Annotated in this window: 69 protein-coding genes, 1 rRNA gene, 1 pseudogene and 2 other annotated features (1 of these 73 cut by a window edge); of the genes and pseudogenes, 69 read left to right on the top strand and 2 right to left on the bottom strand. The window is 39.2% G+C overall.

Going from position 1 to position 56,662, the window contains the following annotated elements; genetic code table 11:
• The 67 genes and pseudogenes from ispF to ACQKN4_RS12380 form a co-directional block, all read left to right on the top strand.
• Window positions 1-422, top strand: partial view of a 2-C-methyl-D-erythritol 2,4-cyclodiphosphate synthase gene (gene ispF / locus ACQKN4_RS12710; RefSeq protein WP_053482833.1) — the 3' portion only. The gene continues 55 nt to the left of window position 1, outside the view; only the last 422 of its 477 coding nucleotides appear in the window; its start codon lies off the left edge, out of view; it ends in the stop codon at window positions 420-422.
• Between the two features lie 91 nt (window positions 423-513).
• Window positions 514-1,977 (top strand): glutamate--tRNA ligase, encoded by a 1,464-nt coding sequence (gene gltX, locus ACQKN4_RS12705; RefSeq protein WP_427483842.1) that lies wholly within the window; start codon window positions 514-516, stop codon window positions 1,975-1,977.
• Window positions 1,978-2,027: 50 nt separating this feature from the next.
• Window positions 2,028-2,246 (top strand) — a binding site (T-box leader).
• A 159-nt stretch (window positions 2,247-2,405) separates the two neighbouring features.
• The gene (gene epsC / locus ACQKN4_RS12700; RefSeq protein WP_079562388.1) at window positions 2,406-3,056 is read left to right on the top strand and encodes a serine O-acetyltransferase EpsC; all 651 of its coding nucleotides are present in this window, start codon (window positions 2,406-2,408) and stop codon (window positions 3,054-3,056) included.
• Window positions 3,053-4,453, top strand: a complete 1,401-nt coding sequence (cysS, locus tag ACQKN4_RS12695) for a cysteine--tRNA ligase (RefSeq protein ID WP_079562387.1) — start codon at window positions 3,053-3,055, stop codon at window positions 4,451-4,453. Before epsC ends, cysS begins: the two co-directional genes overlap by 4 nt.
• Entirely contained in the window at window positions 4,438-4,878 is a 441-nt protein-coding gene (locus tag ACQKN4_RS12690) for a Mini-ribonuclease 3 (RefSeq protein WP_079562386.1), read from the top strand. Before cysS ends, ACQKN4_RS12690 begins: the two co-directional genes overlap by 16 nt.
• Window positions 4,878-5,630 (top strand): 23S rRNA (guanosine(2251)-2'-O)-methyltransferase RlmB, encoded by a 753-nt coding sequence (rlmB, locus tag ACQKN4_RS12685; protein WP_427483841.1) that lies wholly within the window; start codon window positions 4,878-4,880, stop codon window positions 5,628-5,630. The genes ACQKN4_RS12690 and rlmB overlap by 1 nt, the downstream gene beginning before the upstream one ends.
• 2 nt (window positions 5,631-5,632) lie before the next feature.
• Window positions 5,633-6,145, top strand: coding sequence for an NYN domain-containing protein (locus ACQKN4_RS12680; RefSeq protein WP_079562452.1), 513 nt, complete (start codon window positions 5,633-5,635; stop codon window positions 6,143-6,145).
• Between the two features lie 68 nt (window positions 6,146-6,213).
• Window positions 6,214-6,861 (top strand): RNA polymerase sporulation sigma factor SigH, encoded by a 648-nt coding sequence (sigH, locus tag ACQKN4_RS12675; protein WP_079562384.1) that lies wholly within the window; start codon window positions 6,214-6,216, stop codon window positions 6,859-6,861.
• Window positions 6,862-6,868: 7 nt separating this feature from the next.
• On the top strand, window positions 6,869-7,084 hold the full coding sequence (gene rpmG / locus ACQKN4_RS12670; RefSeq protein WP_370044011.1) for a 50S ribosomal protein L33: 216 nt from the start codon (window positions 6,869-6,871) through the stop codon (window positions 7,082-7,084).
• Window positions 7,085-7,131: 47 nt separating this feature from the next.
• A complete protein-coding gene (gene secE / locus ACQKN4_RS12665) occupies window positions 7,132-7,317 on the top strand; it encodes a preprotein translocase subunit SecE (RefSeq protein ID WP_053596042.1) in 186 nt (61 codons plus the stop codon).
• A 510-nt stretch (window positions 7,318-7,827) separates the two neighbouring features.
• Window positions 7,828-8,361 (top strand): transcription termination/antitermination protein NusG, encoded by a 534-nt coding sequence (nusG, locus tag ACQKN4_RS12660; RefSeq protein WP_079562382.1) that lies wholly within the window; start codon window positions 7,828-7,830, stop codon window positions 8,359-8,361.
• A gap of 227 nt (window positions 8,362-8,588) precedes the next feature.
• Entirely contained in the window at window positions 8,589-9,014 is a 426-nt protein-coding gene (gene rplK, locus ACQKN4_RS12655; RefSeq protein ID WP_004233593.1) for a 50S ribosomal protein L11, read from the top strand.
• Window positions 9,015-9,133: 119 nt separating this feature from the next.
• Window positions 9,134-9,832, top strand: a complete 699-nt coding sequence (rplA, locus tag ACQKN4_RS12650) for a 50S ribosomal protein L1 (RefSeq protein WP_079562381.1) — start codon at window positions 9,134-9,136, stop codon at window positions 9,830-9,832.
• Between the two features lie 61 nt (window positions 9,833-9,893).
• Window positions 9,894-10,040, top strand: a sequence feature (ribosomal protein L10 leader region).
• A 32-nt stretch (window positions 10,041-10,072) separates the two neighbouring features.
• Entirely contained in the window at window positions 10,073-10,573 is a 501-nt protein-coding gene (gene rplJ, locus ACQKN4_RS12645) for a 50S ribosomal protein L10 (RefSeq protein WP_079562380.1), read from the top strand.
• Window positions 10,574-10,645: 72 nt separating this feature from the next.
• Window positions 10,646-11,008: a 50S ribosomal protein L7/L12 gene (gene rplL / locus ACQKN4_RS12640; protein ID WP_079562379.1), complete on the top strand. Its 363-nt coding sequence runs from the start codon at window positions 10,646-10,648 to the stop codon at window positions 11,006-11,008.
• A gap of 77 nt (window positions 11,009-11,085) precedes the next feature.
• Window positions 11,086-11,688 (top strand): class I SAM-dependent methyltransferase, encoded by a 603-nt coding sequence (locus ACQKN4_RS12635; RefSeq protein ID WP_079562378.1) that lies wholly within the window; start codon window positions 11,086-11,088, stop codon window positions 11,686-11,688.
• Window positions 11,689-11,929: 241 nt separating this feature from the next.
• Window positions 11,930-15,505 carry a DNA-directed RNA polymerase subunit beta gene (gene rpoB / locus ACQKN4_RS12630; protein ID WP_170938996.1) on the top strand — a complete coding sequence of 1,192 codons (3,576 nt, stop codon included), beginning with the start codon at window positions 11,930-11,932 and terminating at the stop codon, window positions 15,503-15,505.
• 208 nt (window positions 15,506-15,713) lie between these two features.
• Window positions 15,714-19,400 (top strand): DNA-directed RNA polymerase subunit beta', encoded by a 3,687-nt coding sequence (gene rpoC / locus ACQKN4_RS12625; RefSeq protein WP_079562376.1) that lies wholly within the window; start codon window positions 15,714-15,716, stop codon window positions 19,398-19,400.
• A gap of 138 nt (window positions 19,401-19,538) precedes the next feature.
• Entirely contained in the window at window positions 19,539-19,787 is a 249-nt protein-coding gene (locus ACQKN4_RS12620; protein WP_079562375.1) for a ribosomal L7Ae/L30e/S12e/Gadd45 family protein, read from the top strand.
• A gap of 98 nt (window positions 19,788-19,885) precedes the next feature.
• Window positions 19,886-20,305: a 30S ribosomal protein S12 gene (gene rpsL / locus ACQKN4_RS12615; RefSeq protein WP_008181595.1), complete on the top strand. Its 420-nt coding sequence runs from the start codon at window positions 19,886-19,888 to the stop codon at window positions 20,303-20,305.
• 150 nt (window positions 20,306-20,455) lie between these two features.
• Complete coding sequence (gene rpsG / locus ACQKN4_RS12610; protein ID WP_079562374.1) at window positions 20,456-20,926, top strand: 30S ribosomal protein S7; 471 nt, start codon at window positions 20,456-20,458, stop codon at window positions 20,924-20,926.
• A 45-nt stretch (window positions 20,927-20,971) separates the two neighbouring features.
• Entirely contained in the window at window positions 20,972-23,050 is a 2,079-nt protein-coding gene (fusA, locus tag ACQKN4_RS12605; RefSeq protein ID WP_079562373.1) for an elongation factor G, read from the top strand.
• Window positions 23,051-23,189: 139 nt separating this feature from the next.
• Window positions 23,190-24,377: an elongation factor Tu gene (gene tuf / locus ACQKN4_RS12600; protein WP_079562372.1), complete on the top strand. Its 1,188-nt coding sequence runs from the start codon at window positions 23,190-23,192 to the stop codon at window positions 24,375-24,377.
• 295 nt (window positions 24,378-24,672) lie between these two features.
• A complete protein-coding gene (locus ACQKN4_RS12595; protein ID WP_427483887.1) occupies window positions 24,673-25,356 on the top strand; it encodes a response regulator transcription factor in 684 nt (227 codons plus the stop codon).
• Window positions 25,357-25,362: 6 nt separating this feature from the next.
• Window positions 25,363-26,379 carry a sensor histidine kinase gene (locus ACQKN4_RS12590; RefSeq protein ID WP_427483840.1) on the top strand — a complete coding sequence of 339 codons (1,017 nt, stop codon included), beginning with the start codon at window positions 25,363-25,365 and terminating at the stop codon, window positions 26,377-26,379.
• 96 nt (window positions 26,380-26,475) lie between these two features.
• Window positions 26,476-27,237 (top strand): ABC transporter ATP-binding protein, encoded by a 762-nt coding sequence (locus ACQKN4_RS12585; RefSeq protein ID WP_079562370.1) that lies wholly within the window; start codon window positions 26,476-26,478, stop codon window positions 27,235-27,237.
• Window positions 27,227-29,194, top strand: coding sequence for an FtsX-like permease family protein (locus ACQKN4_RS12580; protein ID WP_427483839.1), 1,968 nt, complete (start codon window positions 27,227-27,229; stop codon window positions 29,192-29,194). Before ACQKN4_RS12585 ends, ACQKN4_RS12580 begins: the two co-directional genes overlap by 11 nt.
• 165 nt (window positions 29,195-29,359) lie before the next feature.
• A complete protein-coding gene (locus ACQKN4_RS12575; protein ID WP_427483838.1) occupies window positions 29,360-30,676 on the top strand; it encodes a Na+/H+ antiporter family protein in 1,317 nt (438 codons plus the stop codon).
• Between the two features lie 450 nt (window positions 30,677-31,126).
• Window positions 31,127-31,435 (top strand): 30S ribosomal protein S10, encoded by a 309-nt coding sequence (rpsJ, locus tag ACQKN4_RS12570; protein WP_004233624.1) that lies wholly within the window; start codon window positions 31,127-31,129, stop codon window positions 31,433-31,435.
• A gap of 43 nt (window positions 31,436-31,478) precedes the next feature.
• A complete protein-coding gene (rplC, locus tag ACQKN4_RS12565; RefSeq protein WP_079562367.1) occupies window positions 31,479-32,108 on the top strand; it encodes a 50S ribosomal protein L3 in 630 nt (209 codons plus the stop codon).
• A 26-nt stretch (window positions 32,109-32,134) separates the two neighbouring features.
• Window positions 32,135-32,758 (top strand): 50S ribosomal protein L4, encoded by a 624-nt coding sequence (rplD, locus tag ACQKN4_RS12560; RefSeq protein WP_079562366.1) that lies wholly within the window; start codon window positions 32,135-32,137, stop codon window positions 32,756-32,758.
• Window positions 32,758-33,042: a 50S ribosomal protein L23 gene (rplW, locus tag ACQKN4_RS12555; protein ID WP_079562365.1), complete on the top strand. Its 285-nt coding sequence runs from the start codon at window positions 32,758-32,760 to the stop codon at window positions 33,040-33,042. Before rplD ends, rplW begins: the two co-directional genes overlap by 1 nt.
• 47 nt (window positions 33,043-33,089) lie before the next feature.
• Window positions 33,090-33,920 (top strand): 50S ribosomal protein L2, encoded by an 831-nt coding sequence (gene rplB, locus ACQKN4_RS12550; protein WP_079562364.1) that lies wholly within the window; start codon window positions 33,090-33,092, stop codon window positions 33,918-33,920.
• A gap of 60 nt (window positions 33,921-33,980) precedes the next feature.
• Window positions 33,981-34,259, top strand: a complete 279-nt coding sequence (gene rpsS, locus ACQKN4_RS12545; protein ID WP_049662848.1) for a 30S ribosomal protein S19 — start codon at window positions 33,981-33,983, stop codon at window positions 34,257-34,259.
• A 22-nt stretch (window positions 34,260-34,281) separates the two neighbouring features.
• On the top strand, window positions 34,282-34,626 hold the full coding sequence (gene rplV / locus ACQKN4_RS12540) for a 50S ribosomal protein L22 (protein WP_004233639.1): 345 nt from the start codon (window positions 34,282-34,284) through the stop codon (window positions 34,624-34,626).
• Between the two features lie 3 nt (window positions 34,627-34,629).
• Complete coding sequence (rpsC, locus tag ACQKN4_RS12535; protein WP_049662850.1) at window positions 34,630-35,283, top strand: 30S ribosomal protein S3; 654 nt, start codon at window positions 34,630-34,632, stop codon at window positions 35,281-35,283.
• A gap of 1 nt (window position 35,284) precedes the next feature.
• Window positions 35,285-35,719 (top strand): 50S ribosomal protein L16, encoded by a 435-nt coding sequence (rplP, locus tag ACQKN4_RS12530; RefSeq protein ID WP_010860599.1) that lies wholly within the window; start codon window positions 35,285-35,287, stop codon window positions 35,717-35,719.
• On the top strand, window positions 35,709-35,909 hold the full coding sequence (rpmC, locus tag ACQKN4_RS12525) for a 50S ribosomal protein L29 (protein WP_049662852.1): 201 nt from the start codon (window positions 35,709-35,711) through the stop codon (window positions 35,907-35,909). The genes rplP and rpmC overlap by 11 nt, the downstream gene beginning before the upstream one ends.
• Before the next feature lie 18 nt (window positions 35,910-35,927).
• Entirely contained in the window at window positions 35,928-36,191 is a 264-nt protein-coding gene (gene rpsQ / locus ACQKN4_RS12520) for a 30S ribosomal protein S17 (RefSeq protein WP_053482810.1), read from the top strand.
• A gap of 45 nt (window positions 36,192-36,236) precedes the next feature.
• The gene (rplN, locus tag ACQKN4_RS12515; RefSeq protein WP_004233650.1) at window positions 36,237-36,605 is read left to right on the top strand and encodes a 50S ribosomal protein L14; all 369 of its coding nucleotides are present in this window, start codon (window positions 36,237-36,239) and stop codon (window positions 36,603-36,605) included.
• 35 nt (window positions 36,606-36,640) lie between these two features.
• Window positions 36,641-36,949, top strand: a complete 309-nt coding sequence (gene rplX / locus ACQKN4_RS12510) for a 50S ribosomal protein L24 (RefSeq protein WP_079562363.1) — start codon at window positions 36,641-36,643, stop codon at window positions 36,947-36,949.
• A 28-nt stretch (window positions 36,950-36,977) separates the two neighbouring features.
• On the top strand, window positions 36,978-37,517 hold the full coding sequence (gene rplE, locus ACQKN4_RS12505) for a 50S ribosomal protein L5 (RefSeq protein WP_079562362.1): 540 nt from the start codon (window positions 36,978-36,980) through the stop codon (window positions 37,515-37,517).
• 21 nt (window positions 37,518-37,538) lie between these two features.
• Window positions 37,539-37,724, top strand: coding sequence for a type Z 30S ribosomal protein S14 (locus tag ACQKN4_RS12500; RefSeq protein WP_004233656.1), 186 nt, complete (start codon window positions 37,539-37,541; stop codon window positions 37,722-37,724).
• A gap of 29 nt (window positions 37,725-37,753) precedes the next feature.
• On the top strand, window positions 37,754-38,152 hold the full coding sequence (gene rpsH, locus ACQKN4_RS12495) for a 30S ribosomal protein S8 (RefSeq protein WP_008181717.1): 399 nt from the start codon (window positions 37,754-37,756) through the stop codon (window positions 38,150-38,152).
• Between the two features lie 30 nt (window positions 38,153-38,182).
• A complete protein-coding gene (gene rplF, locus ACQKN4_RS12490) occupies window positions 38,183-38,722 on the top strand; it encodes a 50S ribosomal protein L6 (RefSeq protein ID WP_079562361.1) in 540 nt (179 codons plus the stop codon).
• Window positions 38,723-38,754: 32 nt separating this feature from the next.
• Window positions 38,755-39,114 carry a 50S ribosomal protein L18 gene (gene rplR / locus ACQKN4_RS12485; protein ID WP_075807301.1) on the top strand — a complete coding sequence of 120 codons (360 nt, stop codon included), beginning with the start codon at window positions 38,755-38,757 and terminating at the stop codon, window positions 39,112-39,114.
• A gap of 21 nt (window positions 39,115-39,135) precedes the next feature.
• Window positions 39,136-39,639 (top strand): 30S ribosomal protein S5, encoded by a 504-nt coding sequence (gene rpsE, locus ACQKN4_RS12480; RefSeq protein WP_053482806.1) that lies wholly within the window; start codon window positions 39,136-39,138, stop codon window positions 39,637-39,639.
• A 13-nt stretch (window positions 39,640-39,652) separates the two neighbouring features.
• Entirely contained in the window at window positions 39,653-39,835 is a 183-nt protein-coding gene (rpmD, locus tag ACQKN4_RS12475; RefSeq protein ID WP_049662869.1) for a 50S ribosomal protein L30, read from the top strand.
• Window positions 39,836-39,869: 34 nt separating this feature from the next.
• Window positions 39,870-40,310 (top strand): 50S ribosomal protein L15, encoded by a 441-nt coding sequence (gene rplO, locus ACQKN4_RS12470; RefSeq protein ID WP_079562360.1) that lies wholly within the window; start codon window positions 39,870-39,872, stop codon window positions 40,308-40,310.
• Window positions 40,310-41,605 carry a preprotein translocase subunit SecY gene (gene secY / locus ACQKN4_RS12465; protein ID WP_079562359.1) on the top strand — a complete coding sequence of 432 codons (1,296 nt, stop codon included), beginning with the start codon at window positions 40,310-40,312 and terminating at the stop codon, window positions 41,603-41,605. Before rplO ends, secY begins: the two co-directional genes overlap by 1 nt.
• Before the next feature lie 70 nt (window positions 41,606-41,675).
• Entirely contained in the window at window positions 41,676-42,329 is a 654-nt protein-coding gene (locus tag ACQKN4_RS12460) for an adenylate kinase (RefSeq protein WP_079562358.1), read from the top strand.
• Between the two features lie 250 nt (window positions 42,330-42,579).
• Window positions 42,580-42,657, top strand: a pseudogene (locus ACQKN4_RS12455) (type I methionyl aminopeptidase); the annotation flags it as partial.
• Between the two features lie 86 nt (window positions 42,658-42,743).
• A complete protein-coding gene (gene infA / locus ACQKN4_RS12450; RefSeq protein ID WP_004233690.1) occupies window positions 42,744-42,962 on the top strand; it encodes a translation initiation factor IF-1 in 219 nt (72 codons plus the stop codon).
• 37 nt (window positions 42,963-42,999) lie between these two features.
• Entirely contained in the window at window positions 43,000-43,113 is a 114-nt protein-coding gene (rpmJ, locus tag ACQKN4_RS12445; protein WP_000868344.1) for a 50S ribosomal protein L36, read from the top strand.
• 24 nt (window positions 43,114-43,137) lie between these two features.
• Complete coding sequence (gene rpsM, locus ACQKN4_RS12440) at window positions 43,138-43,503, top strand: 30S ribosomal protein S13 (RefSeq protein ID WP_049662875.1); 366 nt, start codon at window positions 43,138-43,140, stop codon at window positions 43,501-43,503.
• Window positions 43,504-43,528: 25 nt separating this feature from the next.
• A complete protein-coding gene (rpsK, locus tag ACQKN4_RS12435) occupies window positions 43,529-43,918 on the top strand; it encodes a 30S ribosomal protein S11 (protein ID WP_053482801.1) in 390 nt (129 codons plus the stop codon).
• Between the two features lie 140 nt (window positions 43,919-44,058).
• Window positions 44,059-45,003, top strand: coding sequence for a DNA-directed RNA polymerase subunit alpha (locus ACQKN4_RS12430; RefSeq protein ID WP_004233733.1), 945 nt, complete (start codon window positions 44,059-44,061; stop codon window positions 45,001-45,003).
• Between the two features lie 57 nt (window positions 45,004-45,060).
• A complete protein-coding gene (rplQ, locus tag ACQKN4_RS12425) occupies window positions 45,061-45,441 on the top strand; it encodes a 50S ribosomal protein L17 (RefSeq protein WP_012296051.1) in 381 nt (126 codons plus the stop codon).
• Between the two features lie 512 nt (window positions 45,442-45,953).
• Entirely contained in the window at window positions 45,954-46,799 is an 846-nt protein-coding gene (locus tag ACQKN4_RS12420; protein WP_427483837.1) for an energy-coupling factor ABC transporter ATP-binding protein, read from the top strand.
• Window positions 46,775-47,647: an energy-coupling factor ABC transporter ATP-binding protein gene (locus ACQKN4_RS12415; protein ID WP_197142504.1), complete on the top strand. Its 873-nt coding sequence runs from the start codon at window positions 46,775-46,777 to the stop codon at window positions 47,645-47,647. The genes ACQKN4_RS12420 and ACQKN4_RS12415 overlap by 25 nt, the downstream gene beginning before the upstream one ends.
• Entirely contained in the window at window positions 47,644-48,441 is a 798-nt protein-coding gene (locus ACQKN4_RS12410; protein ID WP_079562355.1) for an energy-coupling factor transporter transmembrane component T family protein, read from the top strand. The genes ACQKN4_RS12415 and ACQKN4_RS12410 overlap by 4 nt, the downstream gene beginning before the upstream one ends.
• A 14-nt stretch (window positions 48,442-48,455) precedes the next feature.
• A complete protein-coding gene (gene truA, locus ACQKN4_RS12405; RefSeq protein ID WP_427483836.1) occupies window positions 48,456-49,196 on the top strand; it encodes a tRNA pseudouridine(38-40) synthase TruA in 741 nt (246 codons plus the stop codon).
• A 567-nt stretch (window positions 49,197-49,763) separates the two neighbouring features.
• Entirely contained in the window at window positions 49,764-50,201 is a 438-nt protein-coding gene (gene rplM, locus ACQKN4_RS12400) for a 50S ribosomal protein L13 (RefSeq protein WP_053596074.1), read from the top strand.
• A gap of 25 nt (window positions 50,202-50,226) precedes the next feature.
• Window positions 50,227-50,619, top strand: coding sequence for a 30S ribosomal protein S9 (gene rpsI, locus ACQKN4_RS12395; protein WP_004233744.1), 393 nt, complete (start codon window positions 50,227-50,229; stop codon window positions 50,617-50,619).
• Window positions 50,620-50,844: 225 nt separating this feature from the next.
• A complete protein-coding gene (locus ACQKN4_RS12390; RefSeq protein WP_427483835.1) occupies window positions 50,845-51,795 on the top strand; it encodes a DUF4822 domain-containing protein in 951 nt (316 codons plus the stop codon).
• 233 nt (window positions 51,796-52,028) lie between these two features.
• Complete coding sequence (locus ACQKN4_RS12385) at window positions 52,029-52,742, top strand: N-acetylmuramoyl-L-alanine amidase (RefSeq protein WP_079562352.1); 714 nt, start codon at window positions 52,029-52,031, stop codon at window positions 52,740-52,742.
• A gap of 71 nt (window positions 52,743-52,813) precedes the next feature.
• The gene (locus tag ACQKN4_RS12380; protein WP_349660276.1) at window positions 52,814-53,869 is read left to right on the top strand and encodes a P-loop NTPase; all 1,056 of its coding nucleotides are present in this window, start codon (window positions 52,814-52,816) and stop codon (window positions 53,867-53,869) included.
• 53 nt (window positions 53,870-53,922) lie between these two features.
• Here the strand turns inward: ACQKN4_RS12380 and gerD are convergent, their stop codons facing one another.
• Window positions 53,923-54,525 (bottom strand): spore germination lipoprotein GerD, encoded by a 603-nt coding sequence (gene gerD, locus ACQKN4_RS12375; protein WP_427483834.1) that lies wholly within the window; start codon window positions 54,523-54,525, stop codon window positions 53,923-53,925.
• Window positions 54,526-54,678: 153 nt separating this feature from the next.
• Here gerD and ACQKN4_RS12370 point away from each other — a divergent pair, with 153 nt between their 5' ends.
• Entirely contained in the window at window positions 54,679-55,353 is a 675-nt protein-coding gene (locus tag ACQKN4_RS12370) for a KinB-signaling pathway activation protein (RefSeq protein ID WP_079562349.1), read from the top strand.
• Window positions 55,354-55,509: 156 nt separating this feature from the next.
• On the opposite strand, the gene ACQKN4_RS12365 is transcribed toward ACQKN4_RS12370, so the two are convergent.
• Window positions 55,510-56,169, bottom strand: a complete 660-nt coding sequence (locus tag ACQKN4_RS12365) for a hypothetical protein (RefSeq protein WP_427483833.1) — start codon at window positions 56,167-56,169, stop codon at window positions 55,510-55,512.
• 399 nt (window positions 56,170-56,568) lie between these two features.
• Between ACQKN4_RS12365 and ACQKN4_RS12360 the strand changes: the two genes are divergently transcribed.
• Window positions 56,569-56,662, top strand: a 16S ribosomal RNA gene (locus ACQKN4_RS12360); the annotation flags it as partial.

Below are 56,662 nucleotides of genomic sequence, written 5' to 3'. Positions count from 1 at the left end.
TAATTATTGGTGGTATAACAATTCCTCATGAAAAAGGGTTGGTAGGGCATTCGGATGCAGATGTTTTATTACACACTGTAACAGATGCAGCGTTAGGGGCTATTGGTGAGGGCGATATCGGTCGTCATTTCCCAGACACAGATCCTGCGTTCAAAGATGCTGATTCAGCGAAATTATTAGAGCATATTTGGAAAATTGTTGAGGATAAAGGCTATGTTTTAGGTAATGTGGATTGTACGATAATGGCACAGCGTCCGAAAATGGCACCGTATATTGAACAAATGCAAAATCGTATTGCTGAATTGCTTCATGCAGAGCCTTCTCAAGTGAATGTTAAAGCAACAACAACTGAGCGTTTAGGTTTTACAGGTCGCGAGGAAGGGATTGCAGCGATGGCGACAATCCTATTGATGAAGAAATAAAAGCGAGCTCTCAGTGCTTTTATTTCCTGTAACAGAGTGGTAAAATGAACAAAGTCAATTTTTTGAACGAAAATTTAGGAGGCTTTTAATTATGGCGAAAGAAGTTCGTGTTCGTTACGCGCCATCCCCTACTGGTTTCTTACATATCGGTGGAGCGCGTACAGCGTTATTTAACTATTTATATGCAAAAAAACATCATAACGGTAAATTCATCGTACGTATTGAGGACACAGATGTTGAGCGAAATGTAGAGGGCGGAGAAGCATCTCAGCTAGATAACTTAAAATGGTTAGGTATTGAATATGATGAGTCGATCGATATTGGTGGACCGTATGCACCTTATCGTCAAATGGAGCGTCTTGATATTTATAAAGAGCACGCTGAAAAGCTACTAGAGCAAGGTTTAGCTTACAAATGCTTCTGTTCTTCAGAGAAATTAGAAGCGTCTCGTGAAGAACAAAAAACACGAGGTGTAGCAGCTCCGACTTATGATGGTACTTGCCGTCATTTATCAGCAGAGGAAGTTGCGGCTAAAGAAGCTGCTGGTGAACAATATACAATTCGTATGCGCGTACCTGAAAATGTAACATATGAATTTGAAGATTTAGTACGTGGACAAGTATCATTTGAGTCAAAAGATATTGGTGACTGGGTACTTGTTAAAGCAAACGGTATCCCAACGTATAACTATGCGGTAGTGCTAGATGATCACTTTATGGAAATTTCACATGTATTCCGTGGTGAAGAGCATTTATCGAATACACCAAAACAAATGATGATTTTTGATGCATTCGGCTGGGAATATCCAAGCTATGGTCATATGACATTAATCATTAATGAAAATCGTAAAAAATTATCAAAACGTGATGAATCAATTATTCAATTCGTAACACAATATAAAGATTTAGGTTACCTACCTGAAGCAATGTTTAACTTCTTTGCATTACTTGGCTGGTCTCCTGAAGGGGAAGAAGAGATTTTCTCAAAAGAAGAATTTATTAAAATCTTTGATGAAAAACGTCTTTCAAAATCACCGTCTATGTTCGATAAACAAAAGCTTACTTGGATGAATAACCAATACATTAAAAAATTATCTTTAGAAGAAGTAGTGGCTTTATCTTTACCACACTTACAAAAAGCTGGTTTATTACCAGAAGAATTAACAGAAGAAGAACGTGCATGGGCTACAGATTTAATCGCACTTTATCATGATCAAATGAGCTTTGGTGCTGAAATTGTAGAACTATCTCGCCTATTCTTTAACGATCATATTGAATATGATGAAGAAGCAAAAGCAGTTTTAGCAGGTGAACAGGTACCTGAGGTAATGACTGCATTTAAAGCGCAGCTTGAAAGTTTAGAGGAATTTACGCCTGATACAATTAAAGCGGCTATTAAAGCTGTTCAAAAAGAAACTGGACACAAAGGTAAAAATCTATTTATGCCAATTCGCGTCGTAACGACGGGTGAAACGCATGGTCCAGAACTTCCGAACGCAATTTGCTTAATTGGCAAACAGAAAATAATTGACCGTGTAGAAAAATTTGCGCAATAAGTAGAAATTGATTGACAATTTATTAGTTCGTTGTAAAATGTATTTACATTGAAAAAGCGTTGATAAGGAGAAGTAAGTGGCGCATGCTCTAAAGAGAGGACCATCACCGGCTGAAAGTGGTCTGAGCCTAGGCAAAACTGAAATGCACCTTTGAGCATAAAGCTGAAAAAAAGTAGGCTTTATCGATTCGTTCCCGTTATAGAACGTCCAGAGTGGAAGGCATTCGCCTTCAATCAGAGTGGAACCGCGCAAATTTTAGCGTCTCTGTCATTCCTTTTTTGGGATGATAGGGGCGCTTTTTTATTTTCTAGACATAGACTTGAAGTGGGGGATGCGCCAAAATCACTCGGTAACTCTAGGGTGAAATCAACGTCAGCTATAGTATTTCGAAGGATCAAGGTAGATCAAAATGAAAAGGGGGAGCTTTTGTGTTTAAAAGAATGAAGGAAGATGTAGAAACAATTTTTGAGAATGACCCGGCTGCGCGTAGTGTATTCGAAGTGATATTAACATACTCGGGCTTGCACGCTACTTGGGCACATCGAGTTGCACATTGGTTCTTTAAAAAGCGTTTTTATTTTATAGCCCGTACCATTTCACAAATTAGTCGCTTCTTTACTGGAATTGAAATTCACCCTGGAGCGAAAATCGGTCGACGTTTCTTTATTGACCATGGGATGGGTGTTGTTATTGGTGAAACATGTGAGATTGGTGATAATGTAACGTTGTATCAAGGTGTAACTTTAGGTGGTACAGGAAAAGAAAAGGGGAAACGCCATCCGACATTAGAGGATAATGTACTAGTTGCAACAGGTGCGAAAGTGTTAGGTTCTATTACAATTGGTGAAAATAGTAAAATTGGTGCAGGCTCAGTTGTCTTAAAAGAAGTGCCACCAAATGCTACGGTTGTCGGTATTCCTGGTAAAATAGTGATTAAGGATGGAGTCCGTCTAGAGAAAAAACTAGACCATCAAAATATCCCTGACCCTGTAGAAGAACGTTGTCAAGCTTTCGAGAAGCAGATTGCAGCAATGAATCAGGAAATCGAACGCTTACAAAAGGAGAGAGAAATACAATGAGTATTCAAATTTTCAACTCATTAACACGACAAAAGGAAACTTTCGTACCGCTGGAGGAAGGCAAAGTAAAAATGTACGTTTGCGGTCCGACAGTATATAACTACATTCACATTGGGAATTCACGACCTGTTATTGTCTACGATACAGTGCGTCGTTATTTCCAATACAAAGGCTACGATGTGAAATTTGTTTCAAATTTCACAGATGTGGACGACAAAATTATTAAGGCTGCAAATGAACTTGGAGAAGAGGTTCATGAATTAACGGAACGCTTTATTGCTGCATACTTTGAAGATATTACAGCGTTAGGCTGCAAGAAAGCAGATGTACATCCACGCGTAACAGAGCATATGGATGATATCATTCAATTCATTCAAGTTTTAATCGATAAAGGCTATGCTTATGAGTCAGCGGGTGATGTTTATTACCGCACTCGTAAATTTAATGGTTACGGTAAATTATCTCACCAAGCGGTGGATGATTTAAAAATCGGTGCTCGTATAGAAGCGGGTGAGAAAAAAGATGATGCGTTAGATTTCGCTCTATGGAAAGCTGCGAAGCCAGGCGAAATTTACTGGGAAAGTCCATGGGGCAAAGGACGTCCAGGTTGGCATATTGAATGCTCAGTAATGGCGCGTGAGCATTTAGGAGATACTATGGATATTCATGCTGGTGGGCAAGATTTAACATTCCCGCATCATGAAAATGAAATTGCACAATCTGAAGCTCATAATGATAAGACATTTGCGCGTTATTGGATGCACAATGGGTATATTAATATTGATAATGAAAAAATGTCCAAATCTCTTGGCAATTTTATACTCGTAAATGATATTCGTAAACAAATTGACCCGCAAATTTTACGATTCTTTATGCTTTCGGTGCATTATCGTCATCCGATTAACTTTGCGAAGGATTTAGTAGATGCAGCCGCAAATGGTTTAGAACGAATTCGTACTGCCTACAACAATGTCAAACACCGTTTAACAGCAACAGCAAGCTTAGGTGATTGCTCAGAAGGATGGCTTGGAAAAATTGCTGAACAAAAAGCGCATTTTGAAGAAGCGATGGATGATGATTTTAATACAGCCAATGCTATTTCCGTATTATTTGAATTAGCGCGAATCGCAAATATTTATTTAAATGAAACGAATACTGATGAAAAAGTATTATTGCATTTTACTGAAACTTTTGAGGTGTTAGGTGACGTCTTAGGTATTGAATTTGCAAAAGAAGAAGAGTTATTAGACGAAGAAATTGAAGCGCTTTTACAGGAGCGTATAGAAGCTCGTAAAAATCGTGATTTTGCCCGTTCAGATGAAATTCGTGACCATTTGCAAGCACAAGGTATCGTTTTAGAAGATACGCGACAAGGAACTAGATGGAAACGAGGGTAAGTAATTTGGATAAACTCCGCAACGAAGATGTTAAGCAATTGAATGCATTAGCGTTAGCCTATATGGGGGACGCAGTTTTAGAACAAAAGGTACGAGAGCATCTGCTACGTGCGGGTCGCGTCAAACCTAACACACTTCATAGGGAAGCGACACATTACGTATCAGCGAAAGCACAATCTATGATTGTACATCGAATGATGGATGAAGGCTTTTTAACAGAGGAGGAGTTGGCTGTGTTCCGTCGTGGACGCAATGCCAAATCCGGCTCTGTGCCGAAAAATACAGATGTTCAAACATACCGTAATAGCTCAGGCTTTGAGGCTGTGCTTGGTAGTTTATTTTTATTAAATGAATTAGAACGCGTTTATGCAATCATTGCATACGCTATTCAAATAATCGAGGAATCGAAAGGAGTGTCAAATTAATGGCAGAGCAAAATGGAGAAATGATTGCCGGTAAAAACCCAGTGTTAGAAGCACTTCGTTCAGGCCGCGATATGAATAAAGTATGGATTGCAGAAGGTGTGAAAAAATCGGGGGTTAACGAACTTCTAGATTTGGCACGTGAACGTGGTGTCATTGTTCAATTTGTCCCGAAGAAAAAGGTTGATCAATTATCAGATGCCAATCACCAAGGAATTGTTGCCTCTGTTGCGGCATATCAATATGCGGAGCTAGAGGATTTATTTGCGGCTGCGGCAAAAAAACAAGAAGATCCATTTTTCTTAATTTTAGATGAGCTAGAGGATCCGCATAATTTAGGCTCTATTATGCGAACTGCTGATGCGATAGGTGTGCATGGTATTATTATTCCGAAACGCCGTTCTGTGAGTTTGACAGCCGTAGTGGCAAAGGCATCAACTGGGGCAATTGAGCATGTACCTGTCGTGCGTGTTAACAATCTAGCGCAGACGGTGGATGAGCTAAAAGAACGAGGGGTATGGATTGCAGGTACAGATGCCAAGGGTTCTGCAGACTATCGTAAAATGGATGCAACATTGCCGCTTGCGATTATTATTGGTAGTGAAGGCAAAGGAATGGGCCGCTTATTAAAAGAGAAATGTGACTTTTTATATCATTTGCCGATGATTGGACATGTCACATCACTAAATGCATCGGTAGCTGCTGCACTTTTAATGTACGAAGTGTATCGTAAACGTCAAGAAGCGAATGATTGACAATGAAAACTATTTTGCTTGTTGACGGCTATAATATGATAGGAGCTTGGAAAGAGCTACGACCATTACGTGATACAAATTTTGAAGATGCCCGTAAGAGATTGATTGAGCTTATGGCTGAGTATAAGGCAGCTATGGGGTGGCGCGTAATTATAGTTTTTGACGCACATCTTGTACCGGGTGTGGAGCAAACTTATTTAGAAAACGATGTCGAAATCATTTATACACGGAAAAATGAAACAGCAGATGAACGTATTGAAAAAATGACTCACGAACTAAAGGCTAGAAATGTACAGATTCACGTAGCGACTTCCGATATGGCAGAGCAAAACGTTATTTTTGGTAACGGTGCTCTGCGAAAATCGGCAAGAGAGCTAGAAATTGATATGGGTATTATCCAACATAAAATTTCTCATGAGGTGAAACAAAAACATGATAGCAGACCGCCATCCCGCATGGAGCTTAAGCCGGATGTTGCTTTGGCCTTTGAAAAATGGCGGCGTGGTTTGAAATGATTGATTGACTCATATTTTCCAATTCCGTTATACTGTTCCTAATTATCTGTTGTGGCTGAGGTGATACCATGTTTAAAAATAGTATTGTACAAGTGACACAAGATTTTGAACGATTCAATGATGAAGAACTTATTGAAATGGTGCATCAAGGTAATACAGATGCGTTGGATTATTTAATTACGAAATACCGTTTGTTAGTAAGAGCAAAGGCTAGATCTTATTTTTTAATTGGTGCAGATAAGGAAGACATTGTGCAAGAGGGCATGATTGGTTTATATAAAGCCATTCGTGATTTTAAGGGAGATAAGCTTGCTTCTTTTCGAGCTTTTGCTGAGCTGTGTATTACAAGGCAGATTATTACGGCTATTAAAACGGCTACGAGACAAAAGCATATTCCACTAAACTCATATGTTTCTCTGGACAAGCCTATTTTTGACGAAGAGTCAGATCGTACTTTAATGGATGTATTAACGGGTGCTATTATGGATGATCCGGAAGAGTTAATGATTCATAGAGAAGAGTTTGGCTACTTAGAAGAGAAGATGGGTGAGATTTTAAGTGAACTAGAACTACAAGTGTTAGCTCTTTACTTAGATGGTCAGTCTTATCATGAAATTTCTGCGAAACTAAATCGTCATGTGAAGTCTATTGACAATGCTTTACAACGAGTAAAGCGTAAATTAGAGCGACATTTAGTTCTTGAAGAAATGTCTTAGCAGTTGTATGCCTTTGTTGACATTGACAAATATAGGTGTTAGTCTTGAAAAGACAAAGTGCCGAAAAGGTGATTATATGGCAAAAAAAGTCGTTCTAAATTGCGAAAAATGCGGATCGAGAAATTATACGTTTCCAGCTAAGGAAGATTCAACTGTACGCCTCGAATTAAAGAAATTTTGCTCGCATTGCAATGAACATACAGTGCATAAACAAACGCTATAAATAATTTGTAAATAGACAGATATGATTGATTCGGAGGTTAGGCTAGAATGGGCAAGATTAAAGGCTTTTTCAGCAATGTAATGTCGGAAATGCGCAAAACAAGCTGGCCAAAAAGTAAAGAACTGACGAAATATACAGTCGTTGTAATTTCAACTGTTGTAATTATGGCTTTATTTTTTGTGTTAGTAGACTTAGGTATTTCATCATTATTCCGCTGGTACTTAGAGTTATAATTTAGTAAATAGCATGTTAATACTTCTGAAATAGCCCGTCATTACAATAAACGGGTTTTTTCGTTTGTTTCGTTTGTTGTATGAAGTAATCAGCAGTAAAATATTCTTAATATGATAAGTACGCTACTCGGGATAGTATGGGGGTAGCGATAGATGACTATGCTAGATTTGGTATATATCATCAGGCTTTCGCTAGCTATTAGCGAAAGCTATGTTTTTCTAATAGCAGTTTGTGAAAAGAGTAAAGAATGCACTTAGCATATCCGATTCTTTTCACTTTTATCATCATTCAGTAGAAGATTCCTGCTTCTAAAAGTGGTAGGTTGAATGCAAATGCAGTTCCTCTTTGGTAGGTGTCCAAACACCGACTGAATGAAGATAAAGCCGCTGGCAGATGTCACGGATTTTGAAAGGAACTAATTGTGCAAGCACAATACAAAATCCAGACACAATTACGCCAAGGCGTAATTGATTTAGTAAGGGAGGGACGGACGAGGAGTCCTAGTAGTTATGGAGAAAAATTGGTATGTTGTTCATACGTATTCAGGGTATGAAAACCGTGTAAAAGCAAACCTAGAGAAACGTGTAGAAACGATGGGTATGCAAGATAAGATTTTCCGTGTTATTGTGCCTGAACACGAAGAAACGGAATTAAAGGATGGGAAAAAGCGTACAATGATGCGTAAAGTTTTCCCTGGTTATGTTTTAGTAGAACTTATTATGACAGATGATTCTTGGTATGTTGTGCGTAATACGCCAGGCGTAACTGGCTTTATCGGTTCATCTGGCGGTGGTGCGAAGCCAACACCATTATTACCTGAAGAAGCGGACCGTCTACTACAACAAATGGGCATGACTGACAAAGTTGTCGAGATTGATATTTCTGTTGGAGAAGCGGTAGAAGTATTAGAAGGGCCTTTCGCACACTTCCAAGGACGTGTTGAAGAAATTGACACTGAAAAAGGAAAAGTGAAGGTTTCTGTAGACATGTTTGGTCGCGAAACAATTATGGAACTTGATTTTGAGCAAATACAAAAAATGTAGTTTTAGCAACTAAAGTGCCATATGTCTGATGAGTATGTCACAGAATTTGTTATTTACTACTTGCTTAAAAAAAATAAAAGTGGTATCATTTCAAAGGTCAGACTGTCATACTTTGGTTTGACGTCTGCAATGATAATTTTAATGTTATCGGCACTTAGCTGACAGACAGATATTGAGTGGGAGGGGCAACCCAATTACCACATCACGGACTTAAGGAGGTGTGTCTCGTGGCTAAAAAAGTTATTAAAGTTGTTAAACTTCAAATCCCTGCTGGTAAAGCAAATCCAGCCCCACCGGTTGGTCCTGCATTAGGTCAAGCAGGTGTGAACATCATGGGATTCTGTAAAGAATTCAACGCGCGTACTGCTGATCAAGCTGGTCTTATTATTCCAGTTGAAATTTCAGTATTCGAGGACCGTTCATTTACTTTCATTACGAAAACTCCACCTGCAGCAGTTCTACTTAAAGTAGCAGCTGGTATCCAATCTGGATCAGGTGAACCAAACCGTAAAAAAGTTGCAACGGTTAAACGTGATAAAGTTCGCGAAATCGCTGAAACTAAAATGCCAGACCTTAACGCTGCTTCAGTTGAAGCTGCAATGTTAATGGTTGAAGGTACTGCACGAAGCATGGGTATTGTTATTGAAGACTAATCCCATTACTTGATGATGTATTTGTTTTTTGGAAGGTTGCGGAGTTTCTTTGTGAACGCGCAACCTTTATTCGTGGGAGGTAAAATCCGCTATAACCACAATCAAGGAGGAATTATATAATGGCTAAAAAAGGTAAAAAACTGCAAGATGCAGCAAAATTAATCGACCGTAACGCAGTATACGGTGCACAAGAAGCAATCGAACTTGCTCAAAAAACTAGCTCAGTGAACTTCGACGCTACTGTAGAAGTTGCTTTCCGTCTAGGAATCGATACTCGTAAAAACGACCAACAAATCCGTGGTGCAGTAGTGTTACCAAACGGTACTGGTAAAACTCAACGTGTATTAGTATTCGCTAAAGGTGAAAAACTTAAAGAAGCTGAAGCAGCTGGTGCTGACTATGTAGGCGATGCAGAATACATCCAAAAAATCCAACAAGGTTGGTTCGATTTCGATGTAATCGTTGCAACTCCTGACATGATGGGTGAAGTTGGTAAACTTGGTCGTGTATTAGGACCTAAAGGTTTAATGCCAAACCCTAAAACTGGTACAGTTACTTTCGATGTAACTAAAGCGATCGAAGAAATTAAAGCTGGTAAAGTAGAATACCGTGCTGACAAAGCTGGTATCATCCACGCTCCTATCGGTAAAGTTTCTTTCTCTGCAGAAAAATTAGTAGAAAACTTCTTAACTGTATTTGATGTAGTACAAAAAGCAAAACCTGCTGCTGCTAAAGGTACTTACATGAAATCTGTAAACGTTACAACTACAATGGGCCCAGCTATTAAAGTTGACGCTTCAAGCGTAGCAGTAAAATAATTAGTTTTTTTATATAAATCTGTTGACGGCTCTGTCTATCTGTGATATGATGGATGCTGTTGTGAATCATCCATTTGTACCGTAGACAGTAGGAGTGACTTGTCACTTAATGATCCTACCGAGGACATCGGAATTCGGATTCTTATTTTAAAGATGATGACTTTCAGCCTCTGTGTCTATTTGACCCAGAGGCTTTTCTTTTGTCGGTATAAATGACCCATTCTAATAGGAGGTGTCATCATGAGCAAAGCAATCGAAAACAAACAAGTACAAGTTCAAGAGATTACTGAGAAATTCCAAAACGCTGCTTCTGTAGTAGTTGTGGATTACCGTGGTCTTAACGTTACACAAGTGACTGAGCTTCGTAAACAACTTCGTGAAGCTGGCGTTGAGTTCAAAGTTTACAAAAACACTTTAACTCGTCGTGCGACTGAAGCTGTTGGCCTTGAAGGAATCAATGACGTATTAGTTGGTCCTAACGCAATTGCGTTCTCTAATGAAGATGTTGTAGCTCCTGCTAAAATCATCAACGAGTTCGCTAAGAAAAATGAAGCTTTAGAAATTAAAGCAGGTATTATTGAAGGTACAATCTCTTCTGTTGAAGATGTTAAAGCACTTGCAGAACTTCCATCACGCGAAGGTCTTCTTTCTATGCTTTTATCTGTACTTCAAGCTCCAGTGCGCAACTTCGCACTTGCAACAAAAGCTGTTGCAGAACAAAAAGAAGAACAAGGCGCGTAATTCCATACGCACTATAACTTCTGCGGCTTAACCCGCAACAAAAAAACATTATCCAATTAGGAGGAAATTATAATGAATAAAGAGCAAATCTTAGAAGCTATCAAAGCTATGACAGTTCTTGAATTAAACGATTTAGTAAAAGCTATCGAAGAAGAATTCGGTGTAACAGCTGCTGCTCCTGTAGCAGTAGTAGGTGGTGCTGCTGCTGGCGCTGCTGAAGAAAAAACTGAGTTTGACGTAGTACTAGCATCTGCTGGTGGCGAAAAAATCAAAGTAATCAAAGCGGTTCGTGAAATCACTGGTTTAGGTCTTAAAGAAGCTAAAGAAGTAGTAGATAACGCTCCTAAAGCTCTTAAAGAAGGCGTTTCTAAAGATGAAGCTGAACAAATCAAAGCTAAACTTGAAGAAGTTGGCGCATCTGTAGAAGTTAAGTAATCTCGTATTACTTTTAAACAAAAGGAAAGCTCGTCATTGCGGCGAGCTTTTTTTCTTCATTCTGAGGAGGCGTGAAAATGTCAGATCACTATTATACAAGTAAGCCTCAAACTGAGAGTAAACCTCGTCACTGGACATTCAAATTGTTAGGGCATACGTTTTCCTTCGAAACGGATGCAGGGGTATTTAGTAAAAGCGAAGTAGATTTTGGATCCCGTGTATTAATAGATGCTTTTCAAATGCCAGATATTGATGGTGCAATTTTTGATGTGGGGTGTGGGTATGGACCGATTGGATTATCGATTGCCAAAACAAACCCAGATCGTGCCGTTCTTATGATGGATATAAATGAACGTGCAGTTGCACTCTCACAAAAAAATGCGCAAATAAACGGTGTTCAAAATGTACGGATATTTGTGAGTGACGGACTATCGATGGTTGACAACGATGTAAAAGCCGCAGCTATTTTAACCAATCCTCCAATTCGCGCAGGAAAGGAAACAATTTTCCGTTTTTACGATGGAGCTTATGATAAGTTAGTGTCATCTGGCGAGTTGTGGGTAGTAATACAGAAGAAGCAAGGTGCACCATCAACGGTAAGTTATTTAGAAGAAAAATTTTCTGAAGTCGATGTTGTGGAGAAGAAAAAAGGCTACTGGATAGTACGTGCAAAAAAATAAATGAAATATGCATAAATTATTGACTTGACAAATCGGCTATGATAACATGGTAAAATGCAAAAATATTATTTTGAGGTCGTATGCCCTTTTGTATATGATTGTTATAATGTGGGTATACTTGCCAAGATAAGTTTAGTTAACCGAAAATGAGATCTTTTTGAAGACTCGTTTTCTTTTTGTCTTTCGAAATCATACACTATTTGTATGATTTTGCAAAGACCTAATATCGCTTTATTGAGGGGTGAATGAGTTGACAGGTCAACTAGTTCAGTATGGACAACACCGCCAGCGTAGAAGCTTTGCGCGTATTAACGAGGTGCTTGAGCTTCCAAATCTGATTGAGATTCAAACGGCGTCTTACGAGTGGTTCCTTGAAGAAGGTCTACGTGAAATGTTCCGTGACATTTCGCCGATCGAGGACTTTACAGGTAATCTTTCATTAGAATTCATCGATTATTCATTAGGAGATCCTAAGTATGAAGTCGATGAGTGTAAAGAGCGAGATGTTACTTACGCAGCTCCATTACGTGTGAAAGTACGTCTTTACAACAAAGAAACAGACGAAGTGAAGGAACAGGATGTCTTTATGGGTGACTTCCCATTAATGACAGAAACAGGTACGTTCATTATCAATGGTGCTGAACGTGTTATCGTTTCACAATTAGTTCGTTCACCAAGTGTGTATTTCCATGATAAAACTGATAAAAACGGTAAGAAAGGTTTCGGAGCAACAGTTATTCCAAACCGTGGTGCATGGTTGGAATATGAAACTGACGCGAAAGATGTAGTATACGTGCGTATTGATCGTACTCGTAAGCTACCAGTAACAGTGTTACTTCGTGCATTAGGTTTCGGTTCAGACCAAGAAATTATCGATATTATCGGTGACAATGAATTTTTACGTAATACGTTAGAAAAAGATAACTCTGAAAGTACTGAAAAAGCACTTTTAGAAATCTATGAACGTTTACGCCCAGGTGAGCCACCAACAGTTGAAAGTGCGAAGAGTTTATTATACTCTCGTTTCTTTGATGCGAAACGCTATGATTTAGCGAATGTTGGTCGCTACAAAATGAATAAAAAGCTTCATATCAAAAATCGTTTATTTAACCAAACGATTGCTGAAACGCTTGTAGATCCAGAAACAGGCGAAATTTTAGTAGAAAAAGGTACAGTTCTTGACCGTCGTACTTTAGATAAAATCTTACCGTATTTAGAAGATTCATCTAAAGGAATCGGTTTCCGCACTTTATCGCAAGTAGGTGGAGTGCTTGAGGATGATGTAACAATCCAGTCTATTAAAATTTATGCACCAAAAGATGAAGCGCAAAAAGAAATCAATATTATTAGTAATGCGTACATCGATGAAGAAGTGAAGAATATTACGCCTGCTGACGTTTTATCTTCAGTAAGTTATTTCTTCAACTTACTTTACCAAGTAGGGGCAACAGATGATATCGACCACTTAGGTAACCGTCGTCTACGCTCTGTTGGTGAGCTTCTACAAAACCAATTCCGTATCGGTTTATCTCGTATGGAACGTGTAGTACGTGAGCGTATGTCTATTAACGATACAGCAGCAATCGTACCACAACAATTAATTAATATTCGTCCAGTAATTGCGTCAATCAAAGAGTTCTTTGGTAGCTCTCAGTTATCACAATTCATGGACCAAACAAATCCATTGGCAGAGTTAACGCATAAACGTCGTCTATCTGCATTAGGACCTGGTGGTTTAACACGTGAACGTGCTGGTTTCGAAGTACGTGACGTTCACTATTCTCACTATGGTCGTATGTGTCCAATCGAGACACCAGAGGGTCCAAACATTGGTTTAATTAACTCATTATCTTCATTTGCCAAAGTAAATAAATTCGGATTCATTGAAACACCTTATCGTCGTATTGACCACGAAACAGGTGCAGTAACGAATCAAATTGATTATTTAACAGCTGATGAAGAAGATAACTACTATGTAGCACAAGCGAACTCACTATTAAATCCTGATGGTACATTTGCTAAAGAAGAAGTAGTAGGCCGTTTCCGTGGGGATAATACAGTATTTAACAAATCGCAAATGGACTACATGGACGTATCACCTAAACAAGTAGTGTCAGCTGCGACTGCATGTATCCCGTTCTTAGAAAACGATGACTCGAACCGTGCACTTATGGGTGCCAACATGCAACGTCAAGCAGTTCCTCTTCTTAACCCAGAAGCACCATTTGTTGGTACTGGTATGGAACACGTTGATGCGCGTGACTCAGGTGCGGCTGTAGTAGCGAAATATGATGGTATTGTTGAGCACGTTGAAGCTCGCTCTATCCATGTTCGCCGTATTGAAGTCGTTGACGGTAAAGAGGTTAAAGGCGATTTAACAAAATATAAATTACAAAAATTCATTCGTTCTAACCAAGGTACTTCATACAACCAACGTCCACTTGTAAAAGTTGGCGAACGTGTGAAACCACGTGACATTTTAGCAGATGGTCCATCTATGGAAAATGGTGAACTTGCTCTTGGTCGTAACGTACTTGTTGCGTTCATGACTTGGAACGGCTTTAACTATGAGGATGCTGTTATTATGAGCGAACGCCTTGTAAAAGACGATGTTTATACATCTGTTCATATTGAAGAATATGAATCAGAGTCTCGTGATACAAAATTAGGACCTGAAGAAATCACTCGTGATATTCCAAACGTCGGGGAAGATGCACTTCGTAATTTAGATGAACGTGGTATCATTCGCGTTGGTGCGGAAGTACGTGACGGTGACATTCTTGTAGGTAAAGTAACGCCTAAAGGGGTTACAGAATTAACAGCTGAAGAACGTTTATTACATGCTATCTTCGGTGAAAAAGCTCGTGAAGTACGTGATACTTCATTACGCGTACCACATGGTGCTGGCGGTATTATTCTTGACGTAAAAGTATTTAACCGTGAAGATGGCGATGAATTACCACCAGGTGTTAACCAATTAGTTCGTGCTTACATTGTTCAAAAGCGTAAAATCCGCGTAGGGGACAAAATGGCCGGACGTCATGGTAACAAAGGGGTTATCTCTCGTATCTTACCGGAAGAGGATATGCCATTCATGCCAGACGGTACTCCTGTTGATATCATGTTAAACCCACTTGGTGTACCTTCTCGTATGAACATCGGACAAGTTTTAGAATTACACTTAGGTATGGCTTCTCGTTCCCTAGGCATTCATATGGCAACTCCAGTATTTGATGGTGCCAACGAGGAAGATGTTTGGGAAACGATGGAAGAAGCAGGTATGAACCGTGATGGTAAAACAATCCTGTATGATGGACGTTCAGGTGAACCATTTGATAACCGTGTATCAGTAGGGATCATGTACATGATCAAACTTGCTCACATGGTTGATGATAAACTTCACGCGCGTTCAACTGGTCCATACTCACTTGTTACACAACAGCCACTTGGTGGTAAAGCACAGTTCGGTGGACAACGTTTTGGTGAGATGGAGGTATGGGCACTTGAAGCATACGGTGCTGCTTATACACTTCAAGAAATCTTAACAGTTAAATCCGATGACGTTGTTGGTCGTGTGAAAACATACGAAGCAATCGTTAAAGGTGAAAGTGTACCAGAGCCAGGCGTTCCTGAATCATTCAAAGTATTGATTAAAGAACTTCAATCTCTTGGTATGGATGTGAAAATGTTAACAGTCAATGATGAAGAGGTAGAGCTTCGCGATTTAGACGAAGAAGAAGATCTTCAACCAGCTGATGCACTTAACATTGCACCACAGAAAGATACAGAAGAAGAGCCAGTAGAGTCTTTTGAATAATGGAAAACGTTAATTCACATTATTAGTGAACACGGTCAAAGTTATTTTTCAAATTAGTCGGGCAGGATTTAACGCCCTGTCCGGCTTCTTCTTTTAATAAATTATTCTATTTTTAATCTTTTGCTAAAGAGAAATGATTCTTGCAAACGATTATCGAGCTGCGTAAAAGAGTCTTTATAAAGACCTATACTAGAGGGAGGTAGGCTCCTTGATAGACGTTAATGAATTTGAATATATGAAAATTGGTTTAGCTTCTCCTGACAAGATCCGTTCTTGGTCATACGGTGAAGTTAAAAAACCTGAAACAATTAACTATCGTACTTTAAAACCAGAAAAAGATGGTTTATTCTGTGAGCGTATTTTCGGTCCAACTAAGGACTGGGAGTGTCATTGTGGTAAATACAAACGTGTACGCTACAAAGGCGTAGTTTGTGATCGTTGTGGTGTTGAAGTAACACGCGCGAAAGTTCGTCGTGAACGTATGGGCCACATCGAATTAGCAGCACCAGTTTCACATATCTGGTACTTCAAAGGTATTCCTAGCCGTATGGGTCTTATTTTAGATATGTCCCCACGTGCACTAGAAGAAGTAATTTACTTTGCTTCTTACGTTGTAATCGAGCCAGGTGCTACAAACTTAGAAAGTAAACAACTACTTTCTGAAAAAGAGTACCGTGCATATCGCGAAAAGTTCGGCAACACATTCGAAGCATCTATGGGTGCGGAAGCAATTAAAAGATTATTAGGCAAAATTGATCTTGAAGATGAAACTCATTCTTTAAAAGAAGAGTTAAAATCAGCACAAGGTCAACGACGTACGCGTGCCATTAAACGTCTTGAAGTTGTTGAATCATTCCGTAACTCAGGTAACTCTCCTGAATGGATGATTTTAGATGTACTACCGGTTATTCCACCAGAGCTTCGTCCGATGGTGCAATTAGATGGTGGCCGTTTCGCAACTTCTGACTTAAACGATTTATATCGTCGTGTAATCAACCGTAATAACCGTTTAAAACGTTTACTAGACCTTGGTGCTCCAAGTATCATCGTACAAAACGAAAAACGTATGTTACAAGAAGCTGTTGATGCATTAATTGATAACGGTCGTCGTGGTCGTCCTGTAACAGGTCCTGGTAACCGTCCATTAAAATCACTTTCACATATGCTGAAAGGTAAACAAGGTCGTTTCCGTCAAAACTTACTTGGTAAACGTGTTGACTACTCTGGTCGTTCGGTTATCGTAGTAGGTCCAAACTTAAAAATGTACCAATGTGGTCTACCAAAAGAAATGGCAATTGAATTATTCAAGCCTTTCGTAATGAAAGAGTTAGTAGAACGTGGCCTAGCTCATAATATTAAATCTGCTAAACGTAAAATAGAGCGTTTAAACAACGATGTATGGGACGTTTTAGAAGATGTTATTCGTGAGCATCCAGTATTACTAAACCGTGCACCTACGCTTCACCGTCTTGGTATTCAAGCGTTTGAACCAACACTAGTTGAAGGTCGTGCTATTCGTCTTCACCCATTAGTATGTACAGCTTATAACGCTGACTTCGATGGTGACCAAATGGCGGTTCACGTACCATTATCAGCGGAAGCGCAAGCAGAGGCTCGTCTTCTAATGCTTGCTGCACAAAATATCCTGAACCCGAAAGACGGTAAACCAGTTGTAACACCATCTCAAGATATGGTATTAGGAAACTACTACTTAACACTTGAACGTGAAACAGCTCGCGGCGAAGGAACAATTTTCTATGGACCAAACGAAGTATTAATTGCATATGATACAGGTCATGTTCATTTGCATACTCGTATTGCGATTAAAGCAAGCTCGTTAAATAACCCAACATTTACTGAGGAACAAAATAATATGTTCTTATTAACGACTGTTGGTAAAGTAATCTTTAACGAAATCTTGCCTAAATCATTCCCATACATTAATGAGCCAACTGATTTCAACTTAGAGCAAGAAACACCAAGCAACTACTTCGTTAACTTAACAATTGATGAAGAAACGTTAAAAGAGCTTGAAGCAGATGCTGCTTATAAGGGACTTGATGAAAAAGGTAAAGTAGAAGCACAACGCACAGCTGTACTGCGCAAACACTTTGCATCAGTACCAGTTGTAAATCCATTCCGTAAAAAATTCTTAGGTAATATCATTGCTGAAGTATTTAAACGTTTCCACATTACTGAAACATCTAAAATGCTTGACCGCATGAAGAACCTAGGATTCAAATATTCAACACGCGCTGGTATCACAGTAGGTGTATCTGACATCGTCGTATTACCAGACAAAGGCGAAATTTTAGCGGTAGCTCAAGAAAAAGTAGATAAAGTTCAAGCGCAATTCCGTCGTGGTTTCATCACGGAAGATGAGCGTTATGATCGCGTTATCTCAAGCTGGAGTGCTGCGAAAGATGAAATTCAATCTAAGCTAATGAAGTCGCTTGAGAAAACAAACCCAATCTTTATGATGTCTGACTCAGGTGCCCGTGGTAACGCATCTAACTTTACACAGTTAGCTGGTATGCGTGGTCTGATGGCCAACCCGGCTGGTCGTATCATCGAACTTCCAATTAAATCTTCATTCCGTGAAGGTTTAACGGTATTAGAGTACTTCATCTCAACTCACGGTGCTCGTAAAGGTCTTGCCGATACAGCCCTAAAAACTGCCGATTCAGGTTACTTAACACGTCGTCTTGTTGACGTAGCACAAGATGTTATCGTTCGTGAGGATGACTGTGGAACTGACCGTGGTTTAACAATCGGTGCGTTAATGGAAGGCACAGAGCTAATTGAAGCGTTAGATGAACGTATTATCGGTCGTCATACGAAGAAAACAATCCATCATCCAGAAACGGGCGATGTAATTTTAGAAAAAGACGGTTTAATCGACCAAGATATCGCTCGTAACATTATAGAGCTAGGTATCGAAGAAGTTACAATCCGTTCTGCGTTTACATGTAATACAAAACATGGCGTATGTAAAAAATGTTACGGCATGAACTTAGCAACAGGTGAAGAGGTTGAAGTTGGAGAAGCAGTTGGTATTATTGCGGCTCAATCAATCGGTGAACCAGGTACACAGTTAACAATGCGTACATTCCATACAGGTGGGGTTGCCGGGGATGATATTACACAAGGTCTTCCACGTATCCAAGAGATTTTCGAAGCACGTAATCCTAAAGGTCAATCAGTTATTTCTGATATCGCAGGTACTGTTTCAGACATCACTGAAATTCGTGAAGGTCTAAAAGAGATTACAATTGAAGGTGAAGTAGAAACACGTAAATACGCAGCACCTTACAATGCTCGTCTGAAAGTACAAGAAGGCGACTTTGTAGAACGTGGTCAAGTATTAACAGAAGGTTCTATCGATCCAAAACAATTGTTAAAAGTTAAAGACGTTTCAACAGTTCAAGTATACCTGTTAAAAGAAGTACAAAAAGTATACCGTATGCAAGGGGTAGAAATCGGTGATAAACATATCGAGGTAATGGTTCGCCAAATGCTTCGTAAAGTACGTGTAATTGAAGCTGGAGATACAGAATTATTACCAGGTTCATTACTAGATATTCACCAATTCTCAGAGGCAAACGTAGATGCTGTTATGAATGGCAAAAACCCTGCAACTTGTCGTCCTGTGATCCTTGGTATTACAAAAGCGTCTCTTGAAACAGAATCATTCTTATCTGCTGCATCATTCCAAGAAACAACTCGTGTGTTAACGGATGCTGCTATTAAAGGTAAACGTGATGAACTTCTTGGTCTGAAGGAAAACGTAATTATCGGTAAACTTGTTCCTGCAGGTACTGGTATGCAACGTTACCGTCAAATCCGTATTGAAAAAGATGAGCTTGAGACAGAAAACCTAATTTCTGCTGAATAATCATTAAAATAAGTGCCGAGGAGATGTATTTTTATCATCTCTTCGGACTTTTTAAAGATATGAGTTGACAGTCGAAATTGGTAATGATAATATATTGAAGGTTGATAGTTAACTGTCTGTACTTCGGAGGATATGAAAATGTCTTATGATAGAGTAAGGGATAGTCAAACAATCATAGGTACAAAGCAAACAGTAAAAGCAATGCGAGCCGGTTCAGTGAAAGAACTTTTTGTGGCACTTGATGCAGACAATTGGGTAACCGATTCGGCCATATCTTTCGCGAGAGAAATCGGTATACCAGTTACTCTTGTTGAGTCGAAAAAGAAACTGGGCAAGGCCTGTGGAATCCATGTTGGAGCTGCAGTAGTTGCGATTACTGTAGAGTAGTTTTTGTGTATTAAACACAAAGACTTTGTTTTTACCCAAAAAATGAACCACCTGGATGTGTGGTATTAACAAGGAATAAATGAAGGGAGGAAAAATCGATGCCTACAATTAACCAATTAGTACGTAAGCCTCGTCAATCTAAAAGCACGAAATCAAAATCACCAGCGTTAAACAAAGGATATAACTCATTTAAAAAATCTTTAACTGATGTTAAATCTCCACAAAAACGCGGAGTTTGTACTCGTGTAGGTACAATGACACCTCGTAAACCAAACTCAGCGTTACGTAAATACGCTCGTGTACGTTTAACTAACCAAATCGAGGTAACTGCTTATATCCCAGGTGAAGGCCACAACTTACAAGAGCACAGTGTTGTTCTTATCCGTGGCGGACGCGTAAAAGACTTAGCGGGTGTTCGTTACCATATCGTACGTGGTGCTCTTGATACAGCTGGTGTAAACGGTCGTTTACAATCACGTTCTAAATACGGAACAAAACGCCCTAAAGAAAAAAAATAATTTAACATTATTAAGCGTTGCTTAATAATGAACTTTAAAATAGTTGTCGCAAATTTTTAATCTTGCTAGCAGATTGGGAATTTGCCAGTCAACTATGACAAAATAATTCTTATAAAATAAATCGATAACTATTCGAAAGGAGGAAAACACATGCCTCGTAAAGGTCCTGTTTCCAAACGTGACGTGTTACCAGATCCAATTTATAGTTCAAAACTAGTAACTCGTTTAATTAATAAAATGATGGTTGATGGTAAAAGAGGTACTTCTCAAAAGATTTTATACGGTGCGTTCGATATCGTTAAAGAACGTTCTGGTGAAAATCCAATTGAAGTATTCGAAGCTGCTCTAAACAACGTAATGCCAGTTCTTGAAGTTCGTGCTCGCCGTGTTGGTGGTTCTAACTATCAAGTACCAGTAGAAGTACGTCCAGAACGTCGTACAACTTTAGGTCTTCGTTACCTAGTTAACTACGCTCGTCTTCGTGGTGAAAAAACTATGGAAGAGCGTTTAGCTAACGAAATCCTTGATGCTTCTAACAACACAGGTGCATCAGTTAAAAAACGTGAAGATATGCACAAAATGGCAGAAGCGAACAAAGCATTCGCTCACTACCGTTGGTAATCAATATCTAAACCGCATACGCCCAATATGGAAGGAGAAATACCTATGAAACGCGAATTCTCCCTAGAGAATACACGTAATATTGGGATCATGGCTCACATTGATGCTGGTAAAACAACAACAACTGAGCGTATCCTTTATTACACAGGTAAGATTCACAAAATTGGTGAAACTCATGAAGGCGCTTCTCAAATGGACTGGATGGAGCAAGAGCAAGAACGTGGTATTACAATCACTTCTGCTGCAACAACAGCTCAATGGAACGGCCACCGTGTAAACATCATCGATACTCCTGGACACGTAGACTTCACTGTAGAAGTTGAACGTTCACTACGCGTACTTGATGGTGCTGTAACAGTTCTTGATGCTCAATCTGGTGTTGAGCCTCAAACTGAAACAGTATGGCGTCAAGCTACAACTTACGGCGTTCCACGTATCGTGTTCATTAACAAAATGGATAAAACAGGTGCAGACTTCCTATATTCTGTAGGAACTCTACACGAACGTTTACAAGCAAACGCTCACCCTATCCAATTACCTATCGGCGCTGAAGATCAGTTCTCAGCAATCATTGACTTAGTTGAAATGAAAGCTACTTTCTATGGTGACGAAAAAGGTACAGCAGTGACTGAAGGTGAAATCCCTGAAGAACACCGCGCACAAGCTGAAGAATACCGTGAAAAATTAATCGATGCTGTTGCAAGTGTTGATGAAGAAATCATGGAAAAATATTTAGAAGGCGAAGAAATTTCTATTGCTGAACTTAAAGCGGCTATCCGTCGTGCTACGATCGCAGTAGAATTCTACCCAGTAATCTGTGGTACAGCATTCAAACACAAAGGCGTACGCCCAATGTTAGATGCAGTTATCGATTACTTACCATCTCCATTAGATGTACCAGCAATCAAAGGTACTGATGTTGATGGTGACGAAGAATTAGAACGTCATTCTTCAGATGAAGAGCCATTCTCAGCTCTTGCATTCAAAGTTATGACTGACCCATTCGTAGGTAAATTAACTTTCTTCCGTGTGTACTCTGGAACATTAGAATCAGGTTCATACGTACAAAACTCTTCTAAAGGTAAACGTGAGCGTGTAGGTCGTATCCTACAAATGCACGCAAACTCTCGTGAAGAGATTTCTAAAGTATTCGCTGGGGACATCGCAGCAGCAGTAGGTCTTAAAGATACTACTACTGGTGATACTCTATGTGACGAGAAAAACCTAGTTATTCTTGAATCAATGGAATTCCCTGAGCCAGTAATTTCTCTTTCTGTAGAACCAAAATCAAAAGCTGACCAAGATAAAATGGGTCAAGCTTTACAAAAACTTCAAGAAGAGGATCCAACTTTCCGTGCTCACACTGACACAGAAACTGGTCAAACAATCATCTCAGGTATGGGTGAGCTTCACCTTGATATCTTAGTTGACCGTATGCGCCGTGAATTTAAAGTAGAAGCTAACGTAGGTGCTCCAATGGTATCTTACCGTGAAACATTCCGTAGCTCTGCAAAAGTTCAAGGTAAATTCACTCGCCAATCTGGTGGTCGTGGACAATATGGTGACGTAACGATTGAGTTCTCTCCAAATGAAGAAGGTAAAGGCTTCGAATTCGAAAACGCTATCGTTGGTGGTGTAGTACCTCGTGAATACATTCCTGCTGTAGAAGCTGGTCTTCGTGACTCTCTTGACCGCGGTGTAGTAGCTGGTTACCCACTTATCGACATTAAAGCGAAATTAGTATTCGGTTCTTACCATGACGTTGACTCGAATGAGATGGCGTTCAAAATTGCTGCATCTATGGCTCTTAAAGAAGCTGCTAAACAATGTGACGCAGTTATCTTAGAACCAATGATGAAAGTAGAAGTTGTAATTCCAGAAGAATACCTTGGTGATATCATGGGTAACATTACTTCTCGTCGCGGACGCGTTGAGGGTATGGAAGCTCGCGGTAACTCACAAGTTGTTCGTGCAATGGTTCCTTTATCGGAAATGTTTGGATATGCAACAACTCTTCGTTCAGCAACGCAAGGTCGTGGGGTATTCTCAATGACATTCGATCATTATGAAGAAGTTCCAAAATCGATCGCTGCTGAAATCGTTAAAAAAAATAAAGGTGAATAATTGAATTTTCATCTTGCATAAAGTATAACTAATTTGTAAGCTATGATTGTGGGATGGCGGATGGGCCCGTTCGCCATCAGCAATCATTCTATAAATTTTTAAAAAATATAAACATATAATTTTGAGGAGGCAATCTCTAATGGCTAAAGAAAAATTCGACCGTTCAAAAACGCATGCTAACATTGGTACAATCGGACACGTTGACCATGGTAAAACTACTTTAACTGCTGCTATCGCAACAGTTCTTTCTAAAAAAATGGGTGGAGAAGCTAAATCATACGCTGATATCGATAACGCTCCAGAAGAAAAAGAACGTGGTATCACAATCAATACTTCTCACGTAGAATACGAAACTGATACTCGTCACTATGCACACGTTGACTGCCCAGGACACGCTGACTATGTTAAAAACATGATCACTGGTGCTGCACAAATGGACGGCGGTATCTTAGTAGTATCTGCTGCTGACGGCCCAATGCCACAAACTCGTGAACACATCCTTTTATCTCGTCAAGTAGGTGTTCCATACTTAGTAGTATTCATGAACAAATGTGATATGGTAGACGACGAAGAATTATTAGAATTAGTAGAAATGGAAATCCGTGACCTACTATCTGAATATGACTTCCCAGGTGACGATCTTCCAGTAATCAAAGGTTCTGCTCTTAAAGCTCTTGAAGGCGAAGCAGAATGGGAAGAAAAAATCGTTGAATTAATGGACGCTGTAGATTCTTACATCCCAACTCCAGAACGTCAAACTGACAAACCATTCATGATGCCAGTAGAGGACGTATTCTCTATCACTGGTCGTGGTACAGTTGCAACTGGCCGTGTTGAACGTGGTCAAGTTAAAGTTGGTGACGTAGTTGAAATCGTAGGTATTACTGAAGAAGCTAAATCTACAACTGTAACTGGTGTAGAAATGTTCCGTAAATTATTAGACTATGCTGAAGCTGGTGACAACATCGGTGCTTTACTTCGTGGTGTAGCTCGTGAAGATATCCAACGTGGTCAAGTATTATCTAAACCAGGTTCAATCACTCCACACACAAGCTTCAAAGCTGAAGTTTATGTTTTATCAAAAGAAGAGGGTGGCCGTCATACTCCATTCTTCACTAACTACCGTCCTCAGTTCTACTTCCGTACAACTGACGTAACAGGTATCTGTAACTTACCAGAAGGCGTTGAAATGGTAATGCCTGGCGATAACATCGAAATGACAGTAGAACTTATCGCTCCAATCGCTCTTGAAGAAGGTACTAAATTCTCTATCCGTGAGGGTGGCCGTACTGTAGGCGCTGGCGTAGTTGCTTCTATCCAAAAATAATTTAAGCATTTAGCTTATTTTCAAAACCAATCTGTAGGGACGCTTACAGATTGGTTTTTTATGTTAAAATAAGTTAAAAACATTTGATAATTTTATTTTAATTAGATTATCTTATGTATACATACTGGCTGAAATGCCAAAGAGCATAAGAATTTCAGCATGATAAAGTGGGAAGAAAATCTTTTATCTACGAAATTGCTGGGGATAAAATCTAATACAGCCTGTAGAGTGTAGAATCGCATCCCTTTCAATATACATAATAAACATTTCTTGGAAGGAGGGTTTGCAAGTGGAGATGAAAATATTGTTGATAGAAGACGATCCATCCATTTTCGAAATGATCCAGACACGTTTTGCACAGTGGTCTCTTCAAGTTGTAGGTGCTAAAGATTTTCAAAAGGTAATGGACGATTTTATTGAGGAAAAACCCCAGCTTGTATTGATAGACATTCAGCTACCTGCCTATGATGGCTTTCATTGGTGTCGTGAATTACGTCATATTTCAAAGGTGCCCATTCTCTTTCTATCTTCACGAGACCATCCAATGGATATGGTTATGGCAATGCAAATGGGTGCAGATGATTTTGTACAAAAGCCGTTCCATATGGAGGTATTACTTGCAAAGGTACAAGCCGTTTTACGTCGTACATATGATTATATAGAAGAATCAATGGATGTTACACGGTTTAATGGTGCAGTTATTGACTATGCGCGCAGTGAAATTATGTATGAGGGTAAGCTTGCTTCATTAACTAAAAATGAGCTCTTTATTTTACGTGTATTAGTGGAGAAGGTCGATCAAATTGTTTCTAGAGATGATTTAATGAGAAAGTTATGGGACGATGAACGCTTTGTCAATGATAATACATTATCGGTAAATGTTAATCGATTACGTACTAAGCTTGAGGAAATAGGGTTACAAGAAGTGATTTTAACTAAAAAGGGACTAGGTTATATGGCTTTAACACAAGGGACGTGATGGACAATGCTCATTTTATTTTTAAGAGAACGCCTCGCATGGATAGGCTTTTTTGTTTTTATCATCGTTTTGATCAATGTTTTATTTTCTTTAGACGTTGGATTAGTGGGAATCTCGATTTTGTATATTAACATTAGCATGCTTATTAGCTTTATGATCTTTCTTTTTTGGCGATACGTAGTAGAAGTAGGGCGGCTGAAAAATTTCCTAGGAAATGTTGAAAACCAATTTGATGACGTGCATAGCAAAAATTTAGTGTTATCGCCTTTTCAAACGGCATACTTTACGAAAATTGAAGAAGTTCTCTACGGTAAGAACACAGAGTTAAATCAAGCAAAGGTACAGCTGCAGGAATATTCGGATGAACTTCTAGCATGGGTTCATGAAGTAAAGGCACCTTTAACTGCAGTTAATTTAATGCTGGATCGCGTAGAAGATTTGACATTACGTCGTAAATTAGAGACAGAATGGCTAAGACTGCATTTATTGGTTGATCAGCAGCTACACCAAACACGATTAGCTTCTATTGAAAAAGATAATTATATGATGGACATTGAGCTAAAAACCGTTGTCTATAAAGAAATAAGAGCTATGCAGCCATGGTGTATAGAAAAAGGTATTGGTTTTGATGTGGAAGAGTTAACAGATACAGTGACGACGGACGGCAAATGGCTAGCCTTTATCATCCGACAAATTCTGTCCAATGCGATTAAATATAGTCCCGCAAATTCAGAGGTATTGATATTTACTGAAGTAGATGCTACTGGGGCAACACTATTACATATAAAAGATGCAGGTATTGGTATTCGTCAGGAGGATCTACCACGAATATTTAATAAATCGTACACTGGAACAGCCGGAAGGGAGTCTGCACAATCTACAGGTATGGGTCTATACTTAGCACATAATGTAGCACAGAAAATTGGCGTCCGTATTACCGTCCAATCTAGTGTAGGTGAAGGCTCGATATTTACATTACGTTTTCCATTACAAAATGAATATGTCAAACTAACAGGTAGATGACGAAATTGTCACCTACCTTTTTATATTGTCATGTAAAACACACGAATTGCCGACGTAGACAGGGTACACTTGAACTATAGAAAGGGGCGTTTACAAGTGGCGGTTTTAATTGGTCGTAAAGTAAAAAAAGTATATGGTAAAAAATCAACAGCCCAAGAAGTGTTAAAGGGTATTGATGTAGAAGTAAATCAAGGTGAATTTGTTGGCATTATGGGACCTTCAGGATCTGGGAAGACAACACTCTTAAATGTTTTGTGTTCAATCGACTTTGCTACAGAAGGTGTTATTGAAATAAATGGTCAAAACTTACGTGGTATGAAGGAGAAGGAGTTAGCTAATTTCCGTCGTGAACAATTGGGGTTCATATTCCAAGATTATAATTTATTAGATACACTAACGGTGAAAGAGAATATTCTACTACCATTAGCTATTGGCAGACTACCAAAGGCTGTTGCAGAGAGTCGTGTAAAGGAGCTTACACATTTATTAGGTATTGCTGAGATTTTAAACAAATATCCAAATGAAATATCAGGTGGTCAAAAGCAACGTACATCGGCAGCTCGGGCACTAATTACAAATCCTTCACTTGTATTTGCTGATGAACCTACAGGCGCACTTGACTCTAAATCAGCTACTGCACTTTTGAAAAATCTACAAAGTATTAATGAGTCAAAAAAAGCAACAATTATGATGGTTACGCATGATGCGGTAGCAGCGAGTTTTTGTACACGTGTTTTATTTTTAAAGGACGGACTTATTTATAGTGAGCTATATAAAGGAGATAAAACGAGACAGGCATTTTTCCAAGAAATCATGCATACGCAAAGTGTGCTAGGCGGTGACGGCTATGAGTCTTAGTAAACTCGTATTGCGCAGTATGAAGAAAAATATGAAGCATTATTATTTATATTTTTTCGCACTTATTTTTAGTGTGACTTTATATTTTTCTTTTGTGACATTGCAAAATAATGCTGAAGTGCTCGCTACAGTAGAGAAGAGCGGTACGGCCACAGCGGGTTTTAAAGCAGCAACCTATATGCTGTACTTTATTGTCTTATTTTTCGTCCTATATGCCAACCATCTATTTATGAAGCGTCGTAGTAAGGAGATAGGCTTGTATCAGCTAATAGGGATGACAAAGGGGCTTATCGTACGTTTATTAGCGGTAGAAAGTATCTTATTATTTGTAGGCGCGGTCGTTTTAGGTATACTTGCAGGGTTCTTTAGTTCACGCTTATTTGCAATGGTTTTACTGCGCGTACTCGAAAAAGAGGCACTTGTGACGATGACATTTAGTACAGAGGCATTACAGCAGTCTATCTCAGTATTTGCCATTCTACTAGTCATTGTACTTGTGCAAATGGCTTTGATGATTTACCGTGTATCATTACTATCATTATTCAGTGCTTCTAAGCAAGCCGATGAGCGCGTAAAACGTTTCAGCCCATTACAAATGGTTATTGGCTTTTTGGGACTTGTATTTATTGCATATGGCTACTATGCATCAACGAAGCTCTTTGATATTAACTCTCAGGGTAATTTAACACTTAATATGATTATTATTTTAGCAACTACCATAGGTGGGACGTTCCTTGTTTTCCGTTTCTCTGTAGCATTTATTATGAATTTAATTCGTCTTAAGAAAAATGGACATTTAACTGTGCGTGATGTATTAGCATTAACACCGATTATGCATCGTATGAAGGGTAATGCGAAATCCTTAACGCTTATTACGGTTTTAACAGGTGTTTCACTTGGGGTTACAACTTTAGCGTATATTTCGTATTATTCATCAGAATCGTCGGCATATAGCCGAGTACCTGGTGATTACGTTTTACTTGAAGATAAGGACCAGGAATTTTTAAAGAAGCTAGAGGACAATCATATTGCTTTTGATAAAAGCGATTTCCGATTGCAGAGTGTTTCAGCTTCCTTTTCACAGCTATTATCGAAAGAACAGCAAAATAAAGATAATCCCCTTTTTGGTTTAGAAGGAATCATTTATACAATCCCACTTTCTGATTATCAACAAATAGTTCCTGAAGCTTCCGTTTCGGATAATGATGTTATATTAACAAACTATGGTGGTTATATGGCAGAGATGTTTCCACTTGAAAAGGATCGTGATGTTGTTGTCACTCCTGGAGGTCCAGAGGTACCTAAAGAAGAAACGCTTCATGTCAAAGATGTTCAACATGAAAGTATTATAAGTGGTACTGTGACTGCTGGGCCTGGGGGACCGATTTTTGTAGTTTCAGATGCATTGTTTGAAAAACTAGCTACTTATTCAAGCGCTTCTGAATGGCACAAACAAACTTCTATTAAGATAAAGAATAAAAGTGATTTAGCTCAAGCAGAGAAGTTATATATACAATTAAATGAAGAAAATTATCCAAACCTTATACAATCCTATGAAGAAGAACGTAAGGGGAATATTGAATCATTAGGAATTACAATATTTACCGCAGCATTTTTAGGATTAGCATTTTTAATGACAACAGGTAGTATTTTATACTTTAAGCAAATGTCTGAGGCTGAAGAGGAGCGAGGCTCTTATACGATATTAAGAAAAATTGGCTTCGCTGAAAAAGATATTATGAAAGGTATTTATATGAAACAAGCCTTTAATTTTGGTGTTCCATTAATAATAGGGCTACTTCATAGTTACTTTGCTGTTAAGTCAGGATGGTTTTTATTCGGTTCAGAGTTAACCGCACCATTGTGGATTGCTATGAGCTGCTATATAGCGTTATATGCTATCTTCGCTGTACTTTCTGTTGGTTATTATAAAAAAGTCATTCGTGGATCGTTATAAATAGGAAGAAGTCTTAAAGCAGTATGATTAGTTAAGGTCATACTGTTTTTTTGTTGTTTGAATTTAGGGGATTTTTCCAGGGTATAAAAACATCTTGACTTTCAAGTATTAGACGATTAAAGTTTAGTATATTAGTAATCTAGTGTACGAAAGTGAAGTGTTAAAATGAACGCAGTAATTGTGGCCGTGGCTGTCATGTTAATATTAAGCTTGCTCCGTATCAATGTTGTTCTTTCTCTTGTGTTGGGCGCCTTCGCAGGAGGTCTAACAAGCGGCATGGGTATTGAAGCAACTGTACAATCATTTACAGAAGGATTAGGAGCAGGCGCAACGATTGCTTTAAGTTATGGGTTGCTTGGTGGTTTCGCTATTGCCATTTCAAAAACAGGAATTCCTGAATTAATGATTGCAGGGATTTTAAACATATTAAATAAAAATGGTACAAGTAATCGAAAAGGTTTAGTAAAGGTTTTAATTTTCCTACTGATCTTTATGATGTCTATTTTCTCGCAAAACTTAATTCCAATTCATATAGCCTTTATCCCGTTATTGATCCCTCCGATTTTAAGGGTATTAAATATGTTAGAAGTAGACCGACGAGTGATTGCTACATTAATTGCTGTTGGTTTAATAGGAACGTATAGCTTCGTACCTGCTGGCTTCGGAGCTATTTTCCAAGATATCGTTTCTACTCAAGTTACCAAGGCAGGTATGGAGTCATCTTCACGTGATGTACCAGTAGCGATGGCTATACCCGTTCTGGGGATGTTAATTGGATTATGTGTAGCCTTTTTCGTATATCGAAAACCTAGACAATATCAAAATAAAGATGTTGATACAGAGTCTTTAAACGTTCATGTCAGTAAGTTCGTTATTTTTTCTACGACTGTGGCTTTAATTGTCTCTCTATGTGCACAAATTTATACTGATTCGATGATTGTAGGCGCCTTTGCAGGAATTATGATGATGTATTTTACTGGTGCACTTAAATGGAGAGAGGCAGATGAGATTCTTTCTGAGGGAATGAAGATGATGGCCTTTATCGGTTTTGTGATGATCGCTGCAAATGGTTTTGCATCTGTTATTAACGCCACGGGTCATGTAGATAGCTTAATCGCAAACTCGCTATCAATTCTCCAAGGCAATAAGAGTCTAGCTATATTGATAATGTTGGTCATCGGTTTAATAGTGACGATGGGGATTGGTTCATCCTTTGCGACAGTACCTATTATTGCAACCTTATTTGTGCCTCTCGCACAAGGGTTAGGAATGAGTCCTTTGGCGATTATCTGTCTTATAGGTACAGCAGGTGCTTTAGGTGATGCAGGCTCTCCTGCTTCAGATTCTACTCTTGGACCAACTGCAGGTTTAAATGTAGATGGACAGCATAATCACATTTGGGATACATGTGTGCCAACGTTTATTTTTATAAACATCCCACTTATTATATTTGGCTGGGTTGCATGTGTATTTTTCTTATAAGTAATAGAAAGAGCGGCTTCTAACTATTAGAGGCTGCTTTTTTTGTCTTTATGAGATTATAGATTGTTAATGCCGTCATAACTAAGCGCATCATCTTCAAATTGAGTTCACCAGTCCTTTACAAACTAGTTCTTGCAGTTTGTTATTGTTTGAAATATTCGAAAACGTTGATATAACAACCTTATGTGTTGCAAAGTGCATGAGAATTTTATATACTAGTAAACGGTTTAGAGGAACGAGAAATATTAGTAGTAAGAATATCAACAACATTTAAAAGAATTTAGCGAAAAGACTTGCTTATTCTTTTTTTATTGGGTATAATGTTGAATGTTGGTCTTTGACTGCGATGAAACGAGAGGTTGCCGACACACCCGGCCGCTTTGCCATGGCGGTGTGACGGAAAATTTTCGTGGAGAATGTCTAGAAAATAGGCGAGAAGGAGGGAAAATAATGGCAAAACAAAAGATTCGTATTCGTTTAAAAGCGTATGATCACCGTATTTTAGATCAGTCTGCTGAGAAAATTGTGGAAACTGCAAAACGTTCAGGTGCAAGTGTATCAGGTCCGATTCCACTTCCAACTGAGAAGTCTGTGTACACGATTCTTCGTGCCGTTCACAAGTACAAAGATTCTCGTGAACAATTCGAAATGCGTACGCATAAACGTCTGATCGATATCGTTAACCCAACACCACAAACTGTTGACGCGTTAATGAAACTTGATTTACCATCTGGCGTTGATATCGAAATCAAACTTTAATGGTAAAAATATAACTATTCAAAACTTACAGGAGGTGTGACAAATGGCTAAAGGAATCTTAGGTAGAAAAATTGGTATGACACAAGTTTTTGCTGAAAACGGCGATTTAATCCCGGTAACAGTTATCGAAGCTACTCCAAACGTAGTTCTTCAAAAGAAAACTGCTGATACAGATGGCTACGAAGCTATCCAAGTTGGTTTCGAAGACAAGCGCGTTAAGCTTTCTAACAAACCAGAACAAGGTCACGTAGCAAAAGCGAACACTGCTCCTAAGCGCTTCATTCGTGAATTCCGCAACGTGAACGTTGAAGAATACGAAGTTGGTCAAGAAGTCAAAGTAGAAATTTTCGCAGAAGGCGATGTAATTGATGTAACAGGTGTTACTAAAGGTAAAGGTTTCCAAGGTGTAATTAAACGCCATGGTCAATCTCGTGGTCCTATGGCCCACGGTTCTCGTTACCACCGTCGTCCTGGTTCAATGGGTCCAGTTGCTCCGAACCGCGTATTCAAACAAAAGAAATTACCTGGTCAAATGGGTGGCACAGTAGTTACAATCCAAAACTTAGAAGTCGTGAAAGTTGATGCGGAACGTAACTTACTACTTGTTAAAGGTAATGTTCCTGGTTCTAAAAAAGCTCTAGTTACAGTTAAAACTGCAATTAAAGCTAAGTAATCACCTAAGGAAAGGAGGAAACAGGAATGACAAAAGTATCTGTACTTAGTCAAACAGGTGCTTCAGTTGGTGAAATCGAATTAAACGATGCGATCTTCGGAATCGAGCCAAATGAAGCAGTATTATTCGACGCTGTAGTTGCACAACGTGCTTCTCTACGTCAAGGTAATCACAAGGTTAAAAACCGTTCTGAAGTTGCTGGTGGTGGTCGTAAACCATGGCGTCAAAAAGGAACTGGTCGTGCTCGTCAAGGTTCTATCCGTTCTCCACAATGGCGCGGTGGTGGTGTCGTATTCGGCCCAACTCCACGTAGCTATTCTTATAAATTACCGAAAAAAGTTCGTCGCTTAGCTCTTAAATCTGCTTTATCAGCTAAAGTAGTAGAACAGAACTTCTTAGTTCTTGATGCTCTTTCACTAGCAGCACCAAAAACAAAAGAATTCACAAAAATCCTTAAAGATCTTTCTTTAGAGAAAAAATCTTTATTCGTAACTGCTGACCTAGATGAAAACGTAGCATTATCTGCTCGTAACATCCCTGGTGTAACAGTTTTAACTGCAAACGGAATCAACGTTCTTGATCTATTAGGTCACGATAAAGTTGTATTCACAAAGTCTGCAGTAGAAAAAGTTGAGGAGGTGCTTGGATAATGGAAGCACGTGATATTTTAAAACGTCCAGTCATTACTGAGCGTTCTTCAGAACTTATGGCAGAGAAAAAGTATACTTTCGAAGTAGACACTCGCGCTAACAAAACTCAAGTAAAAGACGCTGTAGAAGAAATCTTTGGTGTGAAAGTTGAGAAAGTAAACGTTCTTAACTACAAAGGTAAATTCAAACGCGTTGGCCGCTACGGTGGTTACACTAACAAACGTCGTAAAGCGATTGTTAAATTAACTACTGATAGCAAAGAAATCGAATTATTCGAAATGTAATCCTTTATGGATTTATGATTTGAACAATCAAGAAGGAGGGAAACACAATGGCGATTAAAAAGTATAAACCTACCTCTAATGGTCGTCGTAATATGACGTCTTTAGACTTTGCGGAAATTACAACTAACAAGCCTGAGAAATCATTGCTTGAACCAACTAAACGCAAAGCTGGTCGTAACAACCAAGGTAAAATCACTGTTCGTCATCATGGCGGTGGACATAAGAAGCAATACCGTGTTATCGATTTCAAACGTGTAAAAGATGGCATTCCGGCTAAAGTTGCTACTATTGAATATGATCCAAACCGTTCTGCGAATATCGCATTAATCAACTACGCTGATGGAGCAAAAGCTTACATCTTAGCACCAAAAGGTCTAGAGGTTGGTCAAACAATCGTATCTGGTCCAGATGCTGATATTAAAGTAGGTAATACATTACCATTAGCAAACATTCCAATGGGTACTACAATCCATAACATCGAGTTAAAACCTGGTAAAGGTGGACAATTAGTACGTTCTGCTGGTACTTCTGCACAAGTACTTGGTCGTGAAGACAAATACGTAATCGTTCGTCTACAATCTGGTGAAGTACGTTTAGTGTTAGCTACTTGCCGCGCTACAATCGGTCAAGTTGGTAACGAACAACACGAACTAGTACACATCGGTAAAGCAGGTCGTAGCCGTTGGTTAGGTAAACGCCCAACAGTTCGTGGTTCTGTAATGAACCCTAACGATCACCCACACGGCGGTGGTGAAGGACGTTCTCCAATCGGACGTAAATCACCAATGACTCCTTGGGGTAAACCAGCACTTGGTTACAAAACTCGCAAGAAGAAAAACAAAACGGATAAATTCATCATCCGTAGTCGTAAAAAATAAAGTGGTTAAACTACGGTTCTATGTGAGAGCCGTGGTGGAATCACGGAGGGAGGTTCCTACATGGGTCGCAGCTTGAAAAAAGGACCTTTTGTTGATGACCACTTAATGAAAAAAGTGGAAGCGCAAGAGGCTTCTGAGAAAAAACAAGTTATCAAAACTTGGTCTCGCCGTTCTACAATTTTCCCGACTTTTATCGGTTTAACGATTGCTGTTTATGATGGACGTAAACACGTTCCTGTATACGTAACAGAAGATATGGTAGGCCACAAACTTGGTGAATTCGCACCAACACGTGCTTACAAAGGTCACGGTGCAGACGACAAGAAAACAAGACGCTAATTTTGAGAGGAGGTAAATCCTAATGACACAAGCTAAAGCTATCGCTCGTACTGTTCGCATTGCTCCTCGTAAAGTCCGTCTAGTTGTAGACTTAATCCGAGGCAAGCAAGTTGGTGAGGCAGTTGCAATTTTACGTCATACTCCAAAAGCGGCGTCTCCAGTCGTTGAAAAAGTATTAAAATCTGCAGTTGCTAACGCTGAGCATAACTACGATCTTGACATCAACTCTTTAGTAGTTTCTGAAGTATTCGTTGATGAAGGTCCAACATTAAAACGTTTCCGTCCACGTGCACAAGGACGTGCAAGCGCAATTAACAAACGCACAAGCCACATCACTCTAGTGGTATCTGAGAAGAAGGAGGGTTAATCCGTGGGTCAAAAAGTACATCCAATAGGACTGCGCGTTGGTATTATTCGTGACTGGGAGTCAAAATGGTACGCTGAAAAAGACTATGCAACTCTACTTCACGAAGACATCAAAGTGCGTAAATATATTGAAACGGCTCTTAAAGACGCTTCTGTTTCTAAAGTAGAAATCGAACGCGCTGCAAACCGTGTAAACATTACAATTCACACTGCGAAACCAGGTATGGTAATCGGTAAAGGTGGTTCTGAAGTTGAGAATCTTCGTAAATACCTTAGCGATTTAACTGGTAAACGTGTACACATCAACATTATCGAAATTAAACGTGCTGATCTTGACGCTCGTCTAGTAGCTGAAAACATCGCTCGTCAATTAGAAAACCGTGTATCATTCCGTCGTGCGCAAAAGCAAGCGATCCAACGCACAATTCGTGCTGGTGCAAAAGGAATTAAAACACAAGTATCTGGTCGTTTAGGTGGCGCTGATATCGCGCGTGCTGAACACTATAGTGAAGGAACTGTTCCACTTCATACTCTACGTGCTGACATCGACTATGCACACGCAGAAGCTGACACTACTTACGGTAAATTAGGCGTTAAAGTATGGATCTACCGTGGTGAAGTTCTTCCTACGAAGAAATCTGTGGAAGGAGGCAAATAATATGTTATTGCCTAAACGCGTAAAATACCGTCGTGAACACCGCGGAAACATGCGTGGCGAAGCGAAAGGCGGTAAAGAAGTATCTTTCGGCGAATGGGGCTTACAAGCTCAAACAGCTAGCTGGATTACTAACCGTCAAATCGAATCTGCACGTATCGCGATGACTCGTTACATGAAACGTGGCGGTAAAGTTTGGATTAAAATCTTCCCACACAAACCTTACACTAAAAAACCTCTAGAAGTCCGCATGGGTTCTGGTAAAGGTTCTCCTGAAGGTTGGGTTGCAGTAGTAAAACCAGGAAAAGTAATGTTCGAAATCGCTGGTGTATCTGAAGAGATCGCACGTGAAGCACTTCGTTTAGCATCACATAAGCTTCCTGTTAAATGTAAGATCGTAAAACGTCAAGAAACTGGTGGTGAATCTAATGAAAGCTAATGAAATCCGTGACCTTGCCACTTCTGAATTAGAATTGAAAGTGAAATCACTGAAAGAAGAGCTTTTCAACCTTCGCTTCCAATTGGCGACTGGTCAATTAGAAAACACAGCTCGTATTCGTGAAGTGCGTAAAGCAATCGCGCGTATGAAAACTGTTATTCGTGAAAGAGAAATCAGTGCAAATAACTGATAAAGGAGGTTTTCAAGTATGACTGAGCGTAATCAACGCAAAGTTTACACGGGCCGCGTTGTTTCAGATAAAATGGACAAAACTATTTCTGTTTTAGTTGAAACTCACAAAAAGCACAAGCTTTATGGTAAACGTGTAAAATACTCTAAAAAGTTTAAAGCTCATGATGAGTTAAACACAGCGAAAATCGGTGATATCGTACGTATCATGGAAACTCGCCCGCTATCAGCTACTAAACGTTTCCGTCTAGTTGAAGTTGTAGAAAAAGCGGTTATTATTTAATAACACTATTTCGGAACAACCAATTTCCGAAGGGAGGTAACCTAAGTGATCCAACAAGAAAGTCGTATGAAAGTTGCTGACAACTCAGGTGCACGTGAAGTTCTTACAATTAAAGTCCTTGGTGGCTCTGGCCGTAAAACTGCTAACATCGGTGATATCGTTGTTTGTACAGTTAAGAAAGCAACACCAGGTGGCGTTGTTAAGAAGGGTGACGTTGTTAAAGCTGTTATCGTTCGTACTAAATCAGGCGTACGTCGTAAAGATGGTACGTACATCAAATTTGATGAAAATGCTTGTGTAATTATTCGTGATGATAAATCACCACGCGGAACTCGTATTTTCGGACCTGTTGCACGTGAATTACGTGACAGCAACTTCATGAAAATCGTTTCTCTAGCTCCAGAAGTTCTTTAATTTCATGATAGTGCCAATCAAGGAGGTGCGACAGCATGCATGTAAAAAAAGGTGACAAGGTTAAGGTGATCACTGGTAAGGACAAAGGCAAAGAAGGCGTTATCCTTGCTTCTTACCCTAGACAAGATCGCGTTCTTGTTGAAGGTGTGAACATCGTGAAAAAACACGTAAAACCTAACCAATTGAATCCACAAGGTGGAATTGTAAGCCAAGAGGCTGCAATTCACGTTTCGAACGTAATGCTAATCGATCCTAAATCTGGCGAGCCGACTCGTGTAGGTTATAAAATCGAAAACGGTAAAAAAGTTCGTGTTGCAAAAAAATCAGGTGCAGTAATCGACTAATTTCTATAAAAAGAAGGGAGGTACACAAATGAGCCGCCTAAAAGAAAAATATTTAAATGAAGTTTCAACTGCTCTTATGAGCAAGTTTGGATATAAATCAGTTATGCAATTGCCGAAAGTTGACAAAATCGTTATCAACATGGGTGTTGGTGATGCAGTTCAAAACTCAAAAGCATTAGATGCAGCTGTAGAAGAATTAACAATTATCACTGGTCAAAAACCAGTTGTAACTAAAGCGAAAAAATCGATCGCAGGTTTCCGTCTACGTGAAGGTATGCCTATCGGTGCTAAAGTTACATTACGCGGTGAGCGTATGTATGAATTCTTGGACAAATTAATCTCAATTTCACTACCTCGTGTACGTGACTTCCGTGGTGTTTCTAAAAAAGCATTCGACGGTCGCGGTAACTACACTTTAGGTGTTAAAGAGCAATTAATTTTCCCAGAAATCGATTACGATAAAGTTTCAAAAGTACGCGGTATGGACATCGTGATCGTAACGACAGCGAATTCTGATGAAGAAGCTCGCGAGTTATTGACACAATTCGGTATGCCGTTCCAAAAGTAATTAAACAAGGAGGGCGAAAACGTGGCTAAAAAATCTATGATCGTTAAACAACAACGTAAGCAAAAGTTTAAAGTGCAAGAATATACACGTTGTGAACGCTGTGGCCGTCCACACTCTGTATATCGTAAATTTAAACTTTGCCGTATTTGTTTCCGAGAACTTGCATATAAGGGACAAATTCCTGGCGTGAAAAAAGCCAGCTGGTAATCCCCTAATTTGGGAAGGAGGTAAATGTAATGACAATGACTGATCCGATTGCAGATATGCTTACTCGCATTCGTAATGCGAACATGGTTCGTCACGAGAAGTTAGAAGTACCAGCTTCCAACGTGAAAAAAGAAATCGCTGAAATTTTAAAGCGTGAAGGTTTCGTACGTGACGTAGAATACGTGGAAGACAACAAGCAAGGTATTATCCGTATCTTCTTAAAATACGGTAAAGATAACGAACGCGTTATCACTGGCTTAAAACGTATTTCTAAACCTGGTCTACGAGTATATGCTAAAACAAATGAAGTGCCTAAAGTACTGAACGGTCTTGGTATCGCTTTAGTGTCAACTTCACAAGGTCTATTAACAGATAAAGAAGCTCGCGCTAAACAAGTTGGCGGCGAAGTTCTAGCATACGTTTGGTAATTAGCAATAAATGAATGGAGGTGCAACTAAATGTCTCGTGTAGGTAAAAAAATTATCGAGGTACCAGCTAACGTAACTGTTACTGTTGCAGCTGACAACACAGTTACCGTTAAAGGTCCTAAAGGCGAACTTGTTCGTTCTTTCCACCAAGATATGAAAATTGAGCAAGAAGGTAACGTGATTTCTGTATCTCGTCCTTCTGACTCAAAAGAACACCGCACAAACCACGGTACAACACGTGCGCTTTTAGCGAACATGATTACTGGTGTTTCTGCAGGTTTCGAAAAATCATTAGAACTAATCGGTGTCGGTTACCGTGCGCAATTACAAGGTAAAAAACTTGTTCTTAACGTAGGTTATTCACATCCAGTTGAGTTCACACCTGAAGATGGTTTAGAAGTTGAAGTTCCTTCAAACACTAAGATCATCGTTAAAGGTATTAGCAAAGAACGTGTTGGTGCTCTTGCATCTAACATCCGTGACGTGCGTCCACCAGAGCCTTACAAAGGTAAAGGTATCCGTTATGAAGGCGAATATGTTCGTCGTAAAGAAGGTAAAACAGGTAAATAATGCTGTCTAAGCATTAGAAAGGAGTGACCCTTGTGATTACGAAACAAGATAAAAATCAGGTTCGTAAAAAACGTCATGCGCGCGTACGTTCTAAAATTTCGGGTACTGCTGAGCGTCCACGCTTAAACGTATTCCGTTCAAACAAGAACATCTACGCTCAACTTATCGATGACGTAGCAGGCGTAACAATTGTTAGCGCATCTTCTCAAGAAAATGGTTTTGAAGCTGCTGGTAGCAATGTTGATGCTGCAACTAAAGTCGGTGAAACAATCGCAAAACGCGCTACGGAAAAAAATATTACTGCTGTAGTATTTGACCGTGGTGGTTACTTATATCATGGACGTGTTAAAGCTTTAGCTGAAGCTGCACGTGAGAACGGTTTAGAATTCTAATAAAAAGGAGGGACACATTTCATGAGTCGAATTGACGCAAACAAACTTGGAGAACTTGAAGAACGCGTAGTTACTATTAACCGTGTTGCTAAAGTTGTTAAAGGTGGACGTCGCTTCCGCTTCACAGCATTAGTTGTTGTTGGCGATAAAAACGGTCACGTTGGATTCGGTACTGGTAAAGCTCAAGAGGTGCCAGATGCTATCCGTAAAGCTGTTGAAGATGCGAAGAAAAACTTAATCGAAGTGCCACGCGTAGGTGGAACAACTCCACACTTAGTGCAAGGTCGCTTTGGTGCAGGAGAAATCCTAATTAAACCTGCTGCTCCTGGTACAGGGGTTATCGCTGGTGGTCCAGTACGTGCCGTACTAGAACTTGCTGGTATTACTGATATTCTTTCAAAATCTCTTGGAACTAACACACCAATCAATATGGTGCGTGCAACTATTCAAGGTTTAACTGAATTAAAACGCGTAGAGGACGTAGCTAAATTACGTGGTAAATCAGTGGAAGAAATATTAGGATAAGGGGGGAAAGATAATGGCTAACAAATTAGAAATCACCCTTACAAAATCTGTGATTGGTTCTAAACCAGCACAACGCAAAACTATTGAAGCACTAGGTTTACGTAAATTAAACCAAACTGTTGAGAAAGCTGATAATGCAGCTACTCGCGGTATGATTGATGTAGTAGCTCACTTAGTTACTGTAAAAGAAAACTAATTTTTAATTAACGAACAAGGAGGTGCCATCCAATATGAAACTTCATGAGTTAAAACCAGCAGAAGGTTCCCGTAAAGTACGTAACCGCGTAGGTCGCGGTATCGGTTCTGGTAACGGTAAAACTGCAGGTAGAGGTCATAAAGGTCAAAACTCTCGTTCTGGCGGCGGTGTACGCCCAGGATTCGAAGGTGGTCAAAACCCTTTATTCCGTCGTTTACCGAAACGCGGCTTTACTAACATTAACCGTAAAGAGTACGCGATCGTTAATCTTGACACATTAAACCGTTTTGAAGATGGTGCAGAAGTAACAACTGCATTATTACTTGAATCAGGTTTAGTGAGCAATGAAAAAGCTGGAATTAAAGTTCTTGGAAACGGAACTCTTAACAAAAAGCTTACAGTAAAAGCTCATAAATTCTCAGCTTCGGCTAAAGAAGCAATTGAAAATGCCGGCGGAACTACTGAGGTGATTTAATGTTTCAGACGATCTCTAACTTTATGCGTGTTCGAGATATACGAAATAAAATCATTTTTACTCTTTTAATGTTAATCGTTTTCCGTATTGGTACGTTCGTACCAGTACCAAACGTTGACGCAAATGTATTAAAGGCAACTGATGAGTTTAACCTCGTTGGTTTCCTGAATACTTTTGGCGGTGGTGCTTTAAAGAACTTCTCAATCTTCGCGATGGGGATTATGCCTTACATCACTGCTTCAATTATTGTTCAGTTATTGCAAATGGACGTAGTACCGAAATTTGCTGAGTGGGCAAAGCAAGGTGAAGTCGGAAGACGTAAACTTGCACAATTTACTCGTTACTTTACAATTATTCTTGCCTTTATCCAATCATTCGCAATGTCATTTGGTTTTAATAGAATGTATGGTGGATCTTTGATTAAAGAAGAAGGAATTATAACATATGTTACGATTTCAATTGTATTAACTGCGGGTACAGCATTCCTAGTATGGCTTGCTGACCAAATTACTGCGCATGGTGTTGGAAATGGTATTTCAGTTGTAATTTTCGCAGGTATCGTTGCGGCATTACCGACTGGCATTAACCAAATCTATGCACAGCAAATCGAGGGTGCTGGTGATAAGTTATTTATCAATCTAGTGATTCTTGGTTTACTTGCTTTAGTTTTGCTAGCAGTTGTTGTTGGAGTTATCTATGTGCAACAAGCACTACGTAAAATTCCAATTCAATATGCAAAACGAGTTACTGGACGCAATCAACAAACAGGTTCTCAACAAACGCATTTACCGTTAAAAGTAAATGCTGCAGGGGTTATTCCGGTAATTTTTGCATCAGCGTTTCTGATGACACCTCGTACGTTAGTTCCGTTCTTTGGTGAAAGTGGCGTATCAACATTTATTCAAAACACGTTTGATTATACAAAACCTGTTGGGATGATTGTTTACGTTACCTTGATCATCGCGTTCACATATTTCTATGCATTCATACAAGTGAATCCAGAAAATGTGGCAGATAACTTGAAAAAGCAAGGTGCTTACATTCCAGGTATTCGTCCTGGTGAAAGTACTCAAACGTATTTAACAAGCGTGTTATATCGTCTGACATTTGTTGGTGCGATTTTCTTAACTGTTATATCAGTAATGCCGATTATAATCATAAACTTTATGAATCTACCTGCCACAGTGCAGATCGGTGGTACTAGTATAATTATCGTAGTCGGCGTTGCGCTCGAAACGATGAAACAGCTAGAATCTCAACTTGTTAAACGTCACTACAAAGGCTTTATGAAATAATGTTGGTTTTTAGGGAACGTTCCATCGTTTCCTGAAATCAGCAAACCTTTTGTGGGAGGAATATTTCCGTATGAATATCGTTTTAATGGGTCTGCCAGGTGCTGGTAAAGGTACTCAAGCAGATAAAATCGTTGAGAAGTACGCGATTCCTCATATTTCTACAGGCGATATGTTCCGTGCTGCTATGAAAGATGGTACAGAACTAGGCTTGCAAGCTAAATCGTTCATTGATCAAGGTGCTCTAGTACCTGATGAAGTAACGATTGGTATTGTTCGCGAGCGACTTGCTAAACATGATTGTGAAAAGGGCTTCTTATTAGATGGATTCCCACGTACTGTTCCTCAAGCTGAAGCTTTAGACAGCATCCTTGCTGATCTTGGTAAAGCTATTGAACATACAATTAACATCCAAGTTGAAAAAGATGAGCTAGTTGCTCGTCTATCAGGTCGTCGTATTTGTAAAACTTGTGGAACATCTTATCATCTAATTTTCAATCCTCCAGCTGAGGAAGGAAAATGTGATAAAGATGGTGGCGAGCTTTACACACGTGCGGATGATAATCCTGAAACGGTTGCAAACCGTCTGGAAGTAAATATGAAACAAGCACAACCATTACTGAACTACTATGAAGTAAAAGGTGTGTTAACAAATATAGATGGACAGCAAGATATTAACAAAGTGTTTGCTGATCTTGATGCTCTTTTACAGGGCAGCCGCAGCTGATACCCGGCTCCGGGCGCAGAATACTGCTTCCGCGGGAGGCATGCGGGAGCAACAACGAAACATAATTTTTTTTGAGAGTTGCAAAAGCATATTGTGCCCGGTATATATTTCTTTTAAAAAGTGCAACATGACTTTTGAAAGAGTATAATGGGTTTCGTGGAAGCATCTGTGTAACGGGTATGAATATCTCATCAAAGACATTCCGGTATTCGTGTAAACATGGGAGGTTCAGTGCCCTAAATGGTTCTGTATATTCCGTGGATTGTGTGAAGCGAAACCAGACGAGCGTCTTTCAAACATCTCTCATACAATCCAAACATATGTTGAAACGAGGTTGCTTCTATAGTTGCAGCAGATATCCGTTTGATGTAACGATGAGAACTTTAATTTGCATATAGAGAGGAGACAGAGTAGATGGCGAAAGATGATGTAATTGAAGTCGAAGGGACAGTTGTTGAGACTTTGCCAAACGCGATGTTTAAGGTAGAATTAGAAAATGGACATGTGATTCTAGCACACGTTTCTGGTAAGATTCGTATGCACTTTATCCGCATTCTACCTGGAGATAAGGTTACTATCGAGTTATCTCCTTATGATTTAACTCGCGGTCGTATCACATACCGTTTTAAATAATCTTTTGCGCTCCGGACTACTAAGGAGGTTAGGTTAGATGAAAGTGAGACCATCTGTGAAACCGATCTGCGAAAAATGTAAAGTAATTCGCCGACGCGGTAAAGTAATGGTAATCTGTGAAAATCCTAAACACAAACAAAAACAAGGTTAATTCTAAAGGAGGTGCACAACGTACATGGCACGTATTGCTGGTGTTGATATTCCTCGCGACAAACGCGTGGTAATTTCATTAACTTACATTTACGGTATTGGTAAAACTACAGCTCAGAAAGTATTAGCTGACGCAGGTATTTCAGAAGATACACGCGTACGCGACTTAACTGAAGATGAGTTAAACAAAATCCGTGAACAATTAGACTCTTACAAACTTGAAGGTGACTTACGTCGCGAAACTTCATTAAATATCAAACGTCTGATGGAAATCGGTTCATTCCGTGGTATCCGTCACCGTCGTGGTTTACCTGTTCGTGGTCAAAATACGAAGAATAATGCGCGTACGCGTAAAGGTCCTCGTAAAACTGTAGCGAACAAGAAAAAATAATAAGTAAAGGAGGTTCCTTCTTAACATGGCTCGTAAACAACAAACTCGTAAACGTCGTGTGAAAAAGAATATCGAATCTGGTATCGCACACATTCGTTCTACATTTAACAATACAATCGTAACGATTACAGATATGCAAGGTAACGCTGTATCTTGGTCAAGTGCTGGTGCTCTTGGTTTCCGTGGTTCACGTAAATCTACACCATTCGCTGCTCAAATGGCTGCAGAAACTGCTGCTAAAGCATCCCTTGAACATGGTCTGAAAACGTTGGAAGTAACTGTTAAAGGTCCTGGTGCAGGTCGTGAAGCTGCAATTCGTGCACTTCAAGCTGCTGGTTTAGATGTAACTGCTATTAAAGACGTTACTCCAGTTCCTCATAATGGTTGCCGTCCGCCAAAACGTCGTCGCGTGTAATGGGTGCGTCTCATATTGTATGAGAACATCATTTTTTGTACAGACTGTCTTGTGCAGATAATAAACGATACGTCAATGACGATCGAATCTATGATGGAAAGAACCTATACATTCGATGTTTTGAAGGAGGGTAAATAAAAATGATCGAAATTGAAAAACCAAAGATTGAAACGGTGGAGATCAGCGAAGATTCCAAATATGGAAAGTTTGTTGTAGAACCGCTTGAACGCGGATATGGAAACACTTTGGGTAATTCTTTACGTCGTATCCTTCTGTCTTCATTACCAGGAGCTGCTGTCACTTCAATTCAAATTGACGGTGTTCTTCACGAATTCTCAACTGTAGAAGGCGTTGTAGAGGATGTAGCTTCAATTATTTTGAACGTGAAAAAACTAGCTCTTAAAATCTACTCTGACGAAGAAAAAGTTATTGAGATTGATGTAAAAGGCGATGGTACAGTTACAGCTGCTGACATTACACATGACAGTGATGTAGAAATTTTAAACCCGGATCTATATATTGCAACAATCGCTAAAAACGGTCATTTACGTATGCGTATGTACGCTCAACGCGGCCGTGGTTACACTCCTGCTGATCAAAACAAACGTGAGGATCTTCCTATCGGCGTGATCCCGATCGACTCTATTTACACTCCAGTATCACGCGTCAATTTCCAAGTGGAAAATACTCGTGTAGGTCAGTCTTCTGACTACGATAAACTTTCTCTTGATGTGTGGACAGATGGTAGCATCGGTCCGAAAGAGGCGATTTCGCTCGGAGCAAAAATTTTAACCGAGCATCTAAACATCTTCGTTGGCATGACAGATGAGGCACAAACTGCTGAAATCATGGTCGAAAAAGAAGAAGATCAAAAAGAAAAAGTTTTAGAGATGACTATCGAAGAACTTGATCTTTCTGTTCGTTCTTATAACTGCTTAAAACGCGCTGGTATTAATACAGTACTAGAACTTGCGAATAAGTCAGAAGACGACATGATGAAAGTTCGTAACCTTGGACGTAAGTCACTTGAAGAAGTAAAAGCGAAGTTAGAAGAGCTTGGTTTAGGGTTACGCAAAGAAGACTAAGCGATTTAAACAAAACTTACAAGATCAGATAATTTTTTATAAAGGAGGGAAACATCCATGGGTTACAGAAAACTTGGTCGTACAAGTTCTCAACGTAAAGCGATGTTACGTGACTTAGCTACTGATTTAATCATCAACGAGCGTATCGAAACTACTGAGGCTCGCGCTAAAGAAGTACGTAAAGCTGTTGAAAAAATGATTACTTTAGGTAAACGCGGAGATTTACACGCACGCCGTCAAGCTGCTGCATTCATCCGTCGTGAACTAGTAACAACTACTGATGCTGAAGGTAACGAAACAACTTCATTTGCACTTCAAAAGTTATTTGATGATGTTGCACCACGTTATGCAGAACGTCAAGGTGGTTACACTCGTATTCTTAAAGTAGGTCCTCGTCGTGGTGACGGTGCACCTGTTGTTGTGATTGAATTAGTTTAATCATAAGAGAAAACAAGTGGTGAAGAGGGTGGAATCACCACCCTCTTTCTTTATAAAACGATTTATACGACAAATAATTAAGCTGAGCGTTATGATGAGCGGACACTGTTGTGTGGCGTCTCGTTTAGCTCTCCGCACCTCATTCAGAGGGAACAAGGGCTTGAGCACCCGTGTTTCTTGAAAATGTAACGACTAGCGCATTTCTATCGAATGAGGTGCGCGCTTTTTTATTTTTTAGGGAAGTAAGAGTTAGCGCCAATTTAGTGGTGCTTTTTTTTATAGGCTGATTTTATAATGGTAGTCACCGGGACGATTGAGGTGGCCCGCTCAATATATGATGTATTTTTTAAAGATAACCTTTAAATTATACGTACACTAATATAGGGCAGACAAAAGAATGGAAAGTGATTTTAGCACTTTTCTTTTATTGACATACTGATTGTAGTAGAATTCATACATAAAAAAGTGTAAGTTAGTTAGTAGAGCTGAGCATGTAGAGAGGAGTTCTAGAAATGCCAGAAATTTTATCATTAAATAATGTGACATTTTCATATACACCAGAAGAAAAAGAAAGTCGCAATGCTGTCGAAAATGTAAGCTTTGCGGTACAGGAAGGGGAATGGATTGCCATTGTTGGCCATAACGGTTCCGGTAAATCCACTATTGCAAAGCTTATGAATGGTTTGCTTTATCCACAGCAAGGGGATGTCCGTATTTTACAACAACCATTGAGTGAAGAAAACCTGTGGGAAAGCCGTTCACAAATGGGCATGGTTTTTCAAAATCCAGACAATCAGTTTGTTGGAGCGACAGTGCAGGATGATGTTGCTTTTGCTCTTGAAAATAACGGAGTACCGTTTGAAGAGATGGTAGAACGTGTCCATGCAGCACTCGACCAAGTAAAAATGAACAATTTTTTAGATCATGAGCCACATCATTTATCGGGTGGGCAAAAGCAGCGCGTTGCCATTGCAGGCGCACTCGCGTTGAAACCTAAGCTCCTTATTCTTGATGAAGCTACTTCTATGCTAGATCCACAAGGTCGTGTTGAGGTACTACAAACAGTTCAAACTTTACGTGCTGAAACAGGGTTAACAGTACTATCTATTACGCATGATTTAGAAGAAGCTATGCTTGCAGATCGTGTTCTCTTTATGAATGACGGAAAGAAATTTGCTGAGGGTACACCTGCTGAAATTTTCACACTTGGGGACAAGCTAGTTGAGTTTGGATTAGACTTGCCATTTGCCATGAAGTTATCAAAGTTATTGCAAAAGGAAGGTGTTCCATTAATGGGACAACATATGACAGAAGAAGAGTTGGTGAATGATTTATGGACATCAAACTTCAACAAGTAAGCTATGCTTATGCACAGGGTACACCTTTTGAAAAACGTGCTTTATTTGATGTGGATTTTGAAATTCCTTCACATACGTACCAGGCAATTATCGGACATACGGGTTCCGGTAAATCGACAATTCTTCAACATTTTAATGCACTTCTAAAACCAACATCTGGAGAAGTACATATTGGGGATCGTGTTGTTGTAGCTGGAAAAAAGGCCAAAGATTTAAAGGCTGTACGTCAAAAGGTTGGCATTGTGTTTCAATTCCCGGAGCATCAGTTATTTGAAGAAACGGTATTAAAGGATATTATGTTTGGTCCTATGAACTTTGGTGTTTCTGAGCAAGAGGCAGAAGCACGAGCAAAGGAGCTAGTAGGCTTAGTAGGCTTACCAGGGGACGTACTTGAAAAATCACCTTTTGATTTATCGGGTGGACAAATGCGCAGGGTAGCAATTGCTGGTGTTTTGGCGATGGAACCTGAAGTGATTGTTTTAGATGAACCAACTGCAGGGCTTGATCCTCGTGGTCAAAAAGAGATTATGGATATGTTTTATAAGCTACACAAGGAACGTGGGCTAACAACGATACTCGTTACCCATAGTATGGAGGACGCAGCTCGTTATGCAGATAGTATTGTCATTATGCATGAAGGGAAAAATGTACTAAGTGGCACACCTCAAGAAATTTTTAAAGATGTAGAGACATTAAAAAATTTCCGCTTAGAACCACCTCGTATCGTACGATTTCAACAAAAAATTGAAAAAATGATAAACAAATCATTCTCGAAGATATGCTTAACTGAAGAAGAGTTAGCAATTGAAATTGCTCGGGTCCTAAGAGAGGAGCGTGGACAGTCATGATGGAGAAAATGATATTTGGTCGCTTTCTTCCAGGGGATTCTCCCGTTCATAAGCTCGATCCACGGTCAAAGCTTATATTTGTGTTTGCATTCATCATTATTGTTTTTTTAGCAAACAATACTGTGACATATGCTTTGCTATTAGCGTTTACCTTACTCATTGTGCTAGTGTCACGGATTCGATTGTATTTTTTAATTAACGGTCTAAAGCCAGTACTTTTTTTAATGGCGTTTACCTTCTTAATTCATATATTTATGACGAAAGAAGGCGCCATTGTATTTGAGTGGAAGTTTATCACTATTTATGAGGAAGGTATCCGACAAGGGATATTTATTTCGATACGCTTTCTAGTTCTAGTGTTTATGACATCTATCTTAACACTTACAACGTCACCGATTTCCATTACGGATGGCATTGAAGTGCTGCTAAATCCATTAAAAGCGGTGAAAGTGCCAGTACATGAGTTAGCTCTAATGATGTCTATTTCATTGCGTTTTATCCCAACGTTAATGGATGAAACAGATAAAATTATGAAAGCACAAATGGCACGTGGTTCGGATTTATCTTCAGGACCAATAAAGGATCGTATTAAAGCGGTTGTGCCATTATTGGTACCTCTCTTTGTAAGTGCTTTTAAACGAGCTGAGGATTTAGCAACAGCTATGGAAGTAAGAGGCTACCGTGGAGGCGAAGGGCGTACGAGATATCGCAAGCTAAAGTGGGATATGAGTGATACATTTGCACTTATGTTATTAGTAGGAATGGCCGTATTACTATTCTTCTATAGAAGTTAAAAGGAGTAATCTTTATGCGACGATTAAAAGCAATTATAAGTTATGATGGAACGCAATTTTCTGGTTACCAAGTACAGCCTGGAGAGCGTACAGTACAGGCAGAGCTTGAACGTGTTCTAGCCATTATGCATAAAGGGGAAAAGATCAAGGTAACAGCTAGTGGACGTACAGATGCAAGAGTGCATGCAACAGGTCAAACATTGCATTTTGATTCACCACTCGCGATTCCAGTAGATAAATACATGAAGGCATTAAACGTTCAACTGCCAAGAGATATTCGAGTAATGTCGATTGAAGAAGAAGCTGCTGATTTTCATGCTCGCTACAGTGTAACAGGGAAGCGGTACCGATATATATGGTCATGTGAGGCTGTACAAAGTCCATTCCGCAGACATTACACAGTAGAGACAAATGGTGTGAAGCCAAATGTTAAGGCAATGCAGGGGGCGGCAAAGGCTATTATCGGTACACATGATTTTTCATGCTTTTGTGCAGCTAATACAAGTGTCAAAGATAAGGTGCGCACAGTGACTACGCTACGATTTGAATGGTATGGTGAGGAGCTACATATGGTAATTGAAGGCAATGGCTTCTTATATAATATGGTCCGTATTATCGCAGGTACGCTTTGGGAAGTTGGTATAGGACGTCGTGATATGGAGAACGTGGAGTTAATCGTTAAATCTATGAATCGCGATAAGGCGGGTAAAACTGCACCGCCACAAGGTCTATATCTTGAGAAAGTCTTCTATTAAAAAGGTTCGTCACCATAGCGTGTAGTTGATTTCCGTTCCGACTGGGCGCTTTGTCGCTGCCGCTTTGCTTTCGCTACAGAAGACATTTGTTGCTGCCGCTACGCTTTCGCACAGAGCAGAGCTTCCTGGGGGCGTCCGATGAGCCGCTTCGCTGTAGGGTCTCGGGCCAACAGATGTTTTTTGTGCGAAAGCGTAGTGCTAACGTAGTGGCAGTAGCACCGATGTTGGTCACGAAGGAGTCGCCCAGTCTCCATTCCAATCAACCTATATCAATTTCGCCCTTACGTAATTGCGTCTGGATTTTGAATTGTGCCCTCGAATGTTATAGAAATCTTGACACAAAATAACATTATATTTTAAAAATGAAGGCTAATGAAAGCCCTAATTTAACCAAGAAATGAATCTGAACAACTTCTCCAGGTGTTTATTGAAATTGCTTGACTTTAAAAGTCATTCATTATATGATAACAGATGGTATTTTCATTACCACCACAAATAAGCCCCGAAAACTTATAGTGTAGTTTAATGAAAAATAACGGTAATCGAATCGATTAGGAGGATATATACATGCGTACAACATTCATGGCTAAAGGTCACGAAGTAGACCGTAAATGGCTAGTAGTTGATGCAGAAGGCCAAACTCTTGGACGTTTAGCTTCTGAAGTAGCTGCTATCTTACGTGGTAAACATAAACCAACATTCACACCAAACGTTGACACAGGTGATCACGTAATCATCATCAACGCTGACAAAATCCATTTAACTGGTAACAAATTAGAGGGTAAACTTTACCGTCACCATACTCAATTTGCGGGTGGATTAAAAACTCGTACTGCTGGTGAAATGTTAGACAAGTACCCAACAAGAATGATCGAATTAGCAATTAAAGGGATGCTTCCTAAAAACTCTTTAGGTCGCAAAATGTTCGGTAAACTAAACGTTTACACTGGAACAGAGCACCCACACGCTGCACAAAAACCAGAAGCATACGAGCTTCGCGGATAATATAAATTAAGAGGAGGATATTACTTTGGCACAAGTTCAATACATCGGCACTGGTCGCCGTAAAAGCTCTGTAGCTCGCGTACGTTTAGTACCAGGTACAGGTAAAATTGTTATCAACAAACGTGAAATCGAAGAATACGTACCATTCGCTGCATTACGTGAAGTAATTAAACAACCATTAGTAGCTACTGAAACTACAGGAAGCTATGACATCCACGTAAACGTTAACGGTGGTGGATACACTGGTCAAGCTGGTGCAGTACGTCACGGTATCGCACGTGCTCTACTTCAAGTAGACCCAGATTTCCGTGCTGCATTAAAATCTGCTGGATTACTTACTCGTGATTCACGCATGAAAGAACGTAAAAAACCAGGTCTACGCGGCGCTCGTCGTGCACCTCAGTTCTCAAAACGTTAATATTACGTATATCAACGTTTCCAAACCCTTTCTCGAATATTTTCGAGAAAGGGTTTTTTTGTTTGGAAAAAGTTATACCTGGGTTCTTAGTGAACTTCAAGTATTGCAAGAAGTGCTGAGGCACTTTTATTATCTGTAATGTTAGTAGCGATTATGATGTGTAATTTATATAGAAATGGCGGATACTACTTTTAAGTTGTTTATTCTGAAAGTGGAGGTCAATATATGAAAAAGCTACTAATAGTATCACTTGCAGTAATGGCACTTCTTGGTGCATGTCAGAATAAAACTGACGTAAAAAAAACGGAGGAAGTAAAAACAGGGAATACTGAAGATCAGAGACAAGTAGAAATGACAAAAGGTCAAGCAAATGCCAACATTCTTAGTAGTACAAACTGGCAAGCCTCAAAAGTTTACGATAAAAATAATAAAGATGTAACAGCAGAGAATTCAAACTTAATGGGCCTTGCGAAATATGACGCTGACTCAGGACGCTATGAACTCTTCGATCCAAATACAGCTGGAAGTCTTGACGATAAAGGGGTTTTCTTTTTTACGAATGACGGAAAGCATAGAATATTGATTTCAGAAACGAAAAATTACCAAGCAATTGAAGAGATTACTAAGATAAAAAATGATATGTTTACGTATAAAAAAATGGGTAAAGATGCAAATGGTAAAGATGTAGAGGTCTTCGTTGAGCATGTCCCTTATAAGGAAAAAAAGCTAACATTTACTGAATCAGCTAAAGCTTTAAATAATTCGACGGGCACTGTTGTTAAGGATGTGGATGGAGATAAGATCTTAGCTGATACGCTTTGGCAAGGAAGCGTTGTATTAGATGTAAATAAAAATGATGTAACACAATATAATAGAAATTTCATTAGCCTTGCGAAATATGATGCTAATACAAATAAATATGAATTTTTCAATCCTGAAACAGGTGAAAGTCGCGGTGACTATGGGTACTTTAATGTTATCGATGGAAATAAATTAAGAGCTCATGTTTCAATTGGCGACAATAAATATGGGGCTGTGCTCGAAATTACCGAGTTAAATAATAAGAAATTCACGTATCAAAGAACTGGGAAAGATAAAGATGGTAAGGATATAACAGTATTTGTTGAGCATGAACCTTATACAGGTAAGATTAAACCTGAATTTACACTAAAATAAGAAATTAACGGCGTTAGTCCTTAGAGTACAAATGGATTAATGCCGTTTTATCATTACCCAAAAAGTATCTTCTACTACTAATCAAACACTCAATTTTAACTTCTTTCAATAAACAAATACCCGCAAAAAGTAGGCTAAGAGTTCCTTTCTAATTACTTAAAGAGTTTTTTTACTTTCTAGCATAGTTCAATCACTAACTTCGTACACTACATATAAAAGGGTGGTGGATATGGGTGAAGCGCTGGCTTGCACTAGGAGTAATTATGCTAATGAGTATAGTGTTCGTGGCATATGAAACGAATGCTTCGAACCGTAACTTCTTCTTACCGGACCCACTTGGTGGCATAAAAATTGTCATTGATGCGGGACACGGCGGTCAAGATGGAGGTGCTTCGAAGGGTGAAGTAATTGAAAAGGAGATTACACTTGCAATTGCTCAGCATGTTGAGAAGCAATTAAAGAAAAAAGGCGCAACAGTCGTAATGACACGAACAAAAGATGGAGATGTAATCGATGAGCATGCGTCCTCAGAAAAGTTTGGAACTTTGAGAGAACGAAAAAAGCAGGACATCTTTTTAAGAAAAGACATAGTAGAAAAAGAAAAACCGGATATTTTTATTACAATTCATGCAAATGCCATTCCTGAAACAAAATGGCGTGGAGCACAGGTGTTTTATCATCAAGAAGGACATGCTGAAAGTGAATTTTTAGCAAAGAGTATTCAAGATTCCATTCGCACTAATTTGAAAAATACTGATCGAGAAGCAATGTCTATCAAACAAATATATTTACTGAAAAAGGCTGTGGTACCTGCTGCACTAGTAGAAACAGGATTTATAAGTAATGATGAGGAACGTGCACTATTAATAGATAAGAAATACCAAGAAAAAATGGGAGATGCCATTGTTGAAGGTATAGAAGAGTATTTATTAGCAAAAATTGAATAGAGCAACAACACAACGGAAATCAAATCATTATGATATACTAACATTGAGATAATATAAGGGGAGTGTTCGTCGTGATAAATGAACAACAAGTACGAGAAATACTAGGACAACTACAAGATCCATTTTTACATAAATCATTCGCTGAAACAGACGGTATTACAAACGTAACAATAAAAGAAGAGAAGAATCATGTGAGTGTAAAAATTGCGATTGCTAAAACAAATACACCTGAACAATTACAGCTACAAATGAAAATTGTTGAAGTTTTAAAAGAAGCGGGTGCAAATACAGTTGGGATTCGTTTCGAAGAGCTGTCAGCAGAAAAACTACAGAGCTTCCGTGGTGTAGCAACTGAAGCTGAAGCACAAGATATTTTATCTCCGCTTAGCACAGTACAAGTTATTTCAATTGCCTCTGGTAAAGGCGGGGTAGGGAAATCTACAGTATCAGTTAACTTAGCAGTTGCATTAGCTCGTCTAGGTAAGAAGGTTGGTTTAATTGATGCTGATATTTATGGGTTCAGTGTGCCTGATATGATGGGCGTGACAGATATGCCTAAAGTGGTAGACAATCGAATTTTCCCTGTTGATCGTTTAGGTGTGAAAATGATTTCAATGGGCTTCTTTGTTGAAAATAACGCACCGATTGTATGGCGCGGACCAATGTTAGGTAAAGTGTTAGATCAGTTTTTCCGTGATGTAGAATGGGGCGAGCTAGACTATCTACTATTGGATTTACCACCAGGTACAGGTGACGTTGCATTAGATATTCACCAAATGCTTCCTTCATCAAAAGAAATTGTCGTAACAACACCACATCCTACGGCAGCGTTTGTTGCAGCTCGTGCAGGTGCAATGGCTTTACAAACAGACCATGAAATTTTAGGTGTTATTGAAAACATGGCATGGTATGAATCGAAATCGGGTGACCGTGAATTCGTATTCGGTCAAGGTGGAGGACCAAAGTTAGCAGAAGAGCTACGTACAGAGCTACTTGGTCAAATTCCTCTTGGTCAACCTGATTGGTCAGAAGAAGATTTTGCACCTTCTGTTTATGCTGAAAAACACACAACAGGACAAATCTATTTAGACATCGCGACGAACATCATTAATAAATTAAATAAATAATGAAAACGGATTTCCTCAAACAATGGAGGAAATCCGTTTTTACATATAAGTGATTACTGAGGGCCTTTTTGTTCACTACCTTCTCCACCGCTACCAGCTTCTTTTTTACCGCCAGCGCCAGCCTTACTTGTCTCGCCACCGCTTTTCCTAATAAGCTCCTGCCATTTTGCTTGCATAAGTGGACTTTCAATCGTTTCTTTGACGACAGTTTCCACTTCTTTTCTCATATTGGAGGATTTTAGAATGTTCTCTAATTGCTTTTGCATATCTGGCTGGCCAAAGAAAGCCTCCATATCTTTTTGGAAAGTGGGGTCTTTTATTAATTCCTTCATAATATCCTGTTGTTGCTTCTGCATACTTTTAGCTACGGTTTCTTTAAATTTTGGATCTTCGAAAGTTTTCTTCCAAAAGTCTTCTGCTTCTTTGGAAAGCAAGGTAGCCTCAGTAGCTTTCTTCACTTCATCATGTTCCAAAACCAATAATTCACGGAAACTTGGTTCCTCTAAAAGCTTTCGCAGCGCCTTTTTACCATCCTCGGTTTGTAAAGAGTCGATCATTATTTTTTTTATTTCTTCATAGGACATGGTAGAGGCTTTCTCTTGTGAACAGGCAGAAAGAAACAGCATTAGAATTAGTAGTAAGAAGAATTTTCGCATGAATAATCAGTCCTTTCTTATAGATAGACTCTTTCAATTATTGTTCACATTTATGAGGACTTTATGTATTGGTTAAGATGAGAAATAGCTTTTTTAACAATGCATTGTTAAAATAAGTACAGATATACATAAGAAATTGGGGGACTTTTAGTTGTGACGATACGAAATTGGGCTAAGTTTTTCTTCTTTGCAATGCTCGTTGGTGGCGCAGTCAACGGAATTTGCAGTTTGTTTATTCGATGGGACTTCTTCCAACCATATATTGCAAACGGTCACTGGGGAGAATTTTTGGCCGGGCTTTTATGGATGGTTTTCTTAGGGTTTACAATGAGTGTTATTGCACAGGCAGGCTTTTTTGCTTATTTAACGCTTCATCAAGTAGGGGTTAATATTTTTAGAACACTTACATTATGGAATTGGGTACAGCTAGTATTAATTGCTATTACTATTTTTGATATTATATTCTTCCGTTTTATACCTGGTGTGAAAGATGGACAAAGCTGGGTGTTCTATAGTGGTTTGTTAATTTTATTAATATTCGGTGCTATAGCAACAGCTATTCAAAAAGTAAAATTAACTGGAAAAAAACACGTTTTCATTTCGGCTTTATTTTTTATGATTGTTGTTACAACACTAGAATGGACAATTGCATTAATGGGTCGAGATGAAAATATTAACGAGTATGTTGCACTATTACTATTCCCACTACTCGCTGTAAATGCTTATCAATTATTAGTATTACCAAAATATAATGCAAAATCCGAAGAAGATCGTCAAAAATTAGAAGCACGCCGTAAAGCACGTCGTGAACAAGCTAAAAACGCATAATCATAAAAAAGAAGTTGCCTCTATATTCGTAGAGGCAACTTTTTTTATCTCGCATTAAGGGGTAGTAACTTTGAAAGTAAAGGTATATGGGAGATCAACTGTCCGTTGGGGAAGACTAGTGGGGATGAAGAAAACCCCATTGATTAAAGTATCACTTTATGGTGATTTTTTAGTTTGAACTTTATAGCCGAATATATTTTCCTCAATCGACATAAATTTATTTTGTTGTAGGAATGTATTGAGCTCTTTAATTGAGACTTTATTATTTTGGTGTAAAGTTAGAAAAACAAAATCTCCCTTTTGTAATTTAGGTGCCTTTTCACCTTTCCAGATTAGGGAGGGAGAAAGTATATTCATCTGCTGCTGAAATAAGTTATTTTGTAAATCCTGCGAATACTGATGATTTCGTGTTGCAAACCAAAGTGGGGTTTCTTGTAAATACTTTTCGTAAATATTAATATCTTTTTGAACGGCGGCAAGATCAACTGGCTTATCCAAGGAATCCTCGGGTCCTAATAATCCTGTAGGTAGCTTGCGTTCTTGAATGACTTTTATGTGCTCAGGTGAACGTTTAATCCACTCAGCATCTAACAAAAGAAGCGGATAAGGTTCTTTTACAGTTTTAAGCCAGTCCAGCAGGGCTTCATCAGAGAAAGAAATTTCGACAACAAGTGATGTGCCATAATGTCCTTTTGTTACAACTGCTGGAGCATCGGCGATGTTGAATACAGAAATCATAGTAGAATTTATCGGCTTTATAAAGACAAACAATATTACGATGAAAATCAGAGAAATCAACGTTTTACGAATCATCATAACAACCTCGTTTCTAAATTTTTAACTTCTTTCAGCAAATGTTTTCGTAGCGAAAGTGAAACGTCAGCTACAGAAGTCAATGCTTCGGCGGATGTCACGGAATCGGCTTTGTGCAAGTACAAAGCCGATTCCGGACGCAATTATGCCGAGGCATAATTGATACAAAAATAAAGTCTTAAAAAAACTTATGATATAGTGTTGACTTTCATGAACAATCGATGTTATTATGTATAAGTCGCCAAGAGGTGACACAGTAAATTAAAAAATGAACCTTGAAAACTGAACAAGCAAAACGTAATCAATAAAGTTTTTAGTAGCTAACCTTGAGTTAGTGAACGAAACAAAATTTTGGACATCAAACATGATGCCAGCAAAACAATTTGAGCTAATCAAATTTCTTTTATGGAGAGTTTGATCCTGGCTCAGGACGAACGCTGGCGGCGTGCCTAATACATGCAAGTCGAGCGAACAGAGAAGGAGCTTGCTCCTTTGA

The organism is Lysinibacillus sp. NPDC093692 (assembly GCF_050280125.1).
Lineage (GTDB): Bacteria > Bacillota > Bacilli > Bacillales_A > Planococcaceae > Lysinibacillus.
This window is presented reverse-complemented; position numbering and strand designations above follow the sequence as displayed.

What these genes read in the sequence shown, in the direction of transcription:
- gltX (WP_427483842.1), top strand. Translation starts at nt 514, where the DNA reads ATGGCGAAAGAAGTTCGTGTTCGTTACGCGCCATCCCCTACTGGTTTC.
- cysS (WP_079562387.1), top strand. Translation starts at nt 3,053, where the DNA reads ATGAGTATTCAAATTTTCAACTCATTAACACGACAAAAGGAAACTTTC.
- ACQKN4_RS12690 (WP_079562386.1), top strand. Translation starts at nt 4,438, where the DNA reads ATGGAAACGAGGGTAAGTAATTTGGATAAACTCCGCAACGAAGATGTT.
- rlmB (WP_427483841.1), top strand. Translation starts at nt 4,878, where the DNA reads ATGGCAGAGCAAAATGGAGAAATGATTGCCGGTAAAAACCCAGTGTTA.
- ACQKN4_RS12680 (WP_079562452.1), top strand. Translation starts at nt 5,633, where the DNA reads ATGAAAACTATTTTGCTTGTTGACGGCTATAATATGATAGGAGCTTGG.
- sigH (WP_079562384.1), top strand. Translation starts at nt 6,214, where the DNA reads ATGTTTAAAAATAGTATTGTACAAGTGACACAAGATTTTGAACGATTC.
- rpmG (WP_370044011.1), top strand. Translation starts at nt 6,869, where the DNA reads ATGCCTTTGTTGACATTGACAAATATAGGTGTTAGTCTTGAAAAGACA.
- secE (WP_053596042.1), top strand. Translation starts at nt 7,132, where the DNA reads ATGGGCAAGATTAAAGGCTTTTTCAGCAATGTAATGTCGGAAATGCGC.
- nusG (WP_079562382.1), top strand. Translation starts at nt 7,828, where the DNA reads ATGGAGAAAAATTGGTATGTTGTTCATACGTATTCAGGGTATGAAAAC.
- rplA (WP_079562381.1), top strand. Translation starts at nt 9,134, where the DNA reads ATGGCTAAAAAAGGTAAAAAACTGCAAGATGCAGCAAAATTAATCGAC.
- rplJ (WP_079562380.1), top strand. Translation starts at nt 10,073, where the DNA reads ATGAGCAAAGCAATCGAAAACAAACAAGTACAAGTTCAAGAGATTACT.
- rplL (WP_079562379.1), top strand. Translation starts at nt 10,646, where the DNA reads ATGAATAAAGAGCAAATCTTAGAAGCTATCAAAGCTATGACAGTTCTT.
- ACQKN4_RS12635 (WP_079562378.1), top strand. Translation starts at nt 11,086, where the DNA reads ATGTCAGATCACTATTATACAAGTAAGCCTCAAACTGAGAGTAAACCT.
- ACQKN4_RS12620 (WP_079562375.1), top strand. Translation starts at nt 19,539, where the DNA reads ATGTCTTATGATAGAGTAAGGGATAGTCAAACAATCATAGGTACAAAG.
- rpsL (WP_008181595.1), top strand. Translation starts at nt 19,886, where the DNA reads ATGCCTACAATTAACCAATTAGTACGTAAGCCTCGTCAATCTAAAAGC.
- rpsG (WP_079562374.1), top strand. Translation starts at nt 20,456, where the DNA reads ATGCCTCGTAAAGGTCCTGTTTCCAAACGTGACGTGTTACCAGATCCA.
- fusA (WP_079562373.1), top strand. Translation starts at nt 20,972, where the DNA reads ATGAAACGCGAATTCTCCCTAGAGAATACACGTAATATTGGGATCATG.
- tuf (WP_079562372.1), top strand. Translation starts at nt 23,190, where the DNA reads ATGGCTAAAGAAAAATTCGACCGTTCAAAAACGCATGCTAACATTGGT.
- ACQKN4_RS12595 (WP_427483887.1), top strand. Translation starts at nt 24,673, where the DNA reads ATGAAAATATTGTTGATAGAAGACGATCCATCCATTTTCGAAATGATC.
- ACQKN4_RS12590 (WP_427483840.1), top strand. Translation starts at nt 25,363, where the DNA reads ATGCTCATTTTATTTTTAAGAGAACGCCTCGCATGGATAGGCTTTTTT.
- ACQKN4_RS12580 (WP_427483839.1), top strand. Translation starts at nt 27,227, where the DNA reads ATGAGTCTTAGTAAACTCGTATTGCGCAGTATGAAGAAAAATATGAAG.
- ACQKN4_RS12575 (WP_427483838.1), top strand. Translation starts at nt 29,360, where the DNA reads ATGAACGCAGTAATTGTGGCCGTGGCTGTCATGTTAATATTAAGCTTG.
- rpsJ (WP_004233624.1), top strand. Translation starts at nt 31,127, where the DNA reads ATGGCAAAACAAAAGATTCGTATTCGTTTAAAAGCGTATGATCACCGT.
- rplC (WP_079562367.1), top strand. Translation starts at nt 31,479, where the DNA reads ATGGCTAAAGGAATCTTAGGTAGAAAAATTGGTATGACACAAGTTTTT.
- rplD (WP_079562366.1), top strand. Translation starts at nt 32,135, where the DNA reads ATGACAAAAGTATCTGTACTTAGTCAAACAGGTGCTTCAGTTGGTGAA.
- rplW (WP_079562365.1), top strand. Translation starts at nt 32,758, where the DNA reads ATGGAAGCACGTGATATTTTAAAACGTCCAGTCATTACTGAGCGTTCT.
- rplB (WP_079562364.1), top strand. Translation starts at nt 33,090, where the DNA reads ATGGCGATTAAAAAGTATAAACCTACCTCTAATGGTCGTCGTAATATG.
- rpsS (WP_049662848.1), top strand. Translation starts at nt 33,981, where the DNA reads ATGGGTCGCAGCTTGAAAAAAGGACCTTTTGTTGATGACCACTTAATG.
- rplV (WP_004233639.1), top strand. Translation starts at nt 34,282, where the DNA reads ATGACACAAGCTAAAGCTATCGCTCGTACTGTTCGCATTGCTCCTCGT.
- rplP (WP_010860599.1), top strand. Translation starts at nt 35,285, where the DNA reads ATGTTATTGCCTAAACGCGTAAAATACCGTCGTGAACACCGCGGAAAC.
- rpmC (WP_049662852.1), top strand. Translation starts at nt 35,709, where the DNA reads ATGAAAGCTAATGAAATCCGTGACCTTGCCACTTCTGAATTAGAATTG.
- rpsQ (WP_053482810.1), top strand. Translation starts at nt 35,928, where the DNA reads ATGACTGAGCGTAATCAACGCAAAGTTTACACGGGCCGCGTTGTTTCA.
- rplX (WP_079562363.1), top strand. Translation starts at nt 36,641, where the DNA reads ATGCATGTAAAAAAAGGTGACAAGGTTAAGGTGATCACTGGTAAGGAC.
- rplE (WP_079562362.1), top strand. Translation starts at nt 36,978, where the DNA reads ATGAGCCGCCTAAAAGAAAAATATTTAAATGAAGTTTCAACTGCTCTT.
- rpsH (WP_008181717.1), top strand. Translation starts at nt 37,754, where the DNA reads ATGACAATGACTGATCCGATTGCAGATATGCTTACTCGCATTCGTAAT.
- rplF (WP_079562361.1), top strand. Translation starts at nt 38,183, where the DNA reads ATGTCTCGTGTAGGTAAAAAAATTATCGAGGTACCAGCTAACGTAACT.
- rpsE (WP_053482806.1), top strand. Translation starts at nt 39,136, where the DNA reads ATGAGTCGAATTGACGCAAACAAACTTGGAGAACTTGAAGAACGCGTA.
- rpmD (WP_049662869.1), top strand. Translation starts at nt 39,653, where the DNA reads ATGGCTAACAAATTAGAAATCACCCTTACAAAATCTGTGATTGGTTCT.
- rplO (WP_079562360.1), top strand. Translation starts at nt 39,870, where the DNA reads ATGAAACTTCATGAGTTAAAACCAGCAGAAGGTTCCCGTAAAGTACGT.
- secY (WP_079562359.1), top strand. Translation starts at nt 40,310, where the DNA reads ATGTTTCAGACGATCTCTAACTTTATGCGTGTTCGAGATATACGAAAT.
- ACQKN4_RS12460 (WP_079562358.1), top strand. Translation starts at nt 41,676, where the DNA reads ATGAATATCGTTTTAATGGGTCTGCCAGGTGCTGGTAAAGGTACTCAA.
- infA (WP_004233690.1), top strand. Translation starts at nt 42,744, where the DNA reads ATGGCGAAAGATGATGTAATTGAAGTCGAAGGGACAGTTGTTGAGACT.
- rpmJ (WP_000868344.1), top strand. Translation starts at nt 43,000, where the DNA reads ATGAAAGTGAGACCATCTGTGAAACCGATCTGCGAAAAATGTAAAGTA.
- rpsM (WP_049662875.1), top strand. Translation starts at nt 43,138, where the DNA reads ATGGCACGTATTGCTGGTGTTGATATTCCTCGCGACAAACGCGTGGTA.
- rpsK (WP_053482801.1), top strand. Translation starts at nt 43,529, where the DNA reads ATGGCTCGTAAACAACAAACTCGTAAACGTCGTGTGAAAAAGAATATC.
- ACQKN4_RS12430 (WP_004233733.1), top strand. Translation starts at nt 44,059, where the DNA reads ATGATCGAAATTGAAAAACCAAAGATTGAAACGGTGGAGATCAGCGAA.
- rplQ (WP_012296051.1), top strand. Translation starts at nt 45,061, where the DNA reads ATGGGTTACAGAAAACTTGGTCGTACAAGTTCTCAACGTAAAGCGATG.
- ACQKN4_RS12420 (WP_427483837.1), top strand. Translation starts at nt 45,954, where the DNA reads ATGCCAGAAATTTTATCATTAAATAATGTGACATTTTCATATACACCA.
- ACQKN4_RS12415 (WP_197142504.1), top strand. Translation starts at nt 46,775, where the DNA reads ATGGACATCAAACTTCAACAAGTAAGCTATGCTTATGCACAGGGTACA.
- ACQKN4_RS12410 (WP_079562355.1), top strand. Translation starts at nt 47,644, where the DNA reads ATGATGGAGAAAATGATATTTGGTCGCTTTCTTCCAGGGGATTCTCCC.
- truA (WP_427483836.1), top strand. Translation starts at nt 48,456, where the DNA reads ATGCGACGATTAAAAGCAATTATAAGTTATGATGGAACGCAATTTTCT.
- rplM (WP_053596074.1), top strand. Translation starts at nt 49,764, where the DNA reads ATGCGTACAACATTCATGGCTAAAGGTCACGAAGTAGACCGTAAATGG.
- ACQKN4_RS12390 (WP_427483835.1), top strand. Translation starts at nt 50,845, where the DNA reads ATGAAAAAGCTACTAATAGTATCACTTGCAGTAATGGCACTTCTTGGT.
- gerD (WP_427483834.1), bottom strand. Translation starts at nt 54,525, where the DNA reads ATGCGAAAATTCTTCTTACTACTAATTCTAATGCTGTTTCTTTCTGCC.
- ACQKN4_RS12365 (WP_427483833.1), bottom strand. Translation starts at nt 56,169, where the DNA reads ATGATGATTCGTAAAACGTTGATTTCTCTGATTTTCATCGTAATATTG.